The organism is Cryobacterium fucosi, assembly GCF_004403515.1.
GTDB classification, from domain to species: Bacteria; Actinomycetota; Actinomycetes; order Actinomycetales; family Microbacteriaceae; genus Cryobacterium; species Cryobacterium fucosi.
This window is the reverse complement of sequence record NZ_SOHH01000061.1, coordinates 1-56,767: the sequence shown is the minus strand read 5'-3', so window position 1 is coordinate 56,767 and position 56,767 is coordinate 1. Positions and strand designations below refer to the sequence as shown.

General features: G+C 68.5%; 52 protein-coding genes (1 of these 52 cut by a window edge). 28 read left to right on the top strand and 24 right to left on the bottom strand.

Annotation, left to right across the window (positions count from 1 at the left end; translation table 11 throughout):
• A protein-coding gene (locus E3T48_RS07305) for an APC family permease (RefSeq protein WP_134523297.1) crosses the window boundary here: on the bottom strand, positions 1–1,095 show its 5' portion. The gene continues 891 nt to the left of window position 1, outside the view; 1,095 of the gene's 1,986 nt are visible here — the first part of the coding sequence; the start codon lies at positions 1,093–1,095; its stop codon lies off the left edge, out of view.
• A gap of 145 nt (positions 1,096–1,240) precedes the next feature.
• Entirely contained in the window at positions 1,241–1,888 is a 648-nt protein-coding gene (locus E3T48_RS07300) for a TetR/AcrR family transcriptional regulator (RefSeq protein ID WP_198417637.1), read from the bottom strand.
• 182 nt (positions 1,889–2,070) lie between these two features.
• Here E3T48_RS07300 and E3T48_RS07295 point away from each other — a divergent pair, with 182 nt between their 5' ends.
• A complete protein-coding gene (locus tag E3T48_RS07295; RefSeq protein WP_134523293.1) occupies positions 2,071–3,666 on the top strand; it encodes an oleate hydratase in 1,596 nt (531 codons plus the stop codon).
• 217 nt (positions 3,667–3,883) lie between these two features.
• Positions 3,884–4,441: a hypothetical protein gene (locus E3T48_RS07290; protein WP_134523291.1), complete on the top strand. Its 558-nt coding sequence runs from the start codon at positions 3,884–3,886 to the stop codon at positions 4,439–4,441.
• A gap of 48 nt (positions 4,442–4,489) precedes the next feature.
• Here E3T48_RS07290 and E3T48_RS07285 read toward each other — a convergent pair whose 3' ends face one another.
• Complete coding sequence (locus E3T48_RS07285; protein ID WP_255455820.1) at positions 4,490–5,821, bottom strand: MATE family efflux transporter; 1,332 nt, start codon at positions 5,819–5,821, stop codon at positions 4,490–4,492.
• A 581-nt stretch (positions 5,822–6,402) separates the two neighbouring features.
• Between E3T48_RS07285 and E3T48_RS07280 the strand changes: the two genes are divergently transcribed.
• From E3T48_RS07280 to E3T48_RS07265, 4 genes are all read left to right on the top strand, one after another.
• On the top strand, positions 6,403–8,367 hold the full coding sequence (locus E3T48_RS07280) for a M13 family metallopeptidase (RefSeq protein ID WP_134523289.1): 1,965 nt from the start codon (positions 6,403–6,405) through the stop codon (positions 8,365–8,367).
• 87 nt (positions 8,368–8,454) lie between these two features.
• A complete protein-coding gene (locus tag E3T48_RS07275) occupies positions 8,455–9,363 on the top strand; it encodes a serine hydrolase (RefSeq protein WP_134523287.1) in 909 nt (302 codons plus the stop codon).
• 124 nt (positions 9,364–9,487) lie between these two features.
• On the top strand, positions 9,488–11,002 hold the full coding sequence (locus E3T48_RS07270) for a purine-cytosine permease family protein (RefSeq protein WP_134523285.1): 1,515 nt from the start codon (positions 9,488–9,490) through the stop codon (positions 11,000–11,002).
• Positions 10,999–11,604 carry a cysteine hydrolase family protein gene (locus tag E3T48_RS07265; RefSeq protein WP_134523283.1) on the top strand — a complete coding sequence of 202 codons (606 nt, stop codon included), beginning with the start codon at positions 10,999–11,001 and terminating at the stop codon, positions 11,602–11,604. Before E3T48_RS07270 ends, E3T48_RS07265 begins: the two co-directional genes overlap by 4 nt.
• 80 nt (positions 11,605–11,684) lie before the next feature.
• Here the strand turns inward: E3T48_RS07265 and E3T48_RS07260 are convergent, their stop codons facing one another.
• Both E3T48_RS07260 and E3T48_RS07255 read right to left on the bottom strand, forming a co-directional pair.
• Complete coding sequence (locus E3T48_RS07260; RefSeq protein ID WP_134523281.1) at positions 11,685–11,900, bottom strand: YbdD/YjiX family protein; 216 nt, start codon at positions 11,898–11,900, stop codon at positions 11,685–11,687.
• On the bottom strand, positions 11,900–14,182 hold the full coding sequence (locus E3T48_RS07255) for a carbon starvation CstA family protein (RefSeq protein ID WP_134523279.1): 2,283 nt from the start codon (positions 14,180–14,182) through the stop codon (positions 11,900–11,902). Before E3T48_RS07255 ends, E3T48_RS07260 begins: the two co-directional genes overlap by 1 nt.
• A gap of 181 nt (positions 14,183–14,363) precedes the next feature.
• Here E3T48_RS07255 and E3T48_RS07250 point away from each other — a divergent pair, with 181 nt between their 5' ends.
• On the top strand, positions 14,364–15,749 hold the full coding sequence (locus tag E3T48_RS07250; RefSeq protein ID WP_134523277.1) for a glycine--tRNA ligase: 1,386 nt from the start codon (positions 14,364–14,366) through the stop codon (positions 15,747–15,749).
• Positions 15,750–15,889: 140 nt separating this feature from the next.
• Here E3T48_RS07250 and E3T48_RS07245 read toward each other — a convergent pair whose 3' ends face one another.
• From E3T48_RS07245 to E3T48_RS07235, 3 genes are read right to left on the bottom strand one after another with little or no spacing between them, the layout of a single operon-like run.
• Positions 15,890–16,948, bottom strand: a complete 1,059-nt coding sequence (locus tag E3T48_RS07245; RefSeq protein WP_134523275.1) for an alcohol dehydrogenase catalytic domain-containing protein — start codon at positions 16,946–16,948, stop codon at positions 15,890–15,892.
• Positions 16,945–17,142 carry a GNAT family N-acetyltransferase gene (locus E3T48_RS07240; protein ID WP_134523273.1) on the bottom strand — a complete coding sequence of 66 codons (198 nt, stop codon included), beginning with the start codon at positions 17,140–17,142 and terminating at the stop codon, positions 16,945–16,947. Before E3T48_RS07240 ends, E3T48_RS07245 begins: the two co-directional genes overlap by 4 nt.
• A 33-nt stretch (positions 17,143–17,175) precedes the next feature.
• A complete protein-coding gene (locus E3T48_RS07235) occupies positions 17,176–18,543 on the bottom strand; it encodes a glutamyl-tRNA reductase (protein ID WP_134523271.1) in 1,368 nt (455 codons plus the stop codon).
• 71 nt (positions 18,544–18,614) lie between these two features.
• Here E3T48_RS07235 and hemE point away from each other — a divergent pair, with 71 nt between their 5' ends.
• Entirely contained in the window at positions 18,615–19,772 is a 1,158-nt protein-coding gene (hemE, locus tag E3T48_RS07230) for a uroporphyrinogen decarboxylase (protein ID WP_134523270.1), read from the top strand.
• Positions 19,773–19,802: 30 nt separating this feature from the next.
• The gene (locus E3T48_RS07225; RefSeq protein ID WP_134523268.1) at positions 19,803–21,353 is read left to right on the top strand and encodes a protoporphyrinogen/coproporphyrinogen oxidase; all 1,551 of its coding nucleotides are present in this window, start codon (positions 19,803–19,805) and stop codon (positions 21,351–21,353) included.
• A gap of 63 nt (positions 21,354–21,416) precedes the next feature.
• Here E3T48_RS07225 and E3T48_RS07220 read toward each other — a convergent pair whose 3' ends face one another.
• Positions 21,417–22,700, bottom strand: coding sequence for a Fic family protein (locus E3T48_RS07220; protein ID WP_134523266.1), 1,284 nt, complete (start codon positions 22,698–22,700; stop codon positions 21,417–21,419).
• A 394-nt stretch (positions 22,701–23,094) separates the two neighbouring features.
• Here E3T48_RS07220 and E3T48_RS07215 point away from each other — a divergent pair, with 394 nt between their 5' ends.
• From E3T48_RS07215 to E3T48_RS07165, 11 genes are all read left to right on the top strand, one after another.
• The gene (locus E3T48_RS07215; protein WP_174844140.1) at positions 23,095–23,298 is read left to right on the top strand and encodes a type II toxin-antitoxin system RelE/ParE family toxin; all 204 of its coding nucleotides are present in this window, start codon (positions 23,095–23,097) and stop codon (positions 23,296–23,298) included.
• 110 nt (positions 23,299–23,408) lie between these two features.
• On the top strand, positions 23,409–23,810 hold the full coding sequence (locus E3T48_RS07210) for a YtxH domain-containing protein (protein WP_134523264.1): 402 nt from the start codon (positions 23,409–23,411) through the stop codon (positions 23,808–23,810).
• A 37-nt stretch (positions 23,811–23,847) separates the two neighbouring features.
• Positions 23,848–24,279 carry a phage holin family protein gene (locus E3T48_RS07205; RefSeq protein WP_166789664.1) on the top strand — a complete coding sequence of 144 codons (432 nt, stop codon included), beginning with the start codon at positions 23,848–23,850 and terminating at the stop codon, positions 24,277–24,279.
• A complete protein-coding gene (locus tag E3T48_RS07200) occupies positions 24,269–24,589 on the top strand; it encodes a hypothetical protein (RefSeq protein WP_241986705.1) in 321 nt (106 codons plus the stop codon). The genes E3T48_RS07205 and E3T48_RS07200 overlap by 11 nt, the downstream gene beginning before the upstream one ends.
• A gap of 83 nt (positions 24,590–24,672) precedes the next feature.
• Entirely contained in the window at positions 24,673–25,437 is a 765-nt protein-coding gene (gene hemQ, locus E3T48_RS17220) for a hydrogen peroxide-dependent heme synthase (RefSeq protein WP_134523261.1), read from the top strand.
• Positions 25,437–26,549, top strand: coding sequence for a ferrochelatase (locus E3T48_RS07190; RefSeq protein ID WP_241986704.1), 1,113 nt, complete (start codon positions 25,437–25,439; stop codon positions 26,547–26,549). The genes hemQ and E3T48_RS07190 overlap by 1 nt, the downstream gene beginning before the upstream one ends.
• The gene (gene hemC / locus E3T48_RS07185) at positions 26,546–27,502 is read left to right on the top strand and encodes a hydroxymethylbilane synthase (protein ID WP_134523257.1); all 957 of its coding nucleotides are present in this window, start codon (positions 26,546–26,548) and stop codon (positions 27,500–27,502) included. Before E3T48_RS07190 ends, hemC begins: the two co-directional genes overlap by 4 nt.
• A complete protein-coding gene (locus E3T48_RS07180; RefSeq protein WP_134523255.1) occupies positions 27,502–28,293 on the top strand; it encodes a uroporphyrinogen-III synthase in 792 nt (263 codons plus the stop codon). Before hemC ends, E3T48_RS07180 begins: the two co-directional genes overlap by 1 nt.
• A 115-nt stretch (positions 28,294–28,408) precedes the next feature.
• Positions 28,409–29,395: a porphobilinogen synthase gene (hemB, locus tag E3T48_RS07175; protein ID WP_420898357.1), complete on the top strand. Its 987-nt coding sequence runs from the start codon at positions 28,409–28,411 to the stop codon at positions 29,393–29,395.
• Entirely contained in the window at positions 29,395–30,720 is a 1,326-nt protein-coding gene (hemL, locus tag E3T48_RS07170) for a glutamate-1-semialdehyde 2,1-aminomutase (protein WP_134523251.1), read from the top strand. Before hemB ends, hemL begins: the two co-directional genes overlap by 1 nt.
• Before the next feature lie 78 nt (positions 30,721–30,798).
• Positions 30,799–31,143, top strand: coding sequence for a hypothetical protein (locus E3T48_RS07165; RefSeq protein ID WP_134523249.1), 345 nt, complete (start codon positions 30,799–30,801; stop codon positions 31,141–31,143).
• Between the two features lie 80 nt (positions 31,144–31,223).
• Here the strand turns inward: E3T48_RS07165 and E3T48_RS07160 are convergent, their stop codons facing one another.
• From E3T48_RS07160 to trhO, 4 genes are all read right to left on the bottom strand, one after another.
• Positions 31,224–32,240: an MDR family oxidoreductase gene (locus E3T48_RS07160; protein WP_134523247.1), complete on the bottom strand. Its 1,017-nt coding sequence runs from the start codon at positions 32,238–32,240 to the stop codon at positions 31,224–31,226.
• A gap of 65 nt (positions 32,241–32,305) precedes the next feature.
• On the bottom strand, positions 32,306–33,148 hold the full coding sequence (locus tag E3T48_RS07155) for an ABC transporter permease (protein ID WP_134523490.1): 843 nt from the start codon (positions 33,146–33,148) through the stop codon (positions 32,306–32,308).
• Between the two features lie 2 nt (positions 33,149–33,150).
• A complete protein-coding gene (locus E3T48_RS07150) occupies positions 33,151–34,053 on the bottom strand; it encodes an ABC transporter ATP-binding protein (RefSeq protein ID WP_134523246.1) in 903 nt (300 codons plus the stop codon).
• A gap of 54 nt (positions 34,054–34,107) precedes the next feature.
• Positions 34,108–35,016 (bottom strand): oxygen-dependent tRNA uridine(34) hydroxylase TrhO, encoded by a 909-nt coding sequence (gene trhO / locus E3T48_RS07145; protein ID WP_134523244.1) that lies wholly within the window; start codon positions 35,014–35,016, stop codon positions 34,108–34,110.
• A 131-nt stretch (positions 35,017–35,147) separates the two neighbouring features.
• Between trhO and E3T48_RS07140 the strand changes: the two genes are divergently transcribed.
• Positions 35,148–36,080: a LysR family transcriptional regulator gene (locus E3T48_RS07140; RefSeq protein ID WP_134523242.1), complete on the top strand. Its 933-nt coding sequence runs from the start codon at positions 35,148–35,150 to the stop codon at positions 36,078–36,080.
• On the opposite strand, the gene E3T48_RS07135 is transcribed toward E3T48_RS07140, so the two are convergent.
• Entirely contained in the window at positions 36,023–36,883 is an 861-nt protein-coding gene (locus E3T48_RS07135) for an aldo/keto reductase (protein WP_134523240.1), read from the bottom strand. The genes E3T48_RS07140 and E3T48_RS07135 overlap by 58 nt on opposite strands.
• A gap of 32 nt (positions 36,884–36,915) precedes the next feature.
• Positions 36,916–37,887 carry an aldo/keto reductase gene (locus tag E3T48_RS07130; protein WP_134523238.1) on the bottom strand — a complete coding sequence of 324 codons (972 nt, stop codon included), beginning with the start codon at positions 37,885–37,887 and terminating at the stop codon, positions 36,916–36,918.
• Positions 37,888–38,313: 426 nt separating this feature from the next.
• On the opposite strand from E3T48_RS07130, the gene E3T48_RS07125 reads away from it, so the two are divergent.
• Positions 38,314–39,363, top strand: coding sequence for an alpha/beta hydrolase (locus tag E3T48_RS07125; RefSeq protein ID WP_241986703.1), 1,050 nt, complete (start codon positions 38,314–38,316; stop codon positions 39,361–39,363).
• A gap of 55 nt (positions 39,364–39,418) precedes the next feature.
• Here the strand turns inward: E3T48_RS07125 and E3T48_RS07120 are convergent, their stop codons facing one another.
• Positions 39,419–40,057 carry a LysE family translocator gene (locus E3T48_RS07120; RefSeq protein ID WP_134523237.1) on the bottom strand — a complete coding sequence of 213 codons (639 nt, stop codon included), beginning with the start codon at positions 40,055–40,057 and terminating at the stop codon, positions 39,419–39,421.
• A 42-nt stretch (positions 40,058–40,099) separates the two neighbouring features.
• Here E3T48_RS07120 and E3T48_RS07115 point away from each other — a divergent pair, with 42 nt between their 5' ends.
• Positions 40,100–40,663 (top strand): acyl-CoA thioesterase, encoded by a 564-nt coding sequence (locus E3T48_RS07115; RefSeq protein ID WP_241986702.1) that lies wholly within the window; start codon positions 40,100–40,102, stop codon positions 40,661–40,663.
• A gap of 25 nt (positions 40,664–40,688) precedes the next feature.
• Here the strand turns inward: E3T48_RS07115 and E3T48_RS07110 are convergent, their stop codons facing one another.
• The 5 genes from E3T48_RS07110 to E3T48_RS07090 all read right to left on the bottom strand — a co-directional run bounded on the left by E3T48_RS07110 (position 40,689) and on the right by E3T48_RS07090 (position 44,871).
• On the bottom strand, positions 40,689–41,201 hold the full coding sequence (locus tag E3T48_RS07110) for an SRPBCC domain-containing protein (RefSeq protein WP_134523233.1): 513 nt from the start codon (positions 41,199–41,201) through the stop codon (positions 40,689–40,691).
• A gap of 102 nt (positions 41,202–41,303) precedes the next feature.
• On the bottom strand, positions 41,304–42,908 hold the full coding sequence (locus E3T48_RS07105) for a phytoene desaturase family protein (RefSeq protein WP_134523232.1): 1,605 nt from the start codon (positions 42,906–42,908) through the stop codon (positions 41,304–41,306).
• A 663-nt stretch (positions 42,909–43,571) separates the two neighbouring features.
• Positions 43,572–43,832 carry a Txe/YoeB family addiction module toxin gene (locus E3T48_RS07100; protein WP_134523230.1) on the bottom strand — a complete coding sequence of 87 codons (261 nt, stop codon included), beginning with the start codon at positions 43,830–43,832 and terminating at the stop codon, positions 43,572–43,574.
• Positions 43,829–44,080 (bottom strand): type II toxin-antitoxin system Phd/YefM family antitoxin, encoded by a 252-nt coding sequence (locus tag E3T48_RS07095; RefSeq protein ID WP_134523229.1) that lies wholly within the window; start codon positions 44,078–44,080, stop codon positions 43,829–43,831. Before E3T48_RS07095 ends, E3T48_RS07100 begins: the two co-directional genes overlap by 4 nt.
• Positions 44,081–44,553: 473 nt before the next feature.
• Positions 44,554–44,871: a transcriptional regulator gene (locus E3T48_RS07090; RefSeq protein WP_241986713.1), complete on the bottom strand. Its 318-nt coding sequence runs from the start codon at positions 44,869–44,871 to the stop codon at positions 44,554–44,556.
• A 408-nt stretch (positions 44,872–45,279) separates the two neighbouring features.
• Here E3T48_RS07090 and E3T48_RS07085 point away from each other — a divergent pair, with 408 nt between their 5' ends.
• Complete coding sequence (locus tag E3T48_RS07085) at positions 45,280–45,549, top strand: hypothetical protein (RefSeq protein WP_134523227.1); 270 nt, start codon at positions 45,280–45,282, stop codon at positions 45,547–45,549.
• Between the two features lie 57 nt (positions 45,550–45,606).
• Positions 45,607–48,339, top strand: coding sequence for a DNA methyltransferase (locus tag E3T48_RS07080; RefSeq protein ID WP_134523225.1), 2,733 nt, complete (start codon positions 45,607–45,609; stop codon positions 48,337–48,339).
• A gap of 37 nt (positions 48,340–48,376) precedes the next feature.
• Here E3T48_RS07080 and E3T48_RS07075 read toward each other — a convergent pair whose 3' ends face one another.
• The 3 genes from E3T48_RS07075 to E3T48_RS07065 form a co-directional block, all read right to left on the bottom strand.
• On the bottom strand, positions 48,377–50,251 hold the full coding sequence (locus E3T48_RS07075; RefSeq protein ID WP_134523223.1) for a heavy metal translocating P-type ATPase: 1,875 nt from the start codon (positions 50,249–50,251) through the stop codon (positions 48,377–48,379).
• A 145-nt stretch (positions 50,252–50,396) separates the two neighbouring features.
• A complete protein-coding gene (locus tag E3T48_RS07070) occupies positions 50,397–50,792 on the bottom strand; it encodes an ArsR/SmtB family transcription factor (protein WP_134523221.1) in 396 nt (131 codons plus the stop codon).
• A 2-nt stretch (positions 50,793–50,794) separates the two neighbouring features.
• Positions 50,795–52,036, bottom strand: a complete 1,242-nt coding sequence (locus E3T48_RS07065) for an MFS transporter (RefSeq protein ID WP_134523219.1) — start codon at positions 52,034–52,036, stop codon at positions 50,795–50,797.
• 318 nt (positions 52,037–52,354) lie between these two features.
• Between E3T48_RS07065 and E3T48_RS07060 the strand changes: the two genes are divergently transcribed.
• The 3 genes from E3T48_RS07060 (at position 52,355) to E3T48_RS07050 (ending at position 56,761) form a co-directional block, all read left to right on the top strand.
• Positions 52,355–53,188, top strand: coding sequence for a phosphatidylinositol-specific phospholipase C/glycerophosphodiester phosphodiesterase family protein (locus E3T48_RS07060; RefSeq protein ID WP_241986701.1), 834 nt, complete (start codon positions 52,355–52,357; stop codon positions 53,186–53,188).
• Between the two features lie 98 nt (positions 53,189–53,286).
• Positions 53,287–55,128, top strand: a complete 1,842-nt coding sequence (locus E3T48_RS07055; RefSeq protein ID WP_174844139.1) for a choice-of-anchor I family protein — start codon at positions 53,287–53,289, stop codon at positions 55,126–55,128.
• 535 nt (positions 55,129–55,663) lie between these two features.
• Positions 55,664–56,761: an ATP-binding protein gene (locus E3T48_RS07050; RefSeq protein ID WP_198417636.1), complete on the top strand. Its 1,098-nt coding sequence runs from the start codon at positions 55,664–55,666 to the stop codon at positions 56,759–56,761.
• Positions 56,762–56,767: the final 6 nt, after the last annotated feature.

Below are 56,767 nucleotides of genomic sequence, written 5' to 3'. Positions count from 1 at the left end.
GCCGGCCATCGCCGACGCCCCCGCGAACCACAGGATCAGGATGCTGCTGACGTCGTAGACCGTGCCGAACACGTTGCCGACCCGCTCGTGCGCGAGGTAGGCGAGGGCGCGCCCGCTGGCCGCCCCGCCGTCCTGGAACGCCTCCGGCGGGATGAGCACGGTGGTGACCAGGCTGCTGGCCAGCAGGTAGAGGCTCATGATGACGGCCGCGGCCGTGAGCAGCTTGCGGGTGTTCCGGATGCGCGACGCCAGCCGCTCTTCAGGGGTGGCGCCTGCGGCGGCGACGAGCGGCATCATGCTGACCCCGGTCTCGAAGCCGGACAGGCCGAGCACGAGCAGGGGGAACGCGATGATCGCCGGGCCGGCAATGTCGCCGAAGCCAGTGCCGCGGGCGGAGAGGGCGTCGGTCCAGCCGGACAGGGCGCCGGGTTCGGTGAACACGTCGTACAGGCCGACGCCGATCACGATCCCGTTCAACAGCAGGAACAGGGCAACCAGGGGGATCGCGACCGAGACCGCCTCGCTGAAGCCGAGCAGGAAGACCCCGCCGAGAATGAGCAGCAGCACCACCGTGATGGTCACGGCATGCCCCTGGAGGAAGTCCGGCGCGTAGGGGTTCTCGAGAAGGTGCACCGTGGCATCCGCCGACGACAGCGTGATCGTGATGATCCAGCTCGTGGCGACGAAGCCGAGCAGCACGAGCACGAAGACCTTCCCGCGCCAGAACGGCAGCAGCCGCTCCAGCATCGCCACCGACCCCTGGCCGCGCGGGCTCTCCTTGGCCACCCGTCGGTACATCGGCAGCATCCCGAGCAGAGTCAGGGCGACGATCAGCAGCGTCGCCAGCGGTGAGAGGGCGCCGGCCGCCAGCGCCGCGATCCCGGGAAGGTAGGACAGGGTCGAGAAATAGTCGACACCGGTCAGGCACATCACCTTCCACCAGGAGTGGGTCGCCGTGGTGTCCTCGCTTGTCTCCGGCCCAACCGGCTGCACCCGGTTCTGAAGCAGCCAGCGCGTGAATCCGCTGGCCGGGGTGAGGGTGCGCGGCGGCCGCGGCACGCTCGCGGGGATCAGCGGTCCGGCTGGTGGCGTCATGGTGTTCTCTCCCGGGTGGTATTCGGCCTGCCTCGGGGTTCGGTGGAGCCCCGTCGGCCGATCACTATTCTCGACCAGTCTGCGCAGTTTCGCGCCCATGCGCGCCGCGGTGATGCGCCCACGCCGTCCGGCACCACAGTCGGTCTCACGCCGGCGCGAGCACCCCGTACAGCAGCACGTCGACGTGTGCGCGCAGCGTCCCCGGCAGGGCTCGCGGGTCCTCGCGCCCGAGGCTGACGCGGATCAACTCCATGTGCAGCGTCGAGAACATGGTGCGCGCCGCTCCCCGCAGGTCGACGCCGCTCCTCACCCGGCTGACCAGCGCGAACCGAGCCAGGATGTCCGCGATCGCGTTCTCAAGTTCCGAGATGCGCGCGAGTGCCTCGGCGCGGTACGGCCCCCGCTCGCTTCCGAAGAGGATCTCCCGCTGGTAGACCGCGGTGTTCTCCGGGAATTCCAGGCTCAGGTGGATCTGTGGCGCGAGCAGCGCCATGATTGCGTCGACCGGCGAGTCGCCGGCCTCGGACGCGAGTACACCCTCGCGGGTGGCCAGTCGCATCTGCTCGTTCAGCACCATCATCAGTAGCTCAGCCTTGGAGCTGGCGTAGCGGAACAACGTGCCCGTTCCCACATCCGCCCGGTCCGCAACCATCTGAGTCGTCACTGCCGAGTACCCCAGCCCGGTGAACAGCGAGGCAGCCGCCACGAAGATCCGGTGCTGCTTGTCCGCCTTGTTGCGTGCCCGCCGGTCGATCGTGATCGGCGTTCGGGGAGGCCCTTCGGCGGGTGTCACGGGTGGTGCTCCTTCCAGGGGAGCCGATGGCGGCCGCCTGCGGCGCGCATCGTTCCCGTCTGGATATGAAACTAACATACGGACTAGACTCCGAAGTGAGTACAGTCCGAAATTCAGCGGTCAGGCGATCGAGCACCGTCACGTCGTCGCACGCCGCCGCAGACCGACCGAGAGGGAAGACCATGAGCATCGATCCGAAGAGGGCCCACCTGTGGATCGTGGGTGGAGGCATCGCCGGCATGGCGGCCGCCGCCTTCGCCATCCGCGATGCCGGCGTTCCCGGCGAGAACATCCACATCCTCGAGGAGCTCGAGATCGCAGGCGGGAATATGGATGGGGCGAGGTCCCCCGTGGAGCCGGGCGCCTACGTGACCCGCGGCGGTCGGATGTTCGAGGAACAGGCGTATCAGACCACCTGGGACCTCTTCTCCACGATCCCCTCGCTTGAGGACCCGGAGGTCACCGTCCGCCAGGAAATCATCGACTTCAATTCCACGTTCACGACCCGCGCCCGTGCGCGCCTGGTCGACGCGCGGCACCATATTCTGGACGCCTCGAGCTACGGCCTGAGCAATCGCGATCGTCTCGATATGACGCGCCTGCTCGGCATGAGCGAGAAGACCCTCGGGGCTCGCCGCATCGACGAGATCTTTGGCGACCACTTCTTCGAGACCAACTTCTGGCAGATGTGGCGCACCATGTTCGCGTTCCAGAAATGGCACTCGGCGATTGAGCTGCGGCGCTACTTCCTGCGTTTCGTTCAGGAGTTCGACCTCCTCGACACGGTCGGCGGGGTCTGCCGGACCAAGTACAACCAATACGACTCGATGATCGTGCCGCTGCAGCGCTGGCTCGCGGCCCAGGGCGTCGACGTCCGCTTCGGCACTCGCGTCACCGATGTCGACTTCGCAGGCGCAGATCAGTCGCGGCGCGCCACGCGCCTGCACGTCGAGGACTCGGCCGGCGCCTCGACGATCTCACTCGGCGGGAGCGACTACACGTTCCTCACCATCGGATCCATTACCGCCGACGCAACCTACGGCGGCAACGACACAGTGCCGCCGCTGATCCGCGACCGCGTCGACCATGCGTGGTCGTTGTGGGAGGCGATCGCCAAGAAGGCCCCCGACTTCGGGCGTCCGAACACCTTCGCCGGAAACATCGACGAAAATAAGTGGGAGTCGTTCACGCTGACCATGCACAGTGATGTGCTGATCAACCGCATCATCGAGTACACGGGCAATGAACCGGGCACCGGGGCGCTGACCACGTTCACCGAGTCGGGCTGGCACCTGTCGATGGTCGTGCCGGCCCAGCCGCACTTCCCCAACATGCCCGAGAACACATACACGTTGTGGGGTTACGGCTTCGAGATCGACGACGACGGCGACTTCGTCAAAAAGAAGATGTCCCAGGCCACCGGCAAGGAGGTTCTCACCGAGCTGGTCCACCAGCTCGGCTTCGAGGACATCCTCGACGAGGTACTCGAAACCACCGACGTCACCACAGTGATGATGCCGTACGCCTCGGCGCTGTTCAGCCGGCGGGTACCCAAGGACCGTCCCAAGGTCATCCCCGACGGCTCGCAGAACTTCGCGTTCCTCGGTCAGTTCACCGAGCTCGCGAAGGATGTCGTTTTCACCGTGGAGTACTCGATCCACGGCGCCATGCACGCGGTCTACCAATTCTTCGCTGTCGACCGGCCGATCCCGCCGATTTACGACGGCCTGCGGGATTCGAAGGTTGCGATCCAGGCAGTCAAGGCCGCCTTCAAGTAGTCCGGATGGGGCGACGGGCCGATGCCGTGGATTGCTGAGCTCGGAGCAGCTTCCACGGCGCCTTCCTCACCCGCTTTCGGACCCTGAGCGCGCCGCGGACAGCGAGGCGCCCGAGCACGACGATAATCGTCCTGTACCGGTCGGCACCCGGCCCACTGGAGCAGAGAGGCCCGCGGATCAGGAATTTTCCCGGACTCGCCGCCGGAAAGTGAAGTCCATGCCAAGCATCCCCACCACCCGGGTCGCCGTTCGAGGCGTCTGGGAGGGCGACACCCCGGACTACGGCAACGTCGTCGACGCCGAGACCGCCGGCCGGCTGCTCACCGACCTCGTGCGCTCCGCGCTCGAACTGCTCGAATACCGCCGGCTCGCCTGGGAGCCCGACGCGATCCAGCTCGTGTCGAGCGACCGGGCCGCCTACCTCAGGTTCCGGGTGGCCGACGAGCGCACGGCGGATGTCGCGGTGCAGCTGTCCCAGGCCCTCGCCGCCCACGCGGCCGACGGGCTGAACCTCGGCCGCATCATGGGGGCCAACCCGCCGTGGCGGTCGGTGCGCATCCTCGTGCTCGCCGACGAGGACGGCGTCGCGACCACACGGCTCGACCTCGATCCGGAGGGGGAGTGCCGGGTGTCCTGGTACGGCCCCTTCGGCAGCGCCCGCTTCACCGAGATCGCCGTCGGGTTCGCGCTGTTCCTGACCCACGTCGTCGCGAACGTGTTCGACGACGACGACGGGAGTGAGACGTTCGAGGAGTCCTTCGACTGGGTCGTCTGACCCCGACCGTCGCAAGCAGCGAGCATCCGCCCGTCCCGGCCCCGCGCTTCAGTGCGCCCCGACCACCATCCAGTTCGAGGCGCGGGCGCGCAGTCCCAGGGTGACCGCGCGGGCTCCGAGATAGCCGAGGGCGAATGCGGCCATCAGCCAGGCCAGCCCGGCGGCCCCGGATGGCGCCCAGACCAGCACGCCGACGGCCAGCGGAACGAACGCGGCCAGGTTGACGACGCCGGTGACGGCGAGGTAACGCGCGTCGCCCGCGCCGATCAACACGCCGTCGAGCACGAAGACCACGCCGCCGAGGGGAACGGACAGCCCGAGCACGACCAGTGTGGCCGGGAGCAGGGTCTTCACCTCCGCGGCGTTCGTGAACAGGGCGCCGAGCACGCCGTTGGCGGCTATCACGATCAGCCCGAGCACAGCGCCACTGAGCACGCCCCACTCGAGGCAACGCCGCAGCACGGCCCGCACGCCGGCCAGGTCGCCGGCGCCGAGGCCCCGGCCGACCAGCGCCTGGGCGGCGATGGCCAGGGCGTCGAGCGCGAACGCGAGGGTGGCGAACAGGGTCATCGCGATCTGGAAGGCCGCCAGCTCGGGTGAACCGAGGTTGGTCGCCACGAACACCGCGAGCAGCATCGCCGCGCGCAGGCTCACCGTGCGCAGGAAGAGCCAGCCGCCGCTGGACGCCCCGCGCAGCACGCCCGCCCGGTGCGGCCGCAGCCCGGCACCCTCGCGGCGGGCGTGGCGCACCACGACCACGAGGTAGACGCCGACCATCGACCACTGGGCGACCACGGTGCCGAGCGCCGAACCCACGATGCCGAGACCGAGCCCGTAGATGAACCACAGGTTGAGCAGGATGTTGGCGGAGAAGCCGAGCCCGGCCACCCAGAGCGGGGTGCGGGTGTCCTGCAGCCCGCGGAGCAGGCCCGTGGCCGCGAAGACGAGCAGCATGGCCGGGAGTCCGAGCATAGACAGGCCGAGGTAGCGGGCGGCGGCGTCCGTCACGGCCGGCTCGGCTCCGAAGGCGCCGACCAGAGCCGGGGCGGTGAACCAGCCGGCCGCCGCCAGCAGCACGCCCAGGCCGAGGGCGAGCCAGAGGCCGTCGATGCCGACCGAGACCGCGCGCCCGCGGTCGCCGGCGCCGAGCCAGCGGGCCACCGCGGGAGTCGTGCTGTAGGCGAGGAACACCATCAGGCCGATGACTGTCTGCAGTACCGCGCTGGCCAGCCCGAGCCCGGCCAGCGGAACAGTGCCGAGGTGCCCGACCATCGCGGAGTCGGCCAACAGGAACATCGGCTCGGCGATGAGCGCGCCCACGGCAGGAACGGCGAGGCGCAGGATCTCGCGGTCGATGGGCTGCGGGCGAAGGATGGTGATGCTCCAGACTAGCTGTCGGGCCGCGCGAGGTCTCGACCGTTTCGACCAGGGCCTCGACGGGCTCAGTCGCGGGCGCAGCCTCACCCGCCGGTGATCGAGCCAGTCGAGATCATCACGCCGCGAGCCCGCGAACGTTTTCGCAGACCGCCCCCGCGGCCGCAGTCGCGGGCTGCCAGCGCGGGCTGCCAGCGCGGGCTCACAGGGCCGCGGCGGTAGCGGGTTGCCGAAACCGGCGCGGCCTGGGGCGGAGCGTGCGGGCATCCGGGTCTCGACGGGCTCGACCGCCGGGGCTCGACCGGCGGCCACGGGTGTTCCGAATTCAGGAGAACAGCCCGCATCCAACGCCTTGGCCGGCATCCGTCGCACTGCTCCAGGTTCTACACCTGAATTCGGGACAGTCCTGGCACGGTGCCCGGTGAGGAACTTGAGGGACGGGGCTCGAGCGACGGGGGCTCGAGCGACGGGGCTCGGGCGCCCGGGGCTCGACCACCGGTCCGAGGAGCTCGACAGGCGGCTGGGAGGGTGCCCAGCGCTCAGTCCGGGGAGGCCGATCGGCCCGGCGCAGCGAATAGGGTGGAGGCATGACTGAGCAGGGGACCGCATCCGGAATCGACCGCGACGAACTCGACCCGGGCGTGCGTCCACAGGATGACCTGTTCCGCCACGTGAACGGCAAGTGGATCGACCGCACCGAGATCCCGGCCGACAAGGCCCGCTGGGGTTCGTTCTACCTCCTGGCCGAGGAGTCCGAGAGGGCCGTGCGCGAGATCATCCTCGAGGCCCAGTCGGCCGAGCCAGGCACCGAGGAGCGCAAGTTGGGCGACCTCTACGCCAGCTTCCTCGACGAGCAGAAGGTCGAGGCGCTCGGCGCCACCCCGCTCGCCGACGACCTCGCCACCGTCGACGGCATCTCCTCCATCCCCGTGCTGCTCGGCACCCTCGGCCGGCTGGAACGCGCCGGGGTCGCCGGCGCGTTCCAGCTCTACGTCGACAACGACCCGGGAAACCCGGAGCGCTACCTCGTCTTCGTCGAGCAGGCCGGGCTCGGCCTGCCCGACGAGTCCTACTACCGCGACGAGACGTCCGGCGCGATCCGGGTGGCCTACCAAGCCGTCATCGAGCGGATGTTCGGCCTCGCCGGGCTGACGGACGCCGCGGCCAGGGCCGGCCGGGTCTTCGACCTCGAGACCGAACTCGCGACCCACCACTGGGACAAGGTCCGTTCCCGCGACAGCGAGAAGACCTACAACCTCAAGACCTGGGGCCAGGTCACCGCTCTCGCCGCCGGGGCCGACCTCCAGCTCTGGCTCGAGGGGTTCGACGCCCCGGCGGCCGCGTTCGACGAGGTCGTCGTGCGCCAGCCCAGCTTCGTCACCGGCCTGGCCGAGATGCTCACCGAGGACCGCCTGGAAGCCTGGCAGGACTGGCTGCGCTGGCAGATCATCCGTTCGAGCGCCGCGTACCTGTCGGCCGACTTCGTCGACGCGAGCTTCGACTTCTACGGCCGCACCCTCACCGGCACCCCTCAGCTGCGCGACCGCTGGAAGCGCGGGGTGTCGCTGGTCGAGGGTGCCCTGGGCGAGGCCGTCGGCCGCATCTACGTGGAGCGCCACTTCACGCCGAGTGCCAAGGCGAGCATGGACGTGCTCGTCGCCAACCTCGTCGAGGCCTACCGCCGGAGCATCGCCGACCTCGACTGGATGACCGAGGAGACCCGCGGCCGGGCGCTCGAGAAGCTCGAGAAGTTCACCCCCAAGATCGGCTACCCGGTGAAGTGGCGCGACTATTCGACGCTGGCCGTCGACCCGGGCGACCTCATCGCCAATGTGCGCAGGGCCAACGAGTTCGAGTTCCAGCGGGAGCTCGGCAAGATCGGCAACCCGCTCGACCGCGACGAGTGGTTCATGACCCCGCAGACCATCAACGCCTACTACAACCCCGGCTTCAATGAGATCGTCTTCCCCGCGGCGATCCTGCAGGTGCCGTTCTTCGACGCGGACCGGGATGCCGCGGCGAACTACGGCGCGATCGGCGCGGTGATCGGCCACGAGATCGGGCACGGATTCGACGACCAGGGTTCCAAGTACGACGGCGACGGGCTCCTCACCGACTGGTGGACCGAGGAGGACCGCGCCGCGTTCGAGGAACGCACCAGCTCGCTGATCGAGCAGTTCACCGCCCTGGCCCCCCGGCAGGTTCCCGACCACCACGTCAACGGCGCCCTGACGATCGGCGAGAACATCGGCGACCTCGGCGGCCTCTCGATCGCGTGGAAGGCCTACCTGATCTCCCTGGCCGGCGCCGAGCCGCCCGTGATCGACGGTCTCACCGGCGCACAGCGGTTCTTCCTGTCCTGGGCGCAGGCCTGGCAGCTCACGATGCGCGACGAAGAGGCCATCCGGCTGCTCGCGATCGACCCGCACTCGCCCAACGAATTCCGCTGCAACCAGATCGTCAGCAACATCGACGAGTTCTACGCCGCCTTCGGTGTGGCCGAGGGCGACGCTCTCTGGCTCACCCCGGAGAAGCGCGTCACCATTTGGTAGGGGTCTTCTCCGCAAGGAACCTCCAACCTCGTTGAGTTATGGTGTTGCCGGGCCAGCAGGTCCGGCGCACGGAAGGACCCGCATCCGGTGGTCAAGCCAACCCAGGGCTCAGGGCGACGGTCCCGTCACGCCTCCGCGCATCTAGGGAAGCACGGCGGGGCCCCGGCGAGCGTGAACTTCGGCCGCGGGTTCCAGGCCCTGGGTGACCTCGCCGTCAACGGGGTGCAGGTGTCGGCGCGCGCCACCGACCTCGTCACCGGGCGGGTGTTGTTCTCCGTCGACGACCATGTCGTGATGCCCACCGCCGGGATCGGCACCGTGCTCCTCCTGATCGAGGTCGCGGCCCGGCTGCGGGAGGCCGACTTCGGCGCCTACGCGATCCTCGACCGCACCCCGCTCGACTCGGTCGGCGGCTCGGGCATCTGGCAGCACCTGCAGGCCCCGTCGCTGCCGGTGGCCGACCTCGCCGCCCTGATCGGAGCCACCGGCGACAACCTGGCCGCCAATGTGCTCATCCGGGCGGTCGGCCTGGACGCCGTGCGCGCCCGCACCGAGCAGCTCGGCCTCTCCCGCACGGCGCTGCTCGACCTCGTGCGCGACGAACGCGGGCCGGACCACGCGCCGCAGCTCTCGGTCGGCAGCGCCAAGGACCTCACCTGGTTGTTCACGGCGCTCGCCCGCGGCGAGATCGTCGACGCCGCAGCCAGCGAACGGGTGATCGGCTGGCTCTCCCTGGGCACCGACCTGTCCATGGTGGCCGGCGCCTTCGGCTTCGACCCGCTCGCCCACCGACAGGGCGACCACGGCCTGCTGCTGGTGAACAAGACGGGCACGGATGCCGGCGTGCGCAGCGAGGTCGGGATCCTCCGCGGCCCCCGCGCGGGTGTCACCTACGCGGTGTCGATGTCGTTCGCCGACACGGCCCTCTCGGCCAGGCTCGCCGTGCTCGACGGCATGCGCGCGGTCGGCATGGACCTGCTCGAATACGTCCACTGACCGGCGGAAGTCCACGCGTGCTCCCGCCGGGTCGGGGCGTTCGCGCCCGGCCTTGACAGGCATCCGCGCGCCGCCCTAGTCTCCGCTGTAGAGGCTTTGGCAGGTTCGACGAGAGGACCTTCGCATGTCCACCCCATCCACGATCGGCGCCGACGGCGGGGCCACGGGTTCGGCCCTCGAGATCGAGCTGAACGGCATCAACGCGATCCCTTCGAGTGAGCACAAGGGGCACCCCAGGGACCTGTTCTGGCCCTGGTTCGCCGCCAACGTCTCGGTGCTCGGCATCAGCTACGGCTCCTTCCTGCTCGGCTTCGGCATCTCCCTGTGGCAGGCGACGATCGTGGGACTGGTCGGGATCGTCGTCTCGTTCCTGTTCTGCGGTTTCATCGCGCTCGCCGGCAAGCGCGGCCACGCCCCGACGATGACGCTCAGCCGGGCCGCCTTCGGCATCAACGGCAACCGGGTGCCGTCGGCGCTGTCCTGGCTGCTCACCGTGGGCTGGGAGACCGTGCTCGCCTCCCTCGCCGTGCTCGCCACGGCGACCGTGTTCACCGAGCTCGGCTGGGAGGGCGGCGTCCTGACCAAGGTCGTCGCGCTTGTGGTCGTCGCAGCGCTGATCGTCGTCGGTGGGGTGCTCGGCTTCGATTTCATCATGAAGCTGCAGAAGTGGATCACCATCATCACCGGCATCCTCACCGTGGTCTACGTGATCCTCGTCGCCGACCAGATCAACTTCGACACGCTTGCCGCGATCCCCGGCGGCGGCACCCCGCAGGTGATCGGCGCCCTCGTCTTCATGATGACGGGCTTCGGCCTCGGCTGGGTCAACGCAGCGGCCGACTACTCCCGTTACCTGCCGCGGTCGGCCTCGAGTACCGGCGTCGTCGCCTGGACCACCTTCGGCGCGTCACTGGCGCCGATCATCCTGCTCTTGTTCGGGCTGCTCCTGGCCGGTTCCTCCGCCGAGCTCAGCGGCGCGATCGCGGTCGACCCGATCGGGGCCCTCACCACGATCCTCCCGATCTGGTTCCTGATCCCGTTCGCCCTGGTGGCCGTTCTCGGCCTGGTCGGCGGCGCCGTGCTCGACATCTACTCATCAGGGCTGGCCCTGCTCACCACGGGCCTCCGGGTGCCCCGGTTCGTGGCCGCCGGGATCGACGGGGTGCTGATGGTGCTCGGCGCGATCTACGTGGTCTTCTTCGCGGGCAGCTTCCTCGGCCCGTTCCAGGGCTTCCTGATCACCCTCGGCGTGCCCGTCGCGGCGTGGTGCGGCATCTTCATGGCGGACATCCTTCTCCGCAAGAAGGGCTACGCGGTGAAGGAACTGTTCGACCCGGCCGGGCGCTACGGCAGCGTGCGGGTGCTCTCCATTGTGCTCATCGCGGCGGGATCGTTCATCGGCTGGGGCATGGTCACCAACGGCTTCGCCGACTGGCTCGCCTGGCAGGGCTACCTGCTGGACCCCCTCGGGCTCGGCGGCCGTGGTGGGGAGTGGGCCTTTGCCAACCTCGGCGTGCTCGCCGCGCTCGTGATCGGCTTCGGCGGCACCCTGCTCTTCGGTCGTGGCGCCGTTCGGGCGCAGGAGGCCCTGCCGGTCCCCGGCGAGGACCAGGCCGCCCAGGAGCTGCTGTCGGCATGAGCGCCGCACCGGGCGATTCCGCGGCCGGGCCCGCCGCCGGCCGTGACCACGGGTCGTGGCTCGTCCTGATCGACCTGCAGCGCATCTTCGGCGAACCGGGAAGCGACTGGTTCACGCCGCGCTTCGCCGAGGCCGCGGCGGGCGCCGCCCGGCTCCGGCCCGCGTTCGGCGCGCGGGTCGCCCTGACCCGGTTCCTCGCGCCCGAGAAGCCCGAGGGGGCCTGGATCCCGTACTACGAGGAGTGGCCGTTCGCGCTCGACCCGGCGAACCGTGCGCTCTACGACCTCGTGCCCGAGTTCCCGCCGCTGGACGCCCGGCTGATCGACCGGCCCACCTTCGGCAAGTGGAGCGCCGAGACGCGCGCGGCCCTCGACGACCCGGGGGAGATCGTGCTCGCGGGCGTCTCCACCGACTGCTGCGTGATCTCTACGGCGCTGGCCGCGGCCGACGACGGCGTGCGGGTGCGGGTGGTGGCGGATGCCTGTGCCGGCCTCAGCGACGCCGACCACCGGCGTGCGCTCGACGCGATGGCCCTCTACGCCCCGTTGATCGGCATTACCTCCGTCGAGGAGATCCTGGCCGAGCGCGCGGCGGCCGGCTGACGCACGGATGCCTTCCCGGATTGGCGGGGAGGCATCCGTTCTGGGCCCGCTATTCTGGGCCCGGGTTCAGCCGCGCGTGTTCAGCAGCACCGTCCCTGCGGGTTGGTGTCCTGGCGGTCGGTCTGGTCTCGCCAGAACTCGCGCTCGGTCATCACCGGGGGAGCGTCGGCCCCGGCGGATGGGTGCCTCGACTCGTGGTGGGCCTTGTACTTGTCGTAGGCGTCGTCGCCCATGACGCCCTTGACGAACCAGGCGAGGTCCCTGGCGCCCTTCTTGAGGAGCTCGACGGTGTTCATCAGCGCTTCGACCTCCCCGACTTCTCCAGCCTGGCCCGCGCGTCCCAGCGTGCGCCGAGTTCCTTCTCCGCCGGGGTCGGCAGGAAACCGGACGGAGCGAACATCTGCGACGGCACGGCCGGATCTTCGTTGGTGCCGAAGTCGCGGCTCTTCCACGAGCGCCAGGTGGCCTGGATCGCCGTGACCATCACGATGATGGCGAGCACCACGAACAGGATCGAGAGGATGCCCTGCACCATCGTGTTGCGCACGACGGCTTCCATCGCCTCGACGGTTTTGGCCGTGCCGAAGCTCGTCTCCCCGGCGGCCAGCGCTTCGGAGAACGCCCGGTTCTGGGCGAAGTACCCCACGGCCGGGATGGTGGAGAAGATCTTCAGGAACGACGCGGAGATGGTCACGACGGCGGCGAACGCCAGCGGCAGGGCCACGATCCAGAGGTACTTGAACATTCCACGCTTGGCCACGATGGCCATGCAGACGGCGAGGGCGATCGCCGCGAGCAGCTGATTCGCGATTCCGAAGAGCGGGAACAGGGTGTTGATGCCGCCGAGCGGGTCGGTGACGCCCATGATCAGCACGGCGCCCCAGGCCGCGACCATGATCCCGGTCGTGAGCCACGCGCCCGCGCGCCAGGAGGTGTTCTTGAACTTCGGGAAGAAGTTGCCGAGGCTGTCCTGGAGCATGAAGCGGGCCACCCGGGTGCCGGCGTCGACGGCGGTCAGGATGAAGAGCGCCTCGAACATGATCGCGAAGTGGTACCAGAACGCCATCATCCCGCTGCCGCCCACGACCTGCTGCATGATGTTGGCCAGGCCGACCGAGAGGGTCGGTGCTCCACCGGTGCGGGACACGATCGAGGCCTCGCCGACATCCTTCGCCGTCTGGGTGAGCACCTCGGGTGTCAGGTTGACACCGGTCAGGCCCAGGCTGTTCACGAATGCGACGGCGCCTTCGACGGTGCCGCCGGTGAGCGCCGGCGAGGAGTTCATCGCGAAGTAGATGCCGCGGTCGATCGACAGGGCGGCCACGAGGGCCATGATCGCGACGAAGGACTCCATCAGCATGCCGCCGTAGCCGATGAACCGGGTCTGGCGTTCCTTCTCGATCAGCTTCGGGGTCGTTCCGGAGGCGATCAGGGCGTGGAAGCCGGAGAGGGCGCCGCAGGCGATCGTGACGAAGAGGAACGGGAAGAGCGAGCCGCTGACGACGGGGCCACCATTGGCGGTGAACTCGCTGAAGGCCGGCACCGAGATCTCCGGGCGAACGATGATGATGGCGAGCGCCAGCATCCCGATCGTGCCGATTTTCATGAAGGTGGAGAGGTAGTCCCGCGGGGCCAGCAGCAGCCAGACCGGAAGGATCGCGGCCACGAAGCCGTAGACGATGATGCCGATCGCGAGCGGCACCGGGTCGACGTGGAAGAAGGCCGCGCCCCACTCGGTGTTCGAGATCATTCCGCCGCCGATGATGGCGGCCAGGAGCAGCACGAAGCCGATGATCGAGATCTCGCTGACCTTGCCCGGGCGGAAGAACCGCAGGTAGCAGCCCATGAACAGGGCGATCGGGATGGTCATCGAGACCGAGAAGACGCCCCAGGGGCTGGCCGCGAGGGCGTTGACGACGACGAGGGCGAGGATGGCGACGATGATGACCATGATGGCCAGGGTCGCGATCAGGGCCGCCGTGCCGCCGACCTTGCCGAGCTCGTCCCTGGCCATCTGGCCCAGGGAGCGTCCGCCGCGGCGCATCGAGAAGAACAACACGAGGTAATCCTGCACGGCGCCGGCGAGGACGACACCGAAGATGATCCAGATCGTGCCGGGCAGGTAGCCCATCTGGGCGGCCAGGACCGGGCCGACGAGGGGCCCGGCGCCGGCGATCGCCGCGAAGTGGTGGCCGAAGAGCACCCGGCGGTCGGTGGCCGCATAGTCCTTGCCGTCGGCCTTGTACTCTGCCGGTGTCGCTCGTCGGTCGTCCGGCCGGAGCAGGTGCTTCTGGATGTAGTTCGAGTAGAAGCGGTAGCCGATCAGGTAGGTGCACACGGCCGCGAAGACGAACCAGATCGCATTGACCGTTTCGCCGCGGACCACGGCCAGCATCACCCAGCTGAGACCTCCGAGCAGCGAGATGCCGCCCCAGAGGGCGATCTTCGCGGGGGTCCAATGGGCCTCCTCCGCGTCATGAGTGGTCTGGTCGAGTGCGACGGCCAGCAGGGCCGGATCCCGATCCAGCGCCTCTGCCCCCTCGGTTGAATCGTGTGGCGTGCGGGGCATGGTGCCCATGATCTCTCCCTTGAGGCCCCGCGAAGCGTGCGGGATTCCTTAGCAAGGCTAACAGCTTGTGAGGGATGCTCGGCGACCGTACTCGAGGCGGGTGGAGCGAGCGCCTAAAATGAGCGGAGCGCCCGTCGGGCTCCCGCCCGCTCGCGACACACTCTCCCACCCCTCGACCATTGGAGCCACCGTGGCCGCCCCCACCCGCCTCGATTCCGTCATCGCCCTCGCCCGTCATCGCGGGTTCGTCTTCCAGGCGGGTGAAATCTACGGCGGATCCCGGTCCGCCTGGGACTACGGACCGCTGGGCGTGGAGCTCAAGGAGAACATCAAGAAGCAGTGGTGGCGATTCATGGTCACCAGCCGTGAGGACGTGGTGGGCCTGGACTCCTCGGTGATCCTGCCCCGAAAGGTCTGGGAGGCATCCGGCCACGTCGAGGTCTTCAGCGACCCGCTGGTCGAGTGCACGAGCTGCCACAAGCGGTTTCGGGCCGACCACCTCGAGGAGGAATTCGAGGAGAAGAAAGGCCGCCCGCCCGAGGGCGGCATCGACGGCATCCCCTGCCCGAACTGCGGCAACCGCCACATCTGGACCGAGCCGCGCGCCTTCTCCGGATTGCTCAAGACCTACCTCGGCCCGGTCGACGACGAGGCCGGAATGCACTACCTGCGCCCCGAGACCGCGCAGGGCATCTTCGTGAACTTCGCCAACGTACTGCAGGCCGCACGGATGAAGCCCCCGTTCGGCATCGGCCAGATCGGCAAGAGCTTCCGCAACGAGATCACACCGGGCAACTTCATCTTCCGCACCCGGGAGTTCGAGCAGATGGAGATGGAATTCTTCGTCGAGCCCGGCACGGATGAGACGTGGCACCAGTACTGGATCGACCAGCGCATGGCGTGGTACACCGGCCTCGGCATTAATATCGACAACCTGCGCCTGTTCGAGCACCCGGCCGAGAAACTCTCTCACTATTCAAAGCGCACCGTCGACATCGAGTACCGCTTCGGCTTCACCGGCAGCGAATTCGGCGAGCTCGAGGGCGTCGCGAACCGCACCGACTTCGACCTGAAGACGCACGCGGCGGCATCCGGCAAGGACCTGTCCTACTTCGACCAGACGAAGAACGAGCGCTGGGTTCCCTACGTGATCGAGCCGGCCGCCGGCCTGACCCGCTCGCTGATGGCATTCCTGGTGGACGCGTACCACGAGGAAGAGGTGCCCAACGCGAAGGGTGGCGTCGACAAGCGCACCGTGCTGAAGCTCGACCGGCGCCTGGCGCCGATCAAGGTGGCCGTGCTGCCCTTGTCTCGCAACGAGGCGCTCTCGCCGATGGCCAAGGCGCTCGCCGCGCGCCTCCGTGAGTCGTGGAACGTGGACTTCGACGACGCCGGCGCGATCGGCCGCCGCTACCGCCGCCAGGACGAGATCGGCACGCCATACTGTGTCACGGTCGACTTCGACTCGCTCGAGGACCAGGCCGTCACCGTGCGCGACCGCGATTCCATGGCCCAGGAGCGCGTGCCGCTGGACAAGCTCGACGCCTACCTCGCCGCGCGCCTCCGCGGCGCGTAGGCCCCGCGCCTCCGCTGGCCGGTCACAGCCGCGCCCGCGCGTGACCAGCGTTTCGCATAACTCCTGCAATTCGCCTCGGCCCGGCCGCAATTCCGCGTGATTACGGGGTGGGAACTGCGGCCGGCTGCGAATTGCAGGAGTTATGCGCGGGAGTGGGGCGCGACTTCGATCAGGGTGACGCCCGCTGAGGGGACCGGGGCCGACATCGCCGCGAGGGCGGCCGGCGCCTCGGCGAGCGTGATCCGCCGGTCGACCAGGTCCTGGGGGCGCAACCGGCCCGATTCGACCAGGGCCAGCAGGGCGGGGTAGTCGGCGGCAGGCATCCCGTGGCTGCCGAGCACCGAGAGTTCCCGGGCGATGACCTCGCCGAGCGGGAACCGCGGGTTCTCTGCCAGCAGGCCGATCTGCACGTGGCGGCCGCGGGCCGCCAGGGAGCGGATGGCGATGGAGACCGTGTTCTCCCGGCCGAGCGCCTCGACGCTGACCTGCACGCCCGCGCTCCCCGCGGCGGAGCGGATGCGGGCGACCGCCTCGTCGTCGTCCAGGCCGGAGGAGTCGACCGTGTGCGCGGCTCCGCATCGTGCTGCCGCGTCCAGCGCCGCGGCGCTGATGTCCACCGCGATCACGGTCGCGCCGAGTGTCGCCCCGATCATCACGGCGGAGAGCCCGACGCCGCCGCAGCCCACGACCACGAGTGTCTCTCCGGGCGCCAGGCGGGCCTGATGGGCCAGACCGCGATGGGCCGTGGCGAACCGGCAGCCGAGCAGGGCCGCCGCCCCCGCGTCGAGGCTGTCCGGCACGGCGATGAGATTGACGTCGGCGTGGTGCAGGGCGACCAGTTCGGCGTAGGAACCCCAGTGGGTGAATCCCGGCTGGGTCTGGTTGCGGCAGACCTGGGCGTTTCCCGCCGCGCAATCGGGGCAGTCGCCGCAGGCGCAGACGAACGGCACGGTGACGCGCTGGCCGATCCGGAAGCGGCGCACCTCCGCTCCGACGGAATCGATCACGCCGACGAGCTCATGGCCAGGAACGTGCGGCAGCGCGATACCGGAGTCATGCCCCAGCCAGCCGTGCCAGTCGCTGCGGCAGAGGCCGGTCGCCTCGACCCGCACGACGACGCCGGCGGCGGAGGCGACCGGGTCCGGCACCTCGCGCAGCTCGGGCAGCTCGCCGAAGCGGCCGAACCAGACGGCCCTCATCGCGCGGCCATCCAGTCGCGGCCGACGATCGCGAACACCCGCAGGTCGGACCACTCGCCCGTGAAGAACTCGTTCTCGACGAAGTGCGCCTTGAGGCGCATCCCCAGCCGCCGGCAGAGGGCGGCGGATGCCGTGTTCCGTGGATCGAGCTCGGCGACCACCCGGTGCGCGCCCAGCTCCGACGACCGAGACATTACGACGGCTGAGACATCACGACGGATGCCGCGTCACGAGGCGGTGGGAGTGATCTCGGCGTCGCCCGGCGTTGCCGTGACGGCGGGGAGGTCTACCCGGATGCCGAACATCGCGTCGAGGCCGCTGAGGAACGCGGCCTGCTCGCCGGCCCGCGCGAGTTCCCGGGAGCGCACCATCGGGGTGTGCAGGAGCACGCTGGCCAGGTGCCGCAGTGCCGCCTCGGTCTGTTCGCTGGAGTCGCTGCGGCGGCGGGCGCGTTCGATCTCCGCGTCGAGCAGGCCGAAGATGTGGCTGCGCAGGGCCACGACGGCCGGCGCGAGGCTCTGCTCCTCGGCGACGGCGGAGAACTTGCGGGCGGCCCTGCCGACAAGGAGGCGGGCGTCGCTGGTGGCGTTGAGCTCTTCGAGCGGGGCGTGGATGCGGATGGTCTCGAGGTCGAGCAGCTCCACCCCGGCCAGCTCCGTCACATCCGGGTCGACGTTCCTCGGCAGGCCGAGGTCGATGATCAGCCGCTGCGGAGCCTCGGGAGTCCCAGGCGCCTCGCCGACCGGGCAGCCGTTTGCCGGTGACGCGGCATCCGCCATCGTCTCGCCCTGAGCGCGCCCGGCCCGGAGCAGGGCCGCCGTGATCACGTGGTGGTCGGCGGTCGTGCAGGTGAGGATGAGGTCGGCGCGCGCCGCCTCCGCGGCGAAGTCCGATTCGGTGACAGCGGTGATCTGGTGCGAGGACGCGAACTTGCGGGCACGGCCGGAGGGGGAGTAGACGCGCACATTCTCGGCGCCGAGATCGCGCAGCGCCGCCAGGGAGGCGCCGGCGTAACGCCCGGTGCCGACCAGCAGCACCCGGGTCGCGGCCCAGTCCGGGATGCGGCTTTCGGCCAGTTCGAGCGCCAGCCGCACGAGCGAACGGCCGGCCGCGCCGATCCCGGTGCGGTTCTTGATCCCGCGCGAGGTCTGAGACGCGCGTTGGAACAGTCGCTCCAGTTCCGGGCTCGTGGTGCCCACCCGCCGGGCCTGTTCGAGCGAGCGCCGCACCTGGCCGGCGATCTCGCCCTCGCCGACGACGACGGACTCGAGGCCGCTGGTGACGGCGAAGAGATGCTCGGCAACGGTGTGGCCGTGGACGAGTTCGAGGGTGTCACGCAGTACCTCGGCGGCCACGCCGGTGCTTGCGCTGACGCCGTCGATCGCGGCGCGCACCGCCGACATGGGAGAGGTGCCGGTCGGTTCGTCCAGGTCGAGATAGGCCTCGAAGCGGTTGCAGGTGGCCACGACGACGGCCCCGACCAGGGCAGGGTGCCGCTCCAGGATGCCGGCCGCGGCGTCGTCGGAACCGACAGACAACCGCTCGAGCACGTCGAAGCTGGAGTTCTTGTGGCTGGCGGACAAGCAGATCAACACCGTTGGAGTCTACTTTGCGATTCTGGGGGCCGAATCGCCCGGGTGTGTGAAGTTTGACAGAATTGAAGCAAATGAACCTTGACGCGCAACACCCCCTCGCAACCGGACTCACCGCCGACGCCCGCCTCATCCGGGCCTACCAGGGCACCCGCCCGGAGGTGACCCCCGTCTGGTTCATGCGCCAGGCCGGCCGCTCCCTGCCCGAATATCGCTCGCTCCGGGTGGGCACCCGGATGCTCGACGCCTGCCTCGACCCCGAGATGGCCAGCGAGATCACCCTGCAGCCGGTGCGCCGGCACAACGTCGACGCCGGCATCCTGTTCAGCGACATCGTGATCCCGCTCAAGCTGGTCGGGGTCGACGTGGAGATCGTCGCCGGCATGGGCCCGGTGCTCGGCAAGGCCGTGCGCACGGCGAATGATGTCGCCGAGCTCACCGCCCTCGACCCATCCGTGCTGGACACCAGCCTCGCCCCGATCCGCCAGGCGGTCGCCCGCACGGTCGCCGAGCTCGGCGCCACCCCGCTGATCGGTTTCGCCGGCGCCCCGTTCACCCTGGCCGCCTACCTGGTCGAGGGCGGACCGTCGAAGGACCACATCAACGCCCGCACCCTCATGCACGCCGACCCGGAGGCCTGGGCCGCCCTGATGGCCTGGACCGCCGAGGTGACCGGCCGCTTCCTGCGCGCGCAGGTGCTGGCCGGGGCGAGTGCCGCCCAACTCTTCGATTCCTGGGCCGGCGCCCTGTCCCTGGACGACTACACCCGCTACGTCGCGCCGGCATCCGCGGCCGCGATCGCGCACGTGCGCGATCTCACCTACACCGAGAACGGCGTCCCCACGGATGCCGACCAGACCGGCGAGGAGACGGCCACGCGTCGCAACGTGCCGGTCGTGCACTTCGGCGTCGGCACGGGGGAACTCCTCAAGGAGATGCACGGGGTGGGCGCCGACGTCGTCGGAGTCGACTACCGGGTGCCGCTGGACGAGGCCAATCGCCGCCTCGGCGGAGTGGTCCCCGTGCAGGGCAACATCGATCCGGCGCTGCTCGCCGCGCCGTGGCCGGTTCTCGAAGCACACGTCCTCGACGTGCTCGAGCGCGGACGCACGGCTCCGGCCCACGTTCTCAACCTGGGCCACGGCGTCCCGCCGCTCACCGACCCGAACGTGCTCACCCGCCTGGTCTCCTTCGTGCACGAGATCGGCGCCTCCGCACCGGTCGCCTCCTGACCATCCGTCGACCCGAGAGCTGAGGAGCGCATGCAGGACGTCATCGTCATCGGCGGAGGTGTGGCCGGCCTCGTCGCGGCCAGGGCGTGCGCCCGGGTCGGCCTCGGCGTCACCGTGCTCGAGGCGACGTCCTCGGTGGGCGGGGCGGTCTCGAGCCACGAGGTGGCCGGACTGACCCTGGACAGCGGGGCCGAGAGCTTCGCCGTGCGCCGCAATGCGGTCGCCGAGTTCGTGGATTCCCTCGGCCTCACCGGCGACGTGGTCGCCCCGAACCCCGCCGGCGCCTGGCTGCACCTGCCTGACGAGGGCCCGGGCGGCGGCGCGATCAGCGTCCCCCTGCCCCAGGCCGGGGTGCTCGGGATCCCGGGTTCGCCGCTCGCCGACGACGTGCGCCGCGTGATCGGCTGGGGCGGAGCCTGCCGGGCCTACCTCGATCGGCTGATGCCGGTGCTCACGATCGGCCGCGAGCACAGCCTCGGCGACCTCGTGCGCAAACGGATGGGCCGCCGCGTGCTCGAACGGCTCGTCGAGCCCGTCACCGCCGGCGTCTACTCCTCGGCGGCGGACGACCTCGAGATCGACGTCGTCGCCCCGGGGCTCAACGCGGCCCTGACCACGGCCGGCTCGCTGTCGGGGGCGGTCCTGTCGCTCCGGTCCGCGGCCCCGGCCGGGTCAGCCGTGGCGGGCCTGCGCGGCGGCATGTCGCGCCTGGTGGCCGCGCTCGTGGCCGACCTCGAGCATTTCGGGGTCGAGATCCTGACGGATGCCCCGGTCACCTCCCTGCGGCACTCGGGACCGTCGGAGGCCGGCGAAGTGACCTGGGTCGTGCGCCACGGGGTTCCGGCCGTGGCCGCGGACCTGCCGGAAGAGCCTCCCGGGCCGGTCGACGCCCTGCCGGTCGACGCCCTGCCGGTCGAGTCCGCTGCCGAACCTGCGTCGTCGCCCGCGACCCGCGACAGGGAGGCCCGCTTCGTGATCCTCGCGACCCCGGGCGCCCAGGCGCTTCGCCTGGTTGCCGACCTCGGCCCCGAGCTCGCGGCGCTCGCCGGACTCGACTGGCCGGAGGCCACCGCGGTCGAACTGGCCACCATCGTCATCGACGCCCCCCGGCTGGACGCGCACCCCCGGGGAACGGGCGCGCTCGTTGCGGCCGGCACCCCCGGCGTGACCGCCAAGGCGCTCACCCACGCCACCGCGAAGTGGGACTGGCTCGCCGAGGCGGCCGGACCGGGCCGCCATGTCATCCGCCTCTCCTACGGCCGGGCCGGCGAGGCCGGCCCGACCGCCGACCTGTCCGACCCTGAGCTGCTCGCCCTGGCCCTGCGGGACGCGTCGGCCATCCTCGGAGTCGACCTCGACGCCGCCCAAGTGCGCGGCTTCGCCCGCACGGTATGGGGAGACGCCCTGTCGCCGGCGACCATCGGGGCGCCCGGCCGGGTCGGGCAGGTCAGGGCCGCCGCCGAGGCGATGCCCGGGCTGGAGCTGACCGGCGCCTGGCTGGCGGGCACCGGGCTCGCCTCGGTGATCCCCGACGCCATCGCGGCGGCCGCCAGGGTGAGGCACGCGGCGCTCGGCATCTGAGCGTCGGGCCCCGAGACTACCGTTTCGCGACGCACGTCGTGACGACACGTGCGAGACGTGGGCTCAATCTCGTGGGCGCAGCGCACCCATCTGGTCGATGGCTGGCGCCGGCGGTCCCAGTCTGGGCTTGCCGCGGCCGGTGTCACCTGCTCCGACGCGGCTGCTGCGTTCGGTCAAGCTGACGAGGGCGAGGTGGCGGTCAGCGCTCCAGCAGATCAGACGCCCCTTCTGGTCCTTGTCGCGCCCCAGGATGCCCGCGTCGGCGAGCTGCACCAGCGCGCGATACGCAGCTGCTGTGGACACTCTGTGCCGTGCAGCAACAGTATCGATGGTCAGCACAGGCTCGCTGGCCAGCGTGTCCAGAATGCGCAGAATCACAGCGTCACTGCGCGGAATGGCCGGCGAGATTTCGTGCTGCTTGCGGTAGTGGCTGAGCTCCTCGCGGACGGTCTGATCAAGTGCCCCGATGTCGACAGACAAACGCACCGTGTTTGCAGCAGCCAGCTCAGCAGCGTGGGCGAAGCCAATGATCCAGTCGTCCAGGCGAGAGGGCTCAGCCCGGAAGGCCGTCAATCCCTCGAGGTACGCATCCTTGTTGCCCGCAAACACGGTGCTGATCGGGATCAGCGTGTTCCGCAGCGCATCCGTTCGGCGGAGGACCGTGTGGATGAGTGCACGTCCGGTGCGACCGTTTCCGTCGATGAACGGGTGGATTGTCTCGAACTGGGCATGAGCGATCGCCGCCCGCACTATGGGATTCCCCGCTGTTGCGCTCACGAATCGGCACAGATCATCGACCAGGCGCGGCACCTCAGTCTCCGGCGGAGGTACGAAGTCTGCACGGAGCGGGCTCCAGCCGGGCCCGCCCACCCAGTTCTGCTCAGTTCTCAGCCCGACCTCGAGCGCGGGCTCGATGATGTGCTGCACGCGCTCGATATCGGCCACGGTGACGGCACGATCGCGATCAGCAAGCTCAGCGATCGCCTCCTCAGTAGCGCGCACGTTCGCAACGACGTCCACCGCAACGCGCGTGCCCTGCTGAAGGAGCTCGGCAATGGCCAGCTTCTTCGGGGTGACGCTGTTCCCCTCGATCCACGACGACGAGATGCTCTCGGAGCGAATCAGCAGGTGGTTGAGGTAGCCCCCGCGGGCGCCGATGCGCTCGTCTGCACGCGCGAGCACCGCCAGCGCATCCTCTGCCGCCTGCTGTGCTTCCCTGCCGAGTTCCGGCACCTGGGTTCCGAGCGCGTCGGGAACGTAGGCTCGATAGTGGCCCGGCGCCCGGTCCTTGCGACCCAGGTGCGCAGCGTCTTCCGGGTTCCAGAGCAGGTCAACGTAGTGGGGCATGAGTCGCTCCTAACGTCAATGACTGAGTAAGTATATTTACTTTATCAATCATAAAGGTGATTTGGCCTGCTGGCGCTTCCGTGTGTGGCGACACCACTCGTTGCGGCGCGTTGTCGGCTCTCTATGCGGAACGCTCACCGGGACAGCGGGCTCCGGCGATTAGTCGACAGCGCCGGCCTCGCCCTTCGGAAGCAATTGCCAGGGCAACCACGGTCCGGCAGGCGGTAACGCGTTTCGCGCGAACTTCACCCGCTCGTCAGGCAGGTCCTTGGTGCGGCTGCGTCCGGATCGCATCCCGACACCGGGCTCATCGAGCCGGTATTCGATCCAGCGGCCCGAACGACTTCATCGGAACACTCGGCGTTCGCGCGGCGCGGAACCAGTCGGCTGGTTGATGTCGGGATACCGCCTCACCCACACAGCCCAAGCTGACATCGTCGCGATCCTCGCATGGTCTTACGAGCAGTTCGGCGAGGAAGCACGCAAGCGCTACGAGACCCTGATCGCCACAGCGATTCGTGACGCGGCTTCGCGCAGCGACGACGTCGGCCTTCGGCCCCGCTCCGAGTTGGGCGACGGCGTGTTCTCCTGGGACTAGTTGCTCGTCCTTCAGGACACCAGAGAGGTTGTTCACCGACGAGGGCTGCAACATCAACCCGTTGCGGGATACGCTGGTGGGATACATGAACCTCGAGGAATGGAGTGACAATGCGGGGAAAGCTTCTGTTCATCACTGGTGGACTCGTCGGCTACGTCCTGGGCGCCCGCGCCGGACGCAAGCGCTACGACCAGATCGCGGCCGCCGCGGAGAATCTGTGGAGCGCCCCGCCCGTTCAGCGCCGGGTGACCGAGGTGCGCGACTTCGCCCTCGAGCGGGTCGGTGACGTCCCGTCCGCTTTGTTCGACGCCGGCAAGAAGATCGTCACGGCCGTTCAGGCCAAGACCACCGGCTCGACGGATGCCGTGGGCACCGCGCACAGCCCGGCCACCCCCGCCAGGACTGCGGCCGCCAAATCCGCCGCGGCGAAGCCGGGTGCCAAGTCCGCCGGCGCCAAGTCCGCGGCGAAGGCCGCCCCGACGCCCGCGTCCGACGACACCGCCACGAAGTAACCGCCGCGCACTCCAAGGAATCGAAGGAAGGGGAGCTGTGAGCAACAGCGGATTCAACCCGAATGGTTTCAACCCCAGGACGAAGCGATCGCTCGTCGTGCTGCTCGGTGAGCTGCCCGGCCAGATCATCGCCCTCGTCAAGGCGGAACTCGACGCCTTCAAGGCCGAGGTCGCCGGCAAGGCGAAGAACATCGGCCTCGGCATCGGCCTGTTCGCCGTCGCCGGGGTCTTCGCGTTCCTCGCCGTGATCGTGCTGATCGCCCTGGCCGTGATCGCGCTCGCGCTCGTGCTGCCGCTCTGGCTCGCCACGCTGATCGTGGCGGTGGCGCTGCTGCTGATCGCGGTGATCCTGGTCCTCGTCGGAGTGAACCGGGTGAAGGCCGGAACGGCCCCCGACCCCGAGGGCATCACGGCAAGCATCCGGCACGACGTTGACGCGTTCAAGGGAGTTGGCCAGTATGAGCACTGAGTACCAGAGCACAACCGGAAGCCAGGCGAAAACTGTGGCCGTCATCGACGGAACCAACCCTCGTCGATCGAAAGCCGAGTTGCGCGCCGACGCGATGACGGCCAGGACCGAGCTTGCCCGCACGCTCGATGCGATCGAGTACAAGCTCAACCTGCCCAGGCAGCTCCGCTATCGGGCGCGGCTGCTCAATCTGCGGCTGTACCGCCTCGGCGAGGACAACCCGGCCGCCCTGGCCGGTATCGCCGTCGCCGCTGCCCTCGTCGCCGGCGCGGCGGTCTGGCTCGGCGTGAAGACAGTCCAGGACCGCTGAACCACCGCCGGAAACACCGGTGCGCCCGCGCGCACGGGACACGGCTTTTGGCTCTGGTCGCAAAGAAGTAGAGACTAGTACTCATGACTCACCCGGCTGCCGGAGAGGCAGTAAACCCACTCCACCCGACCAGTCCCGCCGAGACCCCGTCCACGGCCGACGCCTCCGCGGAATCCCCTCAGGGGTTCACGCTGTTCACGGTCCTGCGCAAGGACCCGACCAACCCGGACGACCTCGACGGTCGCGACGTGCCACACGCTGTGCTCGAGCTCGACGACGTGGTGGAGCTCGTCGAGGCGGAGGGCGTCACCCTGCGCGGCTTCTACGACGTCTCCGGCCTGCGCGCCGACGCCGACGTGATGATCTGGACCCACGCGGCCGAGGCCGAGGCCCTGCAGTGGGCCAACCGGGAACTGCGCCGCAGCCGCCTGCTCAAGAGCCTGCTCCCCACCTGGAACGCGATGGGCGTGCACCGCGACGCCGAGTTCAACAAGAGCCACGTTCCCGGATTCCTCCGCGGAGTCGAGCCGAAGGGCTGGCTGACGGTCTACCCGTTCGTGCGCAGCTACGAGTGGTACCTGCTCCCGGAGGCCGAGCGCAGCGCCATGCTCGCCGACCACGGCCGCAAGGGCGCCGCCTACCGCGGCGCGATCGCCAACACGGTCTCCGCCTTCGCCCTGGGCGACTACGAATGGCTCCTGCCGATCGAAAGCGACGACCTCACCGAGCTCGTCGACCTCATGCGGGGCCTCCGCGAAACCGAGGCCCGCCGTCACGTCCGCGAGGAGATCCCGTTCTACACCGGCCGCCGCATCGGCACGGCCGAGCTCGTCGAGGTGCTGCAGTAGTGGCGCACTACGACGCCATTCTGCTGGCCGGATTCGGCGGGCCGGAGGGCCAGGACGACGTGATCCCGTTCCTGCGCAACGTCACGCGCGGCCGCGGCATCCCGGAGGAGCGCCTCGAAGAGGTGGCCCACCACTACCGCCACTTCGGCGGGATCAGCCCGATCAACAACCAGAACCGCGTGCTCAGGGCGGCCCTCGAGACCGAACTGGCCGCCCGCGGCATCGACCTGCCCGTGCTCTGGGGCAACCGCAACTGGGGCCCGTACCTGCGGGACGTCGTCGCCGAGGCGCACACCAACGGCCAGGACCGGCTGCTCGCCATCGCCACCAGTGCGTACAGCTCCTACTCCGGCTGCCGCCAGTACCGGGAGGACTTCGCCGAGGCGCTGTCCGCCAACGGCCTCGAGGGCACCGTGCAGATCGACAAGGTGCGCCAGTTCTTCGACCATCCCGGCTTCGTCACGCCGTTCATCACCGGGGTCCGGAAGGGCCTCGCGGAGGTCGCCGCCGCGATCCCCGGCATCAACCTTGCGACCGAGGTGGAGATCCTGTTCTCCACCCATTCCATCCCCATGACGGATGCCGCGAAGAGCGGCCCGGCGACCCTCGGCTTCGGTGAGGGCGGCGCCTACAAGGCCCAGCACCTGGCGGTGGCGCAGGTCGTCATCGCGGGCACTTCGGTGGCCCCGCCTGTCGAGACCCAGTGGCAGCTGGTCTTCCAGTCCCGCAGCGGGCCGCCGAGCATGCCGTGGCTGGAGCCCGACATCAACGACGCCATCGCGCTGCTGCCGGCCAGGGGCATCCGTGCCGTCGTGATCGTGCCGCTCGGATTCGTGAGCGACCACATGGAGGTCATGTGGGACCTCGACAACGAGGCGACGGAAACCGCCACGGAACACGGACTGTTCTCGGTGCGCGTGCCCACCCCCGGCGTCGACCCCGCCTACGTCAGCGGGCTGGTCGACCTCGTCGTCGAACGCCTGACCGACGTGCCGGTCGAGGAACGCCCGGCGCTGACCGACCTCGGCCCCTGGTTCGACGTCTGCCGTCCGGGCTGTTGCGAGAACGTGCGCCTCGGGTTCAAGCCCGCCGTCGCGGGGATGGCGCCGTGAGCGCGGCAATCCGGGTCGGCACCCGCGGGAGCGCCCTCGCTCTCGCCCAAACGACGCAGATCGCCAATCGGATCGCCGCCGCGGCGGGCGCCGAGGTCGAGATCGTGCAGGTCACGACCCACGGGGACACGTCCGCCGAGCCGTTGTCGAGCCTGGGCGGTACCGGTGTTTTCGCCAGCGCCCTCCGGGAAGCCCTGCTCGCCGGGGACTGCGACCTGGTCGTGCACTCCTTCAAGGACCTGCCCACCGCCGAGTACCCCGGCCTGGCCATCGGGGCCACGCCCAAGCGCGCGGATGCCCGTGACGTGCTCTGCGCCCGCGACGGCTTCACCCTCGCCACCCTGCCGCAGGGCGCGCGGGTCGGCACCGGGTCGCCGCGCCGGGTGGCGCAGCTGCGCTCGGTGCGCCCCGACCTCGAGGTCGTCGACCTCCGGGGGAACGTCGACACCAGGCTGGGTCGCGTGGTGGAGGGCGACCTCGACGCCGTCGTGCTCGCGGCCGCCGGCCTCGGCCGGCTCGGACTACTGACCACCTTCGAGCCCGAGTTCCTCGAGCTGTCCGCCTGGCCGACCGCTCCGGGCCAGGGAGCCCTGGCGATCGAGGTGCGCTCCGGCCGCCTGGAACGCACGCTGGTCAGGGCGCTGGACGCGATCAACCACCCGACGACCCAGGCCACGACGATGGCCGAGCGGCTCGTGCTCGCGCGCCTCGAGGCGGGGTGCGCTGCTCCGATCGGCGCGATGGCCGCGATCGACGACGGACTCCTCTTCCTGACCGCGACGGTGTACAGTCCAGATGGTGCCCAAAGCCTCGTGAGTTCGCACGCCGCGACGCCTGAATCCTTTTCCATTGCACACCTGGTCGACGCCGCCCAGGACGTCTCAGAACGTGTGGCCAGAGACCTGCTCTCCGGTGGTGCTGCCGACTTCGCCCCGATGAAGGTGACTTCGTAATGACCTGGCGTTACAAGACCAAACCGAACCTGACCAAGCCGCTGACCGGCTGGCGCGTCCTGGTGCCCCGCGGCGGACCGTGGGGCGACCACGTCGCGGCCGACCTGCGCGCCAGGGGTGCGCAGCCGATCGTCGCGCCGATGATCAACTTCGCCGCGACCGACGACGCGCCCGCGCTCGCAGAGGCGCTGGCCAGGCTCTCCGCCGGCGATTTCGACTGGATGACCGTCACCAGCGCCACCACAGTCGACGTGCTGTCGTCGCACCGGGCCACCGTCGCCGCCGGCACCCGGATCGCGGCCGTCGGCGAGACCACCGCCGCAGCCCTGATCGCCGCCGGGTACCGCGTCGACATCGTTCCCTCCGAGGACAATTCGGCCCGCGGCCTCCTCGCCGAATGGGAGGCGGCGACCCAGGGAGTGGTGCCGCTGCGCATCCTCACCCTCCGCTCGGAGATCGCCAAGCCGCTCCTCACCGAGGGGCTGCGCCGGATCGGCCATGAGGTCGAATCGGTCGTCGCGTACCGCACCATCGGCGTCCCGGTCGATGAGCGGGTCGTGGCCGACGTCGCCGCCGGCCGCGTGCAGGCGTTGCTCGTCACCTCCGGGAGCGTCGCCCAGCAGGTGCAGGACCAGCTCGGCCCGGTTCCCGAGACCACCATCGTCGCCTGCATCGGCCCGCGAACGGCGAAGGATGCCGCGGCGATCGGACTGCGGGTCGACGTCGTCGCCGGGGCGCCCAGCGCCGAGTCCCTGATCGAGGCCCTGGTTCAGGTCGCGCTCTCCCGCTGACCTGGCCGCCGGTCCGGTCCGCCGAACTGAGACTTGAGCGCCGTTCCAGGCCCCGGAAAGGTGTGCACCTGACAGTTCGCGGAGGCTCGGCCGGGCGGCGTAGGGTTGACGAGTGATAAACCCCGTCATCCGCCCGCGACGGTTGCGCACCACACCCGCGCTCCGTCGCCTGGCCAGCGAAACCCGCCTGCACGCCTCTGAGCTCGTCCTGCCGATGTTCGTGCGGGAAGGCTCCGGCGCATCCGTTCCGATCCGGTCGATGCCGGGGGTCGTGCAACACACCATCGACAGCGCCAGGCGCGCCGTCGCGCAGGCCGCGGAGGCCGGCATCGGCGGGATCATGCTGTTCGGTGTGCCCGACGTGCGCGACGCCATCGGCACCGGGGCGACCGACCCCGACGGAATTCTCAACGCGGCCACCCGGGCCCTCGTCGCCGAGGTCGGCGACGCCCTCGTCGTGCAGACCGACCTGTGCCTGGACGAATTCACCGACCACGGGCACTGCGGCGTGCTCTCCGTCGACGGCACCGTCGACAACGACACCACGCTCGAGCGCTACCGCGAGATGGCGCTCGTGCAGGCCGCTTCCGGATCGCAGCTGCTGGGCCTCAGCGGCATGATGGACGGGCAGGTGGCGGCGGTGCGCGAGGCGCTCGACCAGTCCGGCTACGTGGACACCGCCGTGCTGGCCTACTCGGCCAAGTACGCCTCCGCCTTCTACGGGCCCTTCCGCGACGCCGTGGAGTCGACCCTCGTCGGCGACCGCCGCAGCTACCAGCTCGACCCGGCCAACCGCAGGGAGGGTGTGCGCGAGGCCCTGCTCGACATCAGCGAGGGCGCTGACGTCGTCATGGTCAAGCCGGCCGGCAGCTACCTCGACGTGCTGGCCGACGTCGCCGGAGTCAGTGACATACCCGTCTGGGCATACCAGGTCTCCGGCGAATACGCGATGATCGAGGCCGCCGCCGCCCACGGCTGGATCGACCGCAGGCGCGCGATCGAGGAGTCCGTCCTCAGCATCCGTCGTGCCGGCGCGGATGCCGTGCTCACCTACTGGGCCGTCGAACTGGCCGACTGGCTCACCGAAAGGCCTGCCCGCTGATGACCCACAACGACGACCTGTTCGCGCGCGCCCAGCGCGCCATTCCCGGTGGGGTCAACTCGCCGGTGCGCGCCTTCCGCTCGGTCGGCGGAACGCCCCTGTTCCTGGTCAAGGCGAAGGGCGCCTACGTCACCGACTCCGACGGGCGCGAGTACGTCGACCTGGTCAGCTCATGGGGCCCCGCCATCCTCGGCCACGCCCACCCCGGCGTGGTGCAGGCGGTGCAGGATGCCGCAGCCCTCGGCCTGTCCTTCGGGGCCTCGACCCCGGGTGAGACCGTGCTGGCCGAGCTGATCGAGGCCCGCGTGGGCGCGGTCGAGAAGCTGCGCCTGGTCTCGACCGGCACGGAGGCCACCATGACGGCCATCCGCCTGGCCCGCGGGTTCACCGGACGCGACCTCCTGATCAAGTTCGCCGGCCACTACCACGGCCACTCCGACGGGCTGCTGGCGCAGGCCGGCTCCGGCCTGGCCACCCTGGCCTTGCCCGGCTCGGCGGGCGTGACGGCCGCGACGGCCGCGCAGACACTCGTGCTGCCCTACAACGACCTCGCCGCCGTGCGGCTGGCCTTCGAGGCGCACCCCGGCCGGATCGCCGCCGTGATCACGGAGGCCGCCGCCGCGAACATGGGCGTCGTGGCCCCGGACCCCGGCTTCAACGCGGCTCTCACCGAGCTCGCGCACGAGCACGGCGCGCTGCTCATCATCGATGAGGTCCTCACCGGCTTCCGGGTCGGCCCGGCCGGCTTCTGGGGACTCGAGAACGCGGGCGACCGGCCGCGATACAGCCCTGACCTGTTCACCTTCGGCAAGGTCATCGGCGGCGGGCTGCCGGTGGCGGCGCTCGGCGGCCGGGCCGACCTGATGGACCACCTCGCCCCGAACGGCCCGGTCTACCAGGCCGGCACCCTGTCGGGGAACCCGGTGGCGGTCGCCGCGGGGATCGCCACGCTGCAGGCGCTGGACGCCGGCGTCTACGCCCGACTCGACGCCACGGCTCTGCGCCTCTCCGGCGCGGTCTCGGCCGCGCTCAGCGCGGAAGGCGTCGCGCACAGCGTGCAACGCGCCGGCAGCCTGTTCAGCTTCGTGTTCGGTGAGGAGGCCGAGGCCTCGGCGCCGCGCGATTACGCCCAGGTGCAGCGCCAGGAGGCCTTCCGGTACGGGCCGTTCTTCCACGCCATGCTCGACCAGGGCGTGTCCCTGCCGCCGTCGGTGTTCGAGGCCTGGTTCGTGTCGGACGCCCACGACGAGGCCGCGATCGAGTGGATCCTCGACGCGCTGCCGGCCGCGGCGAAGGCCGCGGCGGCCGCCACGGCCCGGTTGTGAGCATCCGACCGCGACGACGCTATTCCTTTGTGAGGAACCGACAAACCGATTTCCGCCCGGAACAGGCAGACTAGGAGCATGGCTTCCCTGCGCGTTCACCCTGACCGGCTTGAGATCCACCTCACGAAGGCAGAGAAGACCCTCTCGCTCCGGCGCGATGACATCGTGGTGGACCGGGTGAACATCCGTTCGGTGACGATCACCGACGACCCGTGGATCTGGATCCGCGGCATCAGGGCGCCCGGGCTCGAGCTTCCGCTCGTGCTCGCGGTCGGCACCTGGAAGTTCCACGGCGGCAAGGACTTCCTCGCGATCAAACGCAAGCGTCAGGCCGTCGTGATCGACCTCGTCGAAGAGGATTTCACGCGCGTCATCCTGACCACCAACCACGCGCCCGACCTGATCGCCTCGCTCAAGCTCTGACCGAGGCGGCGCGTCAGCGGAGCACCGCGAGCACCATCGAGGGCGACGCAGGCGGCTGCGACTTTGCTCATGCGGGCAGCCTATTGCCGGACGTCGACCACGGTGCGCCCGTGAATCGTGCCCGCGAGGATGCGTTCGGCCGCCCCGAACGCCTCGTCGAGGCCGATCTCCTCGGTCAGGCCGTCGAGCAGGCCGAGGTCGAGGTCGGCCGCGAGCCGGCCCCACGCTTCCTCCCGCAGGGGAAGCGGAGCCTCGACCGAGTTGATGCCGATCAGGTTGACGGCGCGCAGGATGAACGGCATGACCGTGGTCGGCAGGTCGGGGCCCTGGGCGAGGCCGCAGGCGGCGACGACTCCGCCGTAGTTCATCTGGGCCAGCACATTGGCGAGGGTGGCGCTGCCGACGGAGTCAATGGCGGCGGCCCAGCGCTGGCCCTGCAGGGGTTTGCCGGCGTCGCTCAGGGTGCGTCGGTCGACCAGGCCGGCGGCGCCCAGGCCCCGCAGGTAGCCGCCGAGTTCGTCGGCCCGGCCGGTGGAGGCGTGCACCTGGTAACCGCGGGCGGCCAGCAGGGCGATCGCAATCGACCCGACGCCGCCGGCGGCGCCGGTGACGAGGACGTCTCCCGAGTCGGGCGTGATGCCGCCCCGCTCGAGCGCCAGCACGGAGAGCATGGCCGTGAACCCGGCGGTGCCGATCGCGGCCGCGCGCTTCGCACTGATGCCGGCCGGCAGCCTCACGAGGGATGCGCCGCTCACCCTGGCCCGCTCGGCGAGTCCGCCGTGGTGGGTTTCACCCAGGCCCGCGCCGTTCAGGATGACGCGATCCCCGGCGCCCCAGCGCGGGTCGGTGCTTGACTCGACCGTGCCGACCACGTCGATCCCGGCGATCAGCGGCCAGACCCGCACGACGCCGGGGCGACCCATCAGGGCGAGGCCGTCCTTGTAGTTGATGCCGGAGTAGTCGACGGCGATGGTCACGTCGCCGGGCATCAGGAACCCGTCATCGATCAGGCGGAGCGCCGAGCTCTGCGTCTTCTTGCCCTCCGCGTCTTCGGTGCGGTCGACGACGATTGCGCGGAACTGCGTCTCAATGCCCATGGGTCGAGCCTACGCGCCGCCCAGGCGGCGGCGCGGTCACGGGGCGCCGGCAGGAGGCGCCGGGATCACGTGACGTCGCGGCGCCAGCTGACGAAGTAACCGCCGACGGTGGCGGCCGCCGCGTACGCGAGGAGCACCAGGCCGCCCTGCCACCAGTCGAGGGTGGACGTCGCCCCGCCGACCGGGCCGGCCATGGTGAAGATGCTCGCGCCGACCAGCGCATCCGATGCTGCCCCCGGCAGGAACGTGGCGATCCCGGCGGTGGCCTCGGTGAACATCGAGGCAAAGCGCAGCAGCGGCTCGACGAACTGGGTGAACGCGAGCACAATCACGATCGAGGCGACCTGGCTGGGGACGAGCACGCCGAGGCCGACGCCGACGGCCGCCCACAGCGCCATGGCGATCACGGTGCGGCCGATCAGGGACCAGGTGGCGCTGTCGCCGAGGAGGGTGTCCACCCCGAACGCGTTGATGACGAGGGCGCCGATGCCGACGGACGCCAGCAGTGCGATGGCCCCGAACGCGGCTCCGGCGAGGAAGAGGGTGATCACCTTCGCGCCGAGCACCTGCGCCCGCCGCGGGTTGGCGAGGAAGGTGGGCGTGAGGGTCTGGTGCCGGAATTCGCCGGTGGTCGCGAGCGCCCCGAGCAGCACAGGGAAGACATACCCGACGGAGGAGGCGAAACTGTAGACCAGCGGGGGCAGGCTGCCGAGGGGCGGGGTGCCCTGGGTGCCGGTGCCGGTGCCGGCCGCGCTCGGATCGATCGCCCCGCTCTGGATTCCGGCGAACAGCGCGGCCAGGCCGCCCGAGAGCATGCCGATGTAGCCGAAGAGGACGGCGGCGAGGATCCACCAGATGCGGGTGGTGAGCAGCTTGGCGAACTCGGCCCTGATGGCGCGCAGCAGCATGGTCACAGCGAGTCGCCTCCGTCCACGAGAGCGAGGAACGCGTCCTCCAGACCCTTCTTCTGACGGTGCAGGGCGCTCACCTCCACACCCGCGGTGAAGGCGATGTGGCCGATCGTTGCCGGGTCCGTGGCCGCGGCCAGCAGCCCGGTACGCCCCGGGGAGAAGGCGACGCCGGCCTGGCTGAGGGCGCTCGCGAGGGCGGCGCGATCGGGGGAGTCCACGACCACCTGCGGCGCCACCTGGGTTTCCAGGCTGGACAGCGGTCCGCGGTGCACCAGCCTGCCCTTGGCGATGATGATCACGTCGTCGACGCTCTGCTGGACCTCGCTGAGCAGATGGGAGCTGACCAGGACGGTGCGGCCCTCGGCCGCCATGTCGCGCAGGAAGCCGCGGATCCACTTGATGCCCTCGGGGTCGAGGCCGTTGATCGGTTCGTCGAGCACCAGCACGCCCGGGTCGCCGAGCAGCGTGCAGGCCAGGCCCAGGCGCTGGCGCATGCCCAGCGAGTAGACGCCGGCGCGCTGGCCGCCATGCTCGGCCAGACCGACGAGGTGCAGCACCTCCGCGACCCGCGCCGAGGGCAGTCCGGCCGCGGTCGCGCAGATCGCCAGGTGGTTCCGGGCGGTGCGGCCCGGATGGAAGCTGGCGGCCTCGAGGGCGGCGCCCACGGTCGCCAGTGGGTGCGGCAGATCGTGATAGCGCAGGCCGCCGAACGTGGCGGTGCCGGAGCTGGGGCTGACCAGGCCGAGCAGCATCCGCAGGGTCGTGGTCTTGCCCGCGCCATTGGGGCCGAGGAAGCCGGTGACCCGACCGGGCTCGACGGTGAAGGACAGATCGTCCACCGCGGTGACGTCACCGAACCGTTTGGTGATGTTGCTGAACTCGATCACCGCTCCGACTGGCATCCGCGCCCCCCCTGCCTTTTCGATTTGACCCCAGACTATGCCCTGCCCTGCCGGTCAGCGCGGTGGCGCAGCGTGCCCGGCGCAGGCCGGGCCGTCCCGCCCGGCGCAGGCCGGGCAGACGACGAGTTGTTCCCGGCAGGAGACGTCCCGGCAGTTGAGCATGTTCTTCGTCGGCTCGCCGCAGGCCTGGCAGTGGCCGAGTACCGCGGTGTGGTCGCTGAAGTCCACGGACATCCGCTGGTCGAAGACGTAGAGAGACCCGTCCCACAGGCCGTCGTCGCCGAACGCCTCGCCGTAGCGCACGACGCCGCCGTCGAGCTGGTACACCTCGGTGAAGCCGCGGTCCTTCATCAGGCCGCTGAGCACCTCGCAGCGGATGCCGCCGGTGCAGTAGGTGACGACCGGCTTGCCCTTGAGATGGTCGTACCTGCCGCTGTCGAGTTCGGCGACGAACTCGCGCGTGTTGGCGACTCCGGGCACGACCGCGTTCCGGAACCGGCCGATCTCCGCCTCGAACGCGTTGCGCCCGTCGAAGAAGACGACGTCGTCGCCGCGCTCGGCGACCAGCGAATGCAGTTCGGCCGGGCTCAACTTCTCGCCGCCGCCGACGACTCCGTCAGAGTCGACCCGGAGTTCCCCCGGCGCTCCGAAGCTCACGATCTCGTCCCGCACCTTCACGACCAGGCGGGGGAAGTCGAGGCTGAGTCCGGCCGGGTCCAGCGCGCTCCCGTTGCTCCACTTGAACTCGATCCGTGTGAACGCCGGGTAGTCGCGGGTCTTCCGGACATAGCGCTTGAGAGCGGCGAGGTCGCCGCCGATCGTGCCGTTCAGCCCCTGGCCCGAGATCAGGATCCGGCCGCGGATGCCCAGCGATTCGCAGAGGTCCCGCTGCCAGAGCCGCACGGCGTCGGGGTCGGCCAGGGGGGTGAAGACGTAATAGAGCAGGATCTTCGGGATGGCCATCGGCCCATTTTACCGGCCGCCTGGTTCTCCCTCGAGTCGGCCCCTCGCATCTCGGCGGAATCTCAATGGGCTGGGTACGGGCAACACGGACGGCTCCTGGAAACACGGCCATCCAGCACTAGAATCGCTGAATGGAATTGCGCCAGCTTGAACACTTCGTCGCCGTGGCCGAGGAACGCCACTTCACCCGGGCCGCGAAGCTCCTGCAGATCTCGCAGTCGGGCCTGTCGGCGTCCATCCGGGCGCTCGAGATCGAATTGGGCACGTCCCTGTTCATCCGCAGCACCAGGCGGGTCGAGCTGACCGCGGCCGGCCGGGCGCTGCTGACGGATGCCGTGCGCACCCTGGCCAGCGCCTCGGCCGCCCGGAACGCGGTGGCCGCGGTGCGCGGACTGATGCGCGGCACCCTCACGGTGGGCGCCGAACCGTGCCTCGGGTCGGTCGACCTGCCGGCCGAACTGGCGGAGTTCCGCCGGCTGAACCCCGGCGTCGAGATCCGGTTGCGCTACGCCGGCTCCGTCGACCTCGCCGAGAGCGTCGCCAGCGGGCAGACCGATGTCGCGCTGGTGGTCGAGACCGGCGACACCCCGCCCGGGGTGCGGCTGCTTCGGTTGAGCACGCAGAACCTGATCGTGCTCTGCCACCCCGGGCATCCGCTCGCCACCAGTGCCGGGATCGAGATGGACTCCCTGCGCACCGAGCCGCTCGTCGGCTTCCAGGCCGGCTGGGGCGCGCACGTGCTGACCCGGCGCGCCTTCGCCGCCGCCGGGTTCGACTACCGGGCCACCCTCGAGGTCAATGACGTGCACCCGCTGCTCGACCTGGTCGGCCACAACCTCGGGATCGCGATCGTGCCGGAGAGCTTCGCGGAGAAACGCCCCGACGCTTTGCGCGCGGTGGCGCTGCACGCGGGCATGCCGCAGTGGCACGTCGCGGTGGCTGTGGCGGACGGACCGAGCCCGGCCGCCACGGCGTTCCTCGACCAGCTGCTCACCCGGGTGCCCGCTCAGGCGGCGTCGAGCGACGCCGATTCCTCCGGCGTGAGCGTGAATTCGGCCGCCTGAACCGAATCCCGGATGCTCTCCGGGCGGGACGCGCCCGGGATCGGGATGACGTGGGATGACTTCGCGAGATGCCAGGCGAGGCAGACCACCTGCGGGCTCACCCCGTGCACGGCCGCGACCGCCTGGAACGCGGGGAACCGGTCGCCGAGTGATGCCGCAGACTGGATGCCGCCCAGCGGCCGCCAGGGGATGAACGCGATGCCGAGCTCGTCGCAGAGCCGCAGTTCGGCCTCGCTGCTGCGGAAGGCCGGCGAGAACTGGTTCTGCACCGAGGCGAGACGCCCACCCAGGATCTCCCTGGCCAGCAGGATCTGCTCCGGGTTCGCGTTGGAGATGCCGGCCAGCTCGATCGTGCCGGCGTCGAGCAGATCGCGCAGGGCGCCGATCGAGTCGGCGTACGGCACGGCCGGGTCGGGCCGGTGGAACTGGTACAGCCCGATCGCATCGCCGCCGAGGCGTTTCAGCGAGGCCTCGGCGGCCAGCTTGAGGTGCTCCGGCCGGCCGTCCAGCGTCCAGGTGCCGTCGCCGGGCCGGACGTGCCCGCCCTTGGTGGCCACCAGCACGGTCGACGTGTCGCCGCCCCACGATGCGATGGCGCCGGCGATCAAGGTTTCGTTGTGGCCGACCTCGTCACTGTGCACGTGGTAGGCATCCGCGGTGTCGAAGAGGGTGACTCCCGCCTCGAGGGCCGCGTGGATCGTGGCCACGGAGCGTGCGGTGTCCGGTCGGCCCTCGATGGACATGGGCATGCCGCCGAGCCCGATCGCGCCGACCTCGCGCTGGGCGATGAGCCTGGTCTTCATGAGTCCGTCAATCCCCGGCTGACCGGCCGGCGTTACCATGCGTAGTGCTCCGGTGCCGGCTTCCGGCCCGGGAAGATCTCGTCCAGCCGGGCCAGAGCCGCCGCGTCGAGGCTCACCGTGAGCGCGCGCACGGCGGCGTCCAGCTGGCCCTGGGTGCGCGGACCCACGATCGGGGCGGTGACCGCCGGCTGGTGCAACAGCCAGGCCAGGCCGACATCGCCGGGCTCGTGGCCGAGCTCGGCGCAGAAGTCCTCGTACTGCCCGATCGCGGTGCGGTGCTTCTCGAGCTGTTCGCCGACCTTGCCCTCGAGGCGGCGTCTGCCTTCGTTCTCCTTGCGGAGCACCCCGCCGAGCAGCCCTCCCTGCAGGGGCGACCAGGGGATGATGCCCAGGCCGTTGCTCACCGCGGAGGGGATGACCTCGAGTTCGATGTCGCGCGTCAACAGGTTGTAGATCGACTGTTCGCTGACCAGCCCGGTGAAGTTGCGCCGCTTCGCTTCGGCCTGCGCGGTGGCGATGTGCCAGCCGGCGAAGTTGCTGCTGCCGGCGTAGAGGATCTTGCCCTGCGTGACGGCCGTCTCCATCGCCTGCCAGATCTCGTCCCAGGGGGTGTTCCGGTCCACGTGGTGGAACTGGTAGATGTCGATGTAGTCGGTCTGCAGCCGGGCCAGGCTCGCGTCGAGGGCGCGCCGGATGTTGAGCGCCGAGAGTTTGCCCTCGTTGGGCAGGCCGCTCATGTCGCCGTAGAGCTTGGTCGCGAGCACGGTTCCCTCCCGGCGCGCACCGCCCTGGGCGAACCAGTTGCCGATGATCTTCTCCGTGCCGCCCTTGCCGGTGCTGTCACCGTAGACGTTGGCGGTGTCGAAGAAGTTGATGCCGTAGCCGCGGGCGGAGTCCATGATGGCGTGCGCGTCGGCCTCAGGAGTCCAGTGGCCGAAGTTCATGGTGCCGAGGCAGAGGCGGGAGACCGCGAGGCCGGAACGGCCGAGTTGTGTGTAGTCCATCTGCCCAGCCTCCACCCGCGGCGAGTGACCTGTCCAACAGGGGACGCGGATGTCATTGTGCGCTCCGGCTTCTCAATCGCGGCCGGTCGAGCCCCGTCGGTGGTCGAGCCCCGCCGGTGGTCGAGCCCCGTCGGTGGTCGAGCCCCGCCGGTGGTCGAGCCCGCCGGTGGTCGAGCCTGTCGGTGGTCGAGCCTGTCGAGACCACGTTGGGGAGGTGATTTCGACGAGCTCAATCACCGGGGTGGTCGAGCCTCGCCGGTGGTCGAGCCCGCCGGTGGTCGAGCCTGTCGAGACCACGTCGGGGAGGTGATTTCGACAGGCTCAATCACCGGGGCGGGCGCAGCACCGGAAGATGAGGCGTTCTCAGCTTGCTCACGGTCGGGCGTCGTACAGTCAACTGGTGATCCAGACCCACCGCTCCCTCGCATGACGAACACACGTCCAGCGGTCGGCACCGACGCACCTCCCACATCCGGCGCAACGCAGCGAACACCGAGGAAGCCGAAACCGCACAAGGAGACCGCGCTTTCCCGCGTCCCGGTCTGGGTCTGGCGGGCACTGATGCACCGCATCCTGCCCGGTGAGCTGCACAAGTTCAACGCCGAGCCGATCGACTCCGTGGACTACCATCTCGACCTCGACTATGCCGGCGACGGCATCCGTGATCACCGCCTCGACGTGATGGTGCCGCACGACGCGCCCGAACCGCTCCCGGTGTACATCTACTTCCACGGTGGCGGCTGGACCTCGGGCGACAAGGCGCCGCTGACCAAGTACTGCGCGAGCCAGGCCGCCGACGGCATGATCGTGGTCAACGCGAACTACAGGATGGCCACCCACTTCCAGCTCAAGCACATGCTCGAGGACGCCAACGAGGTGCTCGACTGGGTGGCGCGCAACATCGAACGCTTCGGCGGCGACCCGACCCGGATCGTGCTCGGCGGCGATTCGGCCGGCGGGCACATCGCCGCGCTCCTCGCCGCCTCCGCCTACGAACCCAGGCTGGCCTCCTACTACGGAATCCGCCCGCAGGTCGAACCGGAGAACCTGCGCGGCCTCGTGCAGCATTGCAGCATCGCGGATGTCTCGGTGCTCTTCGAGCGCGGCTTCGTGCTGAGCCTCAATTTTCTGCGGATGCTGCTGCCCGAGCGCGGCCGCGGGCTCGTGCTGCGCGCCGCGGCCCGGTTCATGTCCCCGATCGAGTGGCTCGACAGCGGGTTCCCGCCTGTCTTCGTGACCACCTCGGAGCGGGACTACTTCTACCGGGCCAACCTCAATTTCATCGCCGCGCTGCGTCGCCGGTCGATCTCCGTTGACACGCTGATCTACGAGCGCGGCCAGGCGAACACCCACCACACCTGGCAGCAGGATTCCCGGCACCCGGAGTCACAGGAGGTCTACCGCCGCCTCGGAGCCTTCGTGCGCCGGGTCGCCGCGCTGCCGGCCGCCGCCGTCACCCTCCCGGCGGCGCACTGACCATCGCCGCCGCGGCCTGAGCCGAGCGCCGAACCAGCACCGCGCCGCGGCGACCTCAGGACTGGGCGCCGGTGGCCGCGAGCACGCCGCCGAGGCCGATCATCATGACTCCGCCGGTCGCCGAGAGGCTTTCCATCCGCCGGGGCGATTTCGCGAACCACGCCCTGGCCGAACCAGCCGCCAACGCCCAGATGCTGTCGCCGAGCAGCGCCAGGAACACGAACAGCACGCCGAGGGTCATCAGTTGCAGTTGCACCGCACCGGCCCGGTAGTCGACGAACTGCGGCAGCACCGCGACGAAGAAGACAATCGATTTGGGGTTGCTGATGCCGACGACCGACCCCTCCGCCAGCAGGCGCCAGTTGGACTTGCGGGCGCCGCTGACGCCGATGTCTCTCGCCACCGCGCGGCGGTGCCGGATGGCGTGTACGCCCAGGTAGACGATGTAGGCGGCGCCGACGAACTTGATCACGGTGAACACCACCACGGACTGGGTGACGACGGCCCCGAGGCCGAGCGCGACGGCGGCGATCACGGGCACCATTCCGAGTGCGTTGCCGAGCACGCTGAGGAAACCGCCGATGCGGCCGAGCGCCAGCGACCGCCCGATCACGAACAAAACGGTCGGTCCGGGCAGCGCAATCAACGCGATGGAGGCCAGCGCGAACGTCAGCAGATTGGGCAACGGAACCATAGACGAATGCTAGCCGCCGCCGGGGCGGGCTACCATCGCAGGGTGCATATGCTCTGGCGAACCCTCCTCCACAGTCTGCTGTCCCGCTTCGGCCCCCGGCTCGGCCACTACGACGTCGCCCGCACCCGGTTCATCACCCTGCCGACCGACCAGGACATCCTGCGTCACATGAACAACGGGGTGTACCTGTCGATCATGGACATCGCGCGCTTCGACATGCTGCACCGCACCGGAATCTGGGCGATCTTCCTCGCCAGGGGCTGGTACCCCGTCGTCGTCTCGGAGACCATCAGCTTTCGGAAATCCCTGACCCTGGGCCAGCGCTTCACCGTGGAGTCGCGCATCCTCGGCTTCGACGAGAAGGCTGTCTACGTGGAGCAGCGCTTCGTGCGACCGGATGCCGACGGCGCACCTGAGGTCTACGCCCAGGGCTTCATCCGAGGGCGATTCCTCAAACGCGGCGGCGGAGTCGTCACGATCGACGAGCTCACCGACGCGGTCGGGGCGGTGCCGGCATCCGTCACCGTTCCGCACTGGCTGCTGGAGTGGAGCACGGATGTCGCGATGCCGGCGACCCGCGCGGCCGCCCCCAGCATCTGGGAGTAGCCTCGCCGGCCAGTGGCCACGCCGGTCAGTGGATCGGTTCGGCGGCCCGCTTCGGAACGACGAGCTCCCGGTAGTACTCGGCGTGCGGGTGGTAGTGCGCGCGGTCGGGGAGCGGCTTTCCGTGCCGGGCGGCGACCAGCCGGTCGAAGTAGTAGTCCCAGTACGGGCCGACGGTCTCGGCGTCCGCGGCGCTGTGCAACCGCTGTCCGAACGTGAGGGTGGTCATCCCCGCACCCTCGACGAGGTGAAGGATTACGTGCCGGGCTGCGTCGCCCTCGCCGATGTTGACGGTGAACCGCTTCGGAGGGATGCATTTGAGGATGCTGACGTACTCCCACTCGGCGTCAGGCTCGTCGAGGCGGAAGCGCACGGCGCCCGTCTCAGGGGAGCCCGTGTAGGTGCCGATCCAGCCGGCGAGGCCGCCGGGTCGGCTCAGGCTCGCCCACACGTCGTCGATCGGCGCGGTGAAGAGCCGGTCGAGCATGAGATAAAGCCCGTCCTCGCGATGGGCGAGGCGTCCGGTTGGCTTGGCTGACATGGGAACCTCCACGGTGAGTGAGGCACGGGCCTCACCTACCACGCTATGCCCTTCTCTGGTCACTTGCCAGCGGCGACCCGACGCGGTGTGGCTGCGGAGCGGTCAGGCGTCCTCGAGCACCGCCATGGCGGCGTTGTGCCCGCCGATTCCGCTCACCCCGCCGCCGCGCCGCGCACCCGCACCGCAGATCAGGATTCGCGGGTGCGCGGTGGCGACGCCCCAGCGCTCGGCGGGGGTGTCCTTCGGCTCGTCGTCGTCGAGGAACGGCCAGTCCAGGGGGCCGTGGAAGATGTTGCCGCCCGGCAGATTGAGGGCGTGCTCGAGGTCGAGCGTGGTCTTCGTCTCGACGCAGGGGTTTCCCTCGGCATCCGTCAGCAGCAGGTCCTCGATCGGCTCGGCGAGCACCGAATTGAGCGAGGCCAGCACGGCCGCCTGGAGCCTGGCCCTGGTGGCGTCGTTGTTCTCGTCGCTCAGCCAGCGGTTCGGCGCGTGCAGTCCGAATACGGTGAGGGTCTGCGCGCCGGCAGCGACGAGCTCGGGCGAGAGGATGCTCGGGTCGGTCAGCGAGTGGCAGTAGATCTCGCAGGGCAGCAGATCGGGGATCACCCCGCGGACCGACTGGTCCCAGGCGCCCTCGAGCTGGCTGAAGGTCTCGTTGATGTGGAAGGTGCCGCCGAACGCGGCCTCGGGAGAGACCGACGGGTCGCGCAGTCTCGGCAGCCGGGTGAGCAGCAGGTTCACCTTGACCTGGGCGCCCTCCGGCTTCTCGATGGCCGGAGCCGGCGAGGGAACGGGCGCCGAGTCCGGCCCGTTGCCTGCCGCGGCGGCCAGGAGCCCCTGAAGGACCCAGGGGGCGACGCCCGAGAGCACGTGTCGGCCGACGACGACGCGTTCCACGTCGCCGCGGCGGTACCGCACCTCGCCGTCGGGGCTGACCGAGGTGACCTGCGCACCGGTGACGATGCGGGTGCCGGCCTGGCGGGCCGCGTTCTCGAGCGCGCCGGTGACGGCGCCCATCCCGCCGATCGGCACGTCCCAGTCCCCGGTTTCGTTCCCGATGACGTGGTAGAGGAAACAACGGTTGGCATCGAGGGAGAGATCGTTCAACGACGTGAACGTGCCGATCAGGCCGTCGGTGGCGACGACCCCGCGCACCAGGTCGTTCGCGAAGCGTTCGGTGATGGCCGTGCCGAGCGGGCGCTCGATGAACTGGTCCCAGACCTTGTCGTCCCCGACCAGCCGCCGCGCCTCCGAGCGGGTCGGCAGCGGCTCGCAGACCGTGGGGAAGAGGGCCATGGCGAGGGTCTCCGTGTCGCGGTAGAACGCGTTCCAGGGTTCGAAGTCGTCGCCGGCGCCGACCCGGTCGAAGCTCGTGCGGGTGGCGGCGTCGTCACCGCGGTCGACCAGCAGGCCGCCGGTGGTGTCGGCGGGGTTCGGCGTGTACGAGGAATAGCGGCGCCGGGCGAGCTCGATCGACAGGCCCAGTTCGTCGATGATCCGCTGCGGGAGAAGGCTGACCAGGTAGGAGTAGCGGGAGAGGCGCGCGTCGACGCCGGGGAACGCCTCGGCGGAGATGGCCGCGCCGCCGACGTGGTCGTCACGCTCGAGCAGGATCACGCTCTTCCCGGCGAGGGCGAGGTAGGCCGCGGCGGTCAGGCCGTTGTGTCCGCCGCCGACAATCACGACATCGTGTGTGGGTTCGCTCATCCCTCGACAGTACCGGGCGTCGGCGGGGCTCGATGCGAACGGATGCCGCGGCGCCGGCTGCCCCGTCGGCTCCCTCGCTGGACGGTCGGTCGGGCTCAGGCTCATCAGTCCAGTAGCTGTCGAATCACTCACGAACTGCGTGGGTGGCCGTAGCGCTCGGCCATCTTCTCGGAGAGCAGCTGCGCCGCTTCCGCCGCGCAGGATGTGGGTCCACATCCCGGCAGAGTACGTCGACCTGTCGACGGGTCTGGAGATTCTTGTGCGGAGGATTTGCCCGTCCCAGAGCGCCAACTCATAGGTGCGGTGATGCCGGACAGGCTGTCCTGATGCCCCGCGCACGAGCTGCTACTTCTCCACCACGCAGAAATCGTCGTGGTCCTCGCGGGTCGAGGCCGGGTACCGCATCGAACACTTCCTTGAGATGTGAGCGCGTGTCTGTAAAGGACCTGTAATCGGCGACGAGTGGCATTTCAACCGTCCTGCGCAGGTAAAGCCGCGCGTGCGAACGTACGCTGAGTACGTCATGTACATGTTATCTCGGTGTCACCTCCTATGGCCACCTCGGCCAAGAACTCACCGCAACAGCACACCCCGTCCACATTGACCCAATGGCTGCACACGTGCCTGTAAGCCGAGCCCTTTGCGGGAAGCGTGGACCTCGGGTCAGTAATGTTCGCGGGCCTGCAGGATGACGATGTGGTCGTCCGTGACGAAATAGACCAAGCGGTTCGTATCGTCGATGCGGCGGGACCACGCGCCGGAGAGGATGTGCTTAAGGGCCTCGGGTTTGCCGATGCCAGCGAACGGATCGCGGAGTGCGTCGGTAATCAGCTGGTTGATTCGCTTGAGAGTCTTACGGTCCTGAGTCTGCCAGTAGACGTAGTCCTCCCACCCATTCGGGTCGAAGGCGATCGTTCGCCTCACGCGTCGAAGAGGTCGTGCTGCTCGAACTCGCCACGCCGGGCGCGCTCGATCGCGGTGAGCAACCGCTCGGCATTGGCGGGGCTCCTCAGCAGGTAGGCCGTCTCGGTCATCGCGTCGTAGTCCTCCTTCGACAGGATGACCGCGTTTCCGTGCCGGGATACGACCTCGACAGCGATGTGGTCGTCATTGACCTGTTGGATGAGCCCGAATAGGCTCCTGCGTGCTTCCGTCGCGGTGATCGCCGACATGATCGCCTCCTACTAGTAGTACCTGATAGCGTACCACTGTAGGGTGAGGTCGGGAAGTGCTCTGCGTCGCAAGGGGAACGGTGTGCGGCCATCGTTGCGCTCCTCTGCGGCGCAGGGAGTCCATCCTGCGGCCCCAAGCTGCGTCGTAGTATCGCCCGGCCAGCTCTCGTGGGGTCCGGTTCCACACGCATCCAGCAACTACGAACGCCCCGGTGACGAGTGGGGAACCGGGTTCGACTTCGACCATCCTGGGTGCTGGGAGATCAGGATATCCACAGACACCACGGCGGCCAGCGTTTTGGGTGAACGTCGCGTTGTGAACCCGTCAGCGACGCCGGATGACGAAGGCCCTGACGAAACTCAGAACCGTCCCCCGAAGACTTTGAAGGAGCTCTAACGGATGCTCTTGGCTCACTGGAGGCCATCGCCAAAATCATCGTAGGAAACGCGCACGGCGCAGTCAGGGCGAATTCTCACCACCCAGAGCATCGCCTTCCAACCACCCTCAGCGAGACGATGAGGCGGAGACGCTGCTCGCTTGTGGCTTGGCGAGGTTGCGAAGCGCGTTGAGGTGCGCGTCGAAGGTGTGTTGGCCGAGTGGGGTGAGGCTGACAGTGGTGGTACGTCGTGCGTCGGTCCGGGCGGGCGGGCGAGGCAACTTTGACGGTCCTGACGTACCCCACCTCCACCAGGGTTCGCAGCGTTTTCGAGAGACTCACGTCAGAGAGTTCAAGCGTTGTGCGGATAGTCGCGAAGTCGGCGCTGGCAACTGAGCGCAGGAGGCCGCACACGCGTAGCCGGTTGGGCGCGTGGATCGCTTCGTCGAAGCGGGGCTCAACGCCCACGGCGGAGCTCCGAGTCGAAAACGCGGTCGTAGGTGAAGCGAGGCGGCCATTTCGCCTCCGCCGAGGCGCCGCAGTTGGTGTCCGACGACCTCCGGTCGTTCTTCAGCGAGATCGGAGGCTGACGTCGAGCCCGCACGGCGCCGTTGGACTCCACCGCTCGGACAAAGGCCAGCCACCGAACGCCTGTGGCTGGACTAGCTCCGGCGTCAAGCGCGCACGGTCGGTGGTGGGCAGGCGGCTCCTCCCCAACCCGCCTCCGGTGCCGACTCTTCGAAACAGGGGCCACCGTCGAAGGGATGTCGCAGCCCCCGGGTAGTCTGGAAACCACGAACTGACGGAAGCTGAGGGGCTGGAATGGGCGCGAAATCGAACGCGGAGCACGCCGACGGCCGCACCGCGCACCAGGTCGCACAGGAGCAGGCGATGGGGGAGATCTCCGACGTGCTGCTCAACCTGGAGCACACCCTCTCCCGTGCCAAGAAGGCGCTCGCGCTGGTCAAGAAGTCCGGCGGGAGCCAGAACGTCGAGCTCGCCCTGGTTGACGCCATCGAAGACCTCGCCCGCACCCACAAGCGGCTGCTGCAAGACACGTACTACGCCGGCGACGCCGTGCGGCTGATCTAGTGCGGCCAGGTTCCCCGGTCGGCCGGAGCAGGGTGGCCTGCGCCGGCGCGGTGGCCCGTGCGTAGCGGCCTCGAGATCCAGGCGGCACTTGACAAGTTCGTCAAGAAATGGTCGGGCTACGCGGGCACCGAGAAGGCCGAGGCGCAGACCTTCCTCAACGAACTCTTCGACGCCTACGGCTCGGATCGCACCGCCGTCGGCGCGCTCTTCGAAGACTTCAGGTCGTCGGCGGGCTTCATGGACCTGCACTGGCCGGGCACCCTCATCGTAGAGATGAAGGGCCCGAACGTCGCCCTCGAGAAGGCGAAAGACCAGCGCATCCGCTACTGGCAGGAGTCCTCGAACTCGAAGGAGAACATCCAGGCCGCACGCTGGGTGGTCACCTGCAACTTCCGCGAGTTCGAGGTGTGGGAGCCGGGTCGTTTCCCCAACGAGCCGCGCATCCGCTTCGGCATCGACGAACTGCCCGACCACTACGACGCGCTGCTGTTCCTGCAGTCGGACAGCATCGACCCGGTTTTTTCCGAACACCGCCGCGAACTGACGAAGGATGCCGCGCGGCACATCGCCGAGCTGTACACCTCGATGGCCGACCGCTCGGCCGCGCCGATCGACGAGATCCAGCGCTTCACGATGCAACTGGTCTGGTGTCTCTTCGCCGAAGACCTCGGCATGCTCGAGGGGTATCCGCTGCAGAACACGGTCGACGGTCTGCTGGCCGAGAAAGACCCGGACTCGGCCCGCGACATCGGCTACCTGTTCACCCTGCTCAACCAGAAGGGCAACCACAACCGCAAGGGCCGGTACGCGGGAACCCGCTACGTGAACGGTGAACTCTTCGCCAAGCCCGCCGCGGTCTACCTCAACCGCGATGAGCTTGTGCACCTGCGGGATGCGGCCGAGTTCAACTGGCGCGAGGTGAACCCCACCATCTTCGGCTCTCTCATGGAGGGCGTGCTCGGCGACGAGCGTCGCGGCGAACTCGGCGCGCACTACACGCACGAGGCCGACATCATGAAGATTGTCACGCCCACGATCGTGCGCCCGTGGCGCGAACGCATCGACGCCGCCGCGACCGCCGGAGAGGCGCGTTCGCTGCTCGACGAGCTCTGCGCGTTCACGGTGCTCGACCCCGCCTGCGGTTGCGGCAACTTCCTCTACGTCGCCTACCGCGAGCTGCGTGGCCTTGAACACGAGCTCAAGCAGCGGATGAGCCGACTCGCGCAGGAGACGGGCGCGCCCGTTCCCGCCGGCCCGCTGCCGTACTACCCGCTCGCAAACATCAAGGGAATCGAAATCGAACGCATCGCCGTGCTCATCGCGCGCGTCACACTGTGGATGGGCCATCGGCAGATGATCGAGCGCTACGGCGAGGCCGAGCCGGTGCTCCCGCTCGTCGACCTCTCTGGCATCCGCGCCGCCGATGCGCTCCGAACCGACTGGCCCGACGTCGATGCGATCATCGGCAACCCGCCGTTCCTCGGGTCGCAGTTGCTGCGGGCGGGTCTCGGCGGGCCGTACGTCGAGTGGCTCGGAAAGAGCTTCGGCGTGGGCGTGCGCGACCTCTGCGTCTATTGGTTCCGTCGTGCGCAGGAGCAGCTGAAGCCGGGTCAGCGGGCCGGGCTCGTCGGCACCAACTCGATCACGCAGAACCGCGGGCGCGAGGCCTCGCTCAACTACATCGTCGCGACGGGCGGCGTGATCACGGATGCCGTTTCCACGCAGAAATGGCCGGGCGACGCCAAGGTGCATGTGAGCATCGTGAACTGGGTCAAACAGCCGGATGCCGCGCCCGCGGAGTTCGAGTTGGATGGCGTGCGGGTGGACGGGATCACCTCGTCGCTGACGGCCGGGACCGGCGGGGAGTGGGCGCCGGTTGCGCTCGGTGCGAACAAGAGCAGGTGCTTCCAGGGCCCGATACCCGTTGGCTCTGGATTTGTCGTGCCCCCCACGGTGGCGTCGGTACTTCTCGCAAATCAAACTGTCAAGTACCGGGATGTCGTGCGCCCGTATTTGACGGCGAGTGATCTCGCTGATTTCCCAGACCAAGCGCCAAGCAGATGGATCATCGATTTCGCTCAGCGACCGCTTGAAAATGCAGCGAAGTACCCTGCGGCGCTTTCGATCGTGCGCAATGAGGTGAAACCATTCCGGGACACGGTTCGCCGCGAAGGGCACCGTAGGAATTGGTGGCTCTTTGGTGAGCCGCGCGTTGGATTACGTCAGGCTACATCGTCGTTCGACCGTTACGCGGCCGTCGGAGCCCACGGAAAGCGCATGCTCATCGCCTGGGTAGACACGTGGACTCTCGCCAGCAACGCGAACATGGTCTTCGCCTTCGACGACGACTACAGCATGGGCGTCCTGCTTTCCCGCGCGCATGACGCGTGGGCGTGGGCGCGCTCCTCCACGCTCGAAACGCGTCTGCGGTACACGCCGACGACGGTGTTCGAGACGTTCCCCTGGCCAGACCCGGTGACGGCGGATCAGCGCGCGGCCGTCGCCGCGGCATCCGTTGCCCTGTATGCCCGAAGGAGCGCGCTGTGCCTCGAGCACAACATCGGGCTCACCAGGCTCTACAACCTGATGGACGACGGCGGCTTCACCGACCTCGCCGCCCTGCACAAGCGTCTCGACGAGGCCGTCGTCGCCGCGTACGGCTGGCCGAAGTCGGCCGCACAGAACCCCGGCGAGCTCGTCGCCCGGCTTACCCGGCTCAACCGGGACATCGCCGAGGGCGCCCGCTCTTACGCACCGTTCACCGCCACGAATGCGGCGGCTGCGCAGTAGCGAGGGTGCGGTCGCGGAGGAGATCGTCGCGCAGGTTTCACTTGCTGGCGTTCGGAATTTTTACATGCAGAAGCTTGATGGAGTTGACGAAGACCAGGATGTCGGGTCCGAGGTGCAAGAGGGCTGCTTGAATCGGTCCAATGAGGCCGAGCAGGGCCGCTGTGATCCCCAGCACATGCACAACACCAACACCGACAAACAAGTTCTCCTGGATGGTTCGGTAGGCCCTGCGCGCGATGGATCTGGCCACGACGATCTTGTGCAGGTCGTCGGACATCAGGGCGACGTCCGCCGCTTCAAGCGCTGCCTGCGACCCGCTGCCGCCCATCGCGATCCCGACGTCGGCGCGAGCCAGGGCGGGCGCATCGTTGATGCCGTCGCCAACCATGGCAACTCGTGAGCCTTCCTTCTTCAGCCGGTCGATGATGCTTACCTTGTCCTCCGGTAGCAATTCGGCATGGACTTCGTCGATCCCCAGCTGGTCGGCGATTGCCTTGCCCGTTGCCTTGTTGTCTCCAGTCAGCATGATGATGCGCTTGACACCGGTGGCTTTGAGCTGAGCGATGGTTTCTCGTGCCTCGGCGCGCACCGCATCCGCTACGTAAATGATGCCGGCCAGTTTTCCGTCGACGGCAATGTGGATAGGGGTTTCGCCGGGGAATTTCTCTTCCCTGTCGACGGCTACGTTGTTTTCGAGAAGCAGAGCGGGATTGCCCACGAGTACGTGCCGGTTGTTGATTTCGGCCTTCACGCCGCGGGCGCGTATCTGGTCGTAGGTTGTGGGTTCGAAAATCGCGATTCCTCGCTGGCTGGCGGCGTCGACGATCGCTTTGGCGAGCGGGTGAGCCGACCGCCTGTCGGCGCTTGCAGCGAGAGCCAGGACGTCCTGTTCCGAGAGAGTCGTGTCGTGGAGTTCGATCTGCGTGACCCGCGGCGTATTTTCGGTGAGTGTGCCTGTTTTGTCGAAGACAATGGTGTCTACCTTGGCGAGTGATTCCAGGAAGATCCCGCCTTTCACCAGCACGCCGTTGCGGGCGGCACGGGAGATGGCCGCGATGATGACCAGCGGCGTGGCGAGCCCCAGCTCGGCGGGGGACGTGAAGATCAAAAGCGTCACGATCAGGCGCACGTCGCCGGTGATCAGGAAGATCACAATGAGGAACACGAACACGATGGGGATCAGCCAGGCAGCTACTTTGTCTGCGAGTTTCTGAACCGGGGCTTGTGATTCTTCGGCCTCTTCAACCAGCGCGATGATGCGGGCGAAGGTCGTGTCGTTGCCCAATTGTTCGGTCCGGATGTCCAGAGCACCCGATTCCAGAATCGTCCCGGCAAAGACGTGATCGCCGTCTTCTTTGTCCTTCGGAATGCTCTCGCCCGTAATCGGAGACTCGTCGACGGCCGCGCTACCGCCGTCGACCCGGCCGTCGACCGGAATCTTCTCGCCAGCCCGTACGAGGACCACGTCACCGATCTTCAGCTCGGCCACGGCTACCGAGCGGTCGCCGTCCTTGTCGCGCAGGATAGCGGTGTCTGGGACCGAACCGATGAGCGCCTTTATCGAGGCACGCGCTCGATCGGTATTGAGTTCGGCGATGAATTCGGCGATGAGAATGATGGTCATCAACACCACACCGGCAAGCGGTTCACCACCGAGTACCGCCACCAGGGTGGCGACGGTGACGAAGATTTCGGTCCCGATTTTGCGTATGCGGATGAGTTCGATCAAGCCGGTCTTGGCCAGCGGGTATAGCCCGATGGCGACCGCACCCCACAATACGGCGACCGGCACCAATTGTTGCCAGAACAGCACAGAAATGATGCCCGTGAAGACGATTCGGGCGACTTCGATCCAGCGCTGCCGTGTCATCAGCGACGGGAGTGTGCTTGCGGGTGACTGTCGTGCGTTCATGATGCGGTGTCCGTTTCGAAGTGGTGGTGCCTATCGGGGTTTCGCCCACAAACCTGCATATCTACGTTTATACGCAGATTCTTGCATACTTTAGGACCGACGGCCAATTGGAGATTTTTGTCGGGAGCGCGCGGCGACAAACCGATCACGCTGTCGACCTGTGGGCGCCTCGTCTGGCCGGTTCGCCGTCGGTTTCCGGTGGGTGAAGCGGTTCTCCGGTTGCAATGTGGTCAGCATGGCTCAAGCTCTCAGCAACCAGTCGGCTGAGGTGGCCGTCACGGAGGGAATAGATCACATGACGGTCTTCCCTGTGCGCATCGACGAGCCCGGCCAGCCTGAGTTTGGCCAGGTGTTGGCTCACGGCGGTGCGCGACGCACCCGTTGCTCTCGTCAGCGAGTTGACGTCCGCCGGCGCGGTTGTCAAGATCCACAGAATGTGAAGCCGGGTCTTTTCGGCCAGCATTTTCAAGGTGGCAGCCGCCGTGGCGAGTCTCGAGTCATCTGCCGTGATTGCGGAGGTGTGGCTGCGGTTATCGACCATGGTCAGGCTCCTGTCATGGTTGCGACGGGCTCGGGTGCCAGTTGAGGTGCCGGCCACATCACCCGCGCGGCGATCATGCTGCCTGCGGCGATGATGGCCAGTGCCACGACGGCCCAGACCAGTCCCAGGGCTCCTAGCCACCCGGCGATCGGGTATGTGATCAGGAAGGCCGCGTGCGAAAGAGAGAATTGAGCCGTGAAGATATAACTGCGAGTTTGATCGGTGGATGCCCGCCGGAGTATGCGCGCCGACGGAGTGATGATCATGGCGTTTCCGGCCCCCATCAGCGCCCATAACGCGAGCAGGAACCACCAGGACCCTGCCCAGGCACCAGCCGCGACCGTCATCGGAATGGCCAGCAGCAGACCGACCGTGAGGATGGAGGCGCCCGTTAGCATCAACGTCCGGTCGCCAGTGCGGTCCAGTATCCGCGGGACGTTGAGGGCGACGATCATCGACCCCGCACCATAGGACGCCAGGGCCAGGGCCAGGCTGGAGTTGGAAAGCCCGAACGTGTCCCTGGCATAGACGACGCTATTCACCAGTACCAGGGCCGTCGATGCACCGACCGTCAGATTCAACACCATCAGTGAACGCAGGCTGGGCGTCCGAGCGAATATTCTGACGCCAAGTGTGGTCCTGTGCCAGACACTTCCCACCGCCGCAGCCTGTTCGCCTGTGGGCAACGCGATCGTGACCACCATCAATGCCGAGACGAGGAATCCGGCAGTAGTGCCGAGGAAGAGGTTGTTGTAGCTGACGACGGTGAGCAGCAAGGCTGCAAGGGCAGGGCTGACCAGGGCTTCTAGATCATAGGCAAGTCGGGAGAGCGACAACGCCCTGGTGTAGGCCTTTTCATCCGGCAGGATGACGGGGATCACCGATTGGAACGCCGGCGTGAAGGTGGCCGAAGCAGCCTGGAGCACGAAAACCAGGACGTAGATCTGCCACACCTCGGTCAGGAAGGGCAGCGACAAGGCCACGGCGGCTCTGACAATATCCGCAGCGACCAGCACGACCTTCCTGGGGAGCCGTTCAACGAGAGCCGCAATGACAGGCGCAACACCGACATAGGCCAGCATCTTGATCGTCAGGGCGGTACCGAGAACGGCGCCCGCCTTGGATCCGGCGAGATCAAAGGCCAGCAGGCCCAGGGCGATCGTCAAGAGACCCGTCCCGAGCAGGGCCACCACCTGGGCGGTGAACAGCTTCCGATAGACGGGGTTTTTCAGAACCGACAGCATGGTGCAGCACTCCTCGTGGCTCGGGTACCAATAATACATGTGCGCACTAATGCACATGAATAGCCCGCCATGTCTGGCGTCCACTGTTTCCTTCCCGGTAGTACTGACTGCCGCATCCACGAGGTCGGGGCCGCCGGCATCCGTCGCCGTGAACGGATGCCGGCGGGCGGAAGGCGCCCTGGTGAACACTGCCGCGCCGGCTTGAGGTTGCCGGGCGACTTCGGCATGCTCCCAAAAGGGGGGTGCGGCACTGCGCGGCATCGCCTTTCAGAATAGAAGGAGTCTCCCATCCGTTTCGCACCCATTACTTCGGTCCTCGTGGCCGCCCTTGCCCTCGCGACGCTCGCCGGCGCCGCGGCGCCGCCACAGCAGCACACGGCTACGCGCTCACGCGGCGTCGACGTCGTGCTCGGCGAGCCGCTGGCGGCCGCGCACGCCCACAACGACTACGAGCACGAGCGCCCGTTGTTCGATGCCCTCGAGCAGGGCTTCACCAGCGTGGAGGTCGACGTGTGGCTGATCGGCGGGGAGCTTCTCGTCGCGCACAGCCTCGAGGGGGTGCGGCCGGGCGTCACGCTCGAGAGCCTCTACCTCGACCCGCTGGACGAGATGGTGAAGGGCCGCAGCGTCTACCCCGGTTGGAACGGCAGCGTGCAGCTGCTGATCGACATCAAGTCCGAGCCGGAGACGACGTACGCGGCGATCGAAGCAGCCCTCGCGGAACGCTCCGGCATCATGACTCGCTACTCCGACGGAAAGACCAAACGCGGAGCGGTCACCGCGGTGGTGAGCGGCAATCGACCCCTGGCGACGATGCGGGCCCAGACGAACCGGTTCAGCTTCTACGACGGACGCTCCGGCGATCTGGCCGGCGACATCCCGGCCACACTCATGCCGCTGGTCAGCGAGAACTGGACCAGGCTGTTCACCTGGAACGGCGAAGGCGCAATGCCGGAGGCCGAGCGGGCGAAGCTGCACGAGTACGTGCAGACCGCGCACAACAAGGGCTACCGCGTGCGCTTCTGGGCGACGACGGATGTGGCCGGTGCGGCGCGCGACGCGGTCTGGACGCAGCTTTATGAGGCCGGAGTCGACCACATCAACACCGACGATCTGGTCGGCCTCAGGGCATTCCTCAGCGCTCGCTCCTGATCCCGTCGTTCCCGTCGCCGCCATCTGGAATTCACCCGTTCGCCATCTGCGGCCCCTAAACAGGGGGAACAGTTAAGCACGACCCTGGAGGACCTCGAATGCCCGCACTCAGCCCCAGCCTCAGCCCCCGCCGCCGCCGTGCGTCGGTCACCGTTTTGGCGCTCGCTCTCGGAGGCGTCCTGGCAACCGGGGCAATGGTGCCGGCGGCATCCGCCGACGACGGCGACGAGCGCGACTCGCGCTCACGAAAGGCCGCCGGGCTCACGCTGAGTGTGCTCGGCCGCTACGAGACCGGCGTCTTTGACGCGTCGGCCGCCGAGATCGTCACCTATCACGCCGACAGCGAGCGCCTCTTTGTCGTCAACGCGCAGGCCGGCGCGGTCGACGTGCTGGACGCCGCGAACCCCGCGGACCCCACCAAGATCTTCGACCTCACGGCGGAGGGCATCACGGCCGACGACGGTTCGGTGATCCCGGCGGGAACCACCGCGAACTCCGTTGCGGTCCGCGAGGACGGGCTCGGTGCGATCGCCATCGAATCAGACGTGAAGACGGATGCCGGCTGGCTGGTCTTCTTCGACGCGAACGCCGACGAGGCGGCCGTGCTGGGAGCCGTGCGGGTGGGCGCGCTCCCCGACATGGTCAGCATCTCGGCCGACGGCCGCTACGCCGTCGTCGCAAACGAGGGGGAGCCCAACGAGGACTTCACGGTCGACCCCGAGGGTTCGGTCAGCATCGTCACCCTGCCCAAGCGCGTGACCGCGCCGGAGCAATCGGTGGTCAGAGCCGCCGACTTCCACGCGTTCGAGGCGGGCGGCGGCAAGACCCTGCCGGAGGATGTTCGCGTCTTCGGGCCCAGGTTGGGGGCCAACCCGGTCTCGGCGAACCTCGAACCCGAGTATGTCGCGATCGACGCCGGGAGCGCGGTCGCCTACGTCGCCCTGCAGGAGGCCAACGCGGTGGCCGTCGTGAGCCTCGCGGATGCCGACATCACCGAAATCTGGCCGCTCGGGTTCAAAAACCACGGCTTGGACGGTAACGGGATCGACGCCTCGGACCGCGATCCGAAGGGCGCGCCGACCCTCAACATCGAGAGCTACGAGGGTCTCAAGGGCATGTACATGCCCGACGGAATCACCGCATACACCGCCGACGACGAGACCTACCTGGTCACCGCCAACGAGGGCGACGCCCGCGAATGGGGCGACTACGCGGAGGGTGCCCGGGTGAAGGATCTGGGCGCGGATGGCCTCCTGCCGATTTGCGCGGACAGCCCGCTGGCCGGCCTGACTGGCGACGCCGACCTCGGCCGGCTGAACGTGACCACCGAGAACGGCCTGAACGAGGCAGGCACCTGCTACGAGGAGCTCTACGCCTTCGGCGCCCGCTCGTTCTCGATCTGGACGACCGGCGGTGAGCAGGTCTTCGACTCGGGTCAGCAGCTCGAGGAGATCACGGCCGCGGCCAACCCCGACTTCTTCAACTCCAACCACAGTGTGTCCAACCTGGAGGGCCGAAGCGACGACAAGGGCCCTGAGCCGGAGAACCTCGCGATCGGCGAGATCGACGGTCGCAGCTACGCCTTCATCGGACTTGAGCGCGTCGGCGGGATCATGGCCTACGACATCACCGACCCCGCCTCGGCCACATTCGTGACCTACATCAACAATCGTGACTTCTCCGTTTCGATGGAGGAGTCGGTTGAGGCCGGTACGGGCGCGGCCGATCTGTCGCGGGCGGGAGACCTCGGCCCGGAGGGCCTCGCCTTCATCTCTGCGAAGGACTCGCCAAGCGGGAAGCCGATGCTCGCGGTCGGCAACGAAGTCTCCGGAACGACGACGTTGTTCGCCATTGCCGCCGAGGGGAAGAAGCGTGATCGCAGCGCCGACAAGGACCGTGACGACGACGGTCACTCCGACCGGGGCGACTCCGGCCGCTAGTGGTGCTGTTCGATAGTTCGTCGGGGGTCCGTTTTCGGGTTTCGCGTTGAGGTAGAGGCGGCTGGCGGTGGTGACGGCGTCTTCGGGGGTTCCGGTGGTGGTGCCGTCGGGGAAGTAGGAATCGCCGCACAGACGACGACGCCTAAACGACCGCCGTCGCATCCCTCGAGCGCCTACGTGTTGTTGAGGGCGACGTTGCGGCGGAGGCGCGTGGGCGCGTCGCCGGTCTTCGGCAGCGGCTGTCCGGGGACACCGACTTGGGAGGAGCCGTCGATGTGGCCGAGCGTCTACGGCGCCTACGCGAGCGTCACATCGCGCAAGAAAAGCCAGCCTCGAACGACGAGGCAAACCGGCGCGGTCCCGCCCATCGTCCAAGGGTGTAGGCAGCTTGGCTGCTTTGTCACCGCCGATCGCAACCGGGAGCTATCCGGCAGGCATGTTAGAAGCGAGCTACCTGGCTATTTCCATTCCTGTCAAATTCCTAGCTCAGGATCCTCCAAATTTCTAGTACAGACGCCTCCAAATTCCTAATATATTGATAGACGATCTGGCAACACGTGATGCCGTCAGCGCGGACCCGGCGTTATTCATGGCGGGCAGTGCACCCGTATGCGTCGACGAGTATCAGAAGGCACCGCTGGTCCTAGACGCAATCAAGACCGAGCTGAACCGAAGTAGTGCTCCAGGTCGCTTCCTGCTGGCCGGTTCGACGCGTCATGATGCGTTGCCGACCGCGGCGCAATCGCTGACCGGCCGTTTGAATCGCATCACGATCTACCCCTTGACCCAAGGGGAAATCGAAGGCCAGGACATTCGTCTCATTGAGGGGCTCTTCTCGGATCCAGCAGCAACAGTTCCTGGGCTGTCGTCCACAACGAGCAGGGACGAGTACATCGACCGTATGGTCCGTGGAGGGTTCCCGATGGCTCTGGCTCGTACCTCGGCCCACGCTCGAAACCGTTGGTTCGATGACTACGTCCGCCTCACTCTCGAACGTGACGCACGCGAGCTCAGTAATATTCGACGGACCGCAGTACTTCCCCAGTTGCTCGGAAGGCTTGCAGGCCAAACCGGGCAGGTTCTTAACATCACCCGGGCGGCATCAGAAATTGGTATGGATAAGACCACAGCCGACAATTACACGCGCCTTCTTGAAGCGGTGTTCCTGCTGCAACGACTGCCTGCGTGGCACACAACGCTCACGTCCCGAACGGCTGCCTCCCCCAAGTTGCACATGATGGATTCTGGTGTTGCGGCTCGTCTGATGCGCCTCACGCCGGAGAAGCTCACTCGGCGCGATCCCACCTCGCTGACCGAGTTCGGCCATCTCTTGGAAACGTTCGTCGTCGGCGAGATCCAACGGCAGGCGTCCTGGCTCGATGGAATTGCTGGTGTGGGTCACTGGCGGACCCGCGATGGCGACGAGGTTGACCTCGTTGTTGAGCGCGACGATGGCGCGATCATTGCGTTCGAGGTCAAGGCTGGCAGTCGAATTCCGGGCGGAGATTTTCAACCCATGAGGAAGCTGAGGGATGCGGTGGGGGGACTGCCCCGAGTTCAGTTGACTCGAAGGGTTAGTGGTTTCAGGCGGCCTTGCGGGCCACGTTTATTGTCTCAAACTCGATCGGGGTGAGCTTAC

What these genes read in the sequence shown, in the direction of transcription:
- E3T48_RS07295 (WP_134523293.1), top strand. Translation starts at nt 2,071, where the DNA reads ATGAGCATCGATCCGAAGAGGGCCCACCTGTGGATCGTGGGTGGAGGC.
- E3T48_RS07290 (WP_134523291.1), top strand. Translation starts at nt 3,884, where the DNA reads ATGCCAAGCATCCCCACCACCCGGGTCGCCGTTCGAGGCGTCTGGGAG.
- E3T48_RS07280 (WP_134523289.1), top strand. Translation starts at nt 6,403, where the DNA reads ATGACTGAGCAGGGGACCGCATCCGGAATCGACCGCGACGAACTCGAC.
- E3T48_RS07270 (WP_134523285.1), top strand. Translation starts at nt 9,488, where the DNA reads ATGTCCACCCCATCCACGATCGGCGCCGACGGCGGGGCCACGGGTTCG.
- E3T48_RS07265 (WP_134523283.1), top strand. Translation starts at nt 10,999, where the DNA reads ATGAGCGCCGCACCGGGCGATTCCGCGGCCGGGCCCGCCGCCGGCCGT.
- E3T48_RS07260 (WP_134523281.1), bottom strand. Translation starts at nt 11,900, where the DNA reads ATGAACACCGTCGAGCTCCTCAAGAAGGGCGCCAGGGACCTCGCCTGG.
- E3T48_RS07255 (WP_134523279.1), bottom strand. Translation starts at nt 14,182, where the DNA reads ATGGGCACCATGCCCCGCACGCCACACGATTCAACCGAGGGGGCAGAG.
- E3T48_RS07245 (WP_134523275.1), bottom strand. Translation starts at nt 16,948, where the DNA reads ATGAGGGCCGTCTGGTTCGGCCGCTTCGGCGAGCTGCCCGAGCTGCGC.
- E3T48_RS07240 (WP_134523273.1), bottom strand. Translation starts at nt 17,142, where the DNA reads ATGTCTCGGTCGTCGGAGCTGGGCGCGCACCGGGTGGTCGCCGAGCTC.
- hemE (WP_134523270.1), top strand. Translation starts at nt 18,615, where the DNA reads ATGAACCTTGACGCGCAACACCCCCTCGCAACCGGACTCACCGCCGAC.
- E3T48_RS07225 (WP_134523268.1), top strand. Translation starts at nt 19,803, where the DNA reads ATGCAGGACGTCATCGTCATCGGCGGAGGTGTGGCCGGCCTCGTCGCG.
- E3T48_RS07220 (WP_134523266.1), bottom strand. Translation starts at nt 22,700, where the DNA reads ATGCCCCACTACGTTGACCTGCTCTGGAACCCGGAAGACGCTGCGCAC.
- E3T48_RS07215 (WP_174844140.1), top strand. Translation starts at nt 23,095, where the DNA reads ATGTCGGGATACCGCCTCACCCACACAGCCCAAGCTGACATCGTCGCG.
- E3T48_RS07210 (WP_134523264.1), top strand. Translation starts at nt 23,409, where the DNA reads ATGCGGGGAAAGCTTCTGTTCATCACTGGTGGACTCGTCGGCTACGTC.
- E3T48_RS07200 (WP_241986705.1), top strand. Translation starts at nt 24,269, where the DNA reads ATGAGCACTGAGTACCAGAGCACAACCGGAAGCCAGGCGAAAACTGTG.
- hemQ (WP_134523261.1), top strand. Translation starts at nt 24,673, where the DNA reads ATGACTCACCCGGCTGCCGGAGAGGCAGTAAACCCACTCCACCCGACC.
- E3T48_RS07180 (WP_134523255.1), top strand. Translation starts at nt 27,502, where the DNA reads ATGACCTGGCGTTACAAGACCAAACCGAACCTGACCAAGCCGCTGACC.
- hemL (WP_134523251.1), top strand. Translation starts at nt 29,395, where the DNA reads ATGACCCACAACGACGACCTGTTCGCGCGCGCCCAGCGCGCCATTCCC.
- E3T48_RS07165 (WP_134523249.1), top strand. Translation starts at nt 30,799, where the DNA reads ATGGCTTCCCTGCGCGTTCACCCTGACCGGCTTGAGATCCACCTCACG.
- E3T48_RS07160 (WP_134523247.1), bottom strand. Translation starts at nt 32,240, where the DNA reads ATGGGCATTGAGACGCAGTTCCGCGCAATCGTCGTCGACCGCACCGAA.
- E3T48_RS07155 (WP_134523490.1), bottom strand. Translation starts at nt 33,148, where the DNA reads ATGCTGCTGCGCGCCATCAGGGCCGAGTTCGCCAAGCTGCTCACCACC.
- E3T48_RS07150 (WP_134523246.1), bottom strand. Translation starts at nt 34,053, where the DNA reads ATGCCAGTCGGAGCGGTGATCGAGTTCAGCAACATCACCAAACGGTTC.
- trhO (WP_134523244.1), bottom strand. Translation starts at nt 35,016, where the DNA reads ATGGCCATCCCGAAGATCCTGCTCTATTACGTCTTCACCCCCCTGGCC.
- E3T48_RS07140 (WP_134523242.1), top strand. Translation starts at nt 35,148, where the DNA reads ATGGAATTGCGCCAGCTTGAACACTTCGTCGCCGTGGCCGAGGAACGC.
- E3T48_RS07135 (WP_134523240.1), bottom strand. Translation starts at nt 36,883, where the DNA reads ATGAAGACCAGGCTCATCGCCCAGCGCGAGGTCGGCGCGATCGGGCTC.
- E3T48_RS07130 (WP_134523238.1), bottom strand. Translation starts at nt 37,887, where the DNA reads ATGGACTACACACAACTCGGCCGTTCCGGCCTCGCGGTCTCCCGCCTC.
- E3T48_RS07125 (WP_241986703.1), top strand. Translation starts at nt 38,314, where the DNA reads ATGACGAACACACGTCCAGCGGTCGGCACCGACGCACCTCCCACATCC.
- E3T48_RS07120 (WP_134523237.1), bottom strand. Translation starts at nt 40,057, where the DNA reads ATGGTTCCGTTGCCCAATCTGCTGACGTTCGCGCTGGCCTCCATCGCG.
- E3T48_RS07110 (WP_134523233.1), bottom strand. Translation starts at nt 41,201, where the DNA reads ATGTCAGCCAAGCCAACCGGACGCCTCGCCCATCGCGAGGACGGGCTT.
- E3T48_RS07105 (WP_134523232.1), bottom strand. Translation starts at nt 42,908, where the DNA reads ATGAGCGAACCCACACACGATGTCGTGATTGTCGGCGGCGGACACAAC.
- E3T48_RS07095 (WP_134523229.1), bottom strand. Translation starts at nt 44,080, where the DNA reads ATGTCGGCGATCACCGCGACGGAAGCACGCAGGAGCCTATTCGGGCTC.
- E3T48_RS07085 (WP_134523227.1), top strand. Translation starts at nt 45,280, where the DNA reads ATGGGCGCGAAATCGAACGCGGAGCACGCCGACGGCCGCACCGCGCAC.
- E3T48_RS07075 (WP_134523223.1), bottom strand. Translation starts at nt 50,251, where the DNA reads ATGAACGCACGACAGTCACCCGCAAGCACACTCCCGTCGCTGATGACA.
- E3T48_RS07070 (WP_134523221.1), bottom strand. Translation starts at nt 50,792, where the DNA reads ATGGTCGATAACCGCAGCCACACCTCCGCAATCACGGCAGATGACTCG.
- E3T48_RS07065 (WP_134523219.1), bottom strand. Translation starts at nt 52,036, where the DNA reads ATGCTGTCGGTTCTGAAAAACCCCGTCTATCGGAAGCTGTTCACCGCC.
- E3T48_RS07055 (WP_174844139.1), top strand. Translation starts at nt 53,287, where the DNA reads ATGCCCGCACTCAGCCCCAGCCTCAGCCCCCGCCGCCGCCGTGCGTCG.